The organism is Rossellomorea yichunensis, from assembly GCF_032337515.1.
GTDB lineage: Bacteria > Bacillota > Bacilli > Bacillales > Bacillaceae_B > Rossellomorea > Rossellomorea yichunensis.
The window spans coordinates 507,754-557,335 of the sequence record NZ_JAVYAD010000001.1 but is presented as its reverse complement, the minus strand read 5'-3'; the positions used below and the strand labels follow the sequence as shown (position 1 = coordinate 557,335).

47 protein-coding genes and 1 other annotated feature are annotated in these 49,582 nt (G+C 41.7%); of the genes, 1 reads left to right on the top strand and 46 read right to left on the bottom strand.

The genetic code is table 11. The features are described from left to right. Positions 1 to 291: 291 nt before the first annotated feature. The 16 genes from spoVM to RSX31_RS02725 all read right to left on the bottom strand — a co-directional run bounded on the left by spoVM (position 292) and on the right by RSX31_RS02725 (position 17,380). Positions 292 to 372, bottom strand: a complete 81-nt coding sequence (gene spoVM, locus RSX31_RS02800) for a stage V sporulation protein SpoVM (RefSeq protein WP_032088878.1) — start codon at positions 370 to 372, stop codon at positions 292 to 294. Between the two features lie 113 nt (positions 373 to 485). Continuing rightward, entirely contained in the window at positions 486 to 1,133 is a 648-nt protein-coding gene (locus tag RSX31_RS02795) for a thiamine diphosphokinase (RefSeq protein WP_315633182.1), read from the bottom strand. Positions 1,134 to 1,190: 57 nt separating this feature from the next. Next, a complete protein-coding gene (gene rpe, locus RSX31_RS02790) occupies positions 1,191 to 1,841 on the bottom strand; it encodes a ribulose-phosphate 3-epimerase (protein WP_315633181.1) in 651 nt (216 codons plus the stop codon). 2 nt (positions 1,842 to 1,843) lie between these two features. Next, the gene (rsgA, locus tag RSX31_RS02785; RefSeq protein WP_148968701.1) at positions 1,844 to 2,725 is read right to left on the bottom strand and encodes a ribosome small subunit-dependent GTPase A; all 882 of its coding nucleotides are present in this window, start codon (positions 2,723 to 2,725) and stop codon (positions 1,844 to 1,846) included. Between the two features lie 147 nt (positions 2,726 to 2,872). Then, positions 2,873 to 4,891 (bottom strand): Stk1 family PASTA domain-containing Ser/Thr kinase, encoded by a 2,019-nt coding sequence (gene pknB, locus RSX31_RS02780; RefSeq protein WP_148968700.1) that lies wholly within the window; start codon positions 4,889 to 4,891, stop codon positions 2,873 to 2,875. Positions 4,892 to 4,895: 4 nt separating this feature from the next. Beyond that, positions 4,896 to 5,645 (bottom strand): Stp1/IreP family PP2C-type Ser/Thr phosphatase, encoded by a 750-nt coding sequence (locus RSX31_RS02775; RefSeq protein ID WP_148968699.1) that lies wholly within the window; start codon positions 5,643 to 5,645, stop codon positions 4,896 to 4,898. A gap of 318 nt (positions 5,646 to 5,963) precedes the next feature. Next, on the bottom strand, positions 5,964 to 7,298 hold the full coding sequence (gene rsmB, locus RSX31_RS02770; protein ID WP_315633178.1) for a 16S rRNA (cytosine(967)-C(5))-methyltransferase RsmB: 1,335 nt from the start codon (positions 7,296 to 7,298) through the stop codon (positions 5,964 to 5,966). Further along, on the bottom strand, positions 7,291 to 8,241 hold the full coding sequence (gene fmt / locus RSX31_RS02765; RefSeq protein WP_315633177.1) for a methionyl-tRNA formyltransferase: 951 nt from the start codon (positions 8,239 to 8,241) through the stop codon (positions 7,291 to 7,293). Before fmt ends, rsmB begins: the two co-directional genes overlap by 8 nt. After that, complete coding sequence (def, locus tag RSX31_RS02760) at positions 8,241 to 8,723, bottom strand: peptide deformylase (protein ID WP_148993571.1); 483 nt, start codon at positions 8,721 to 8,723, stop codon at positions 8,241 to 8,243. The genes fmt and def overlap by 1 nt, the downstream gene beginning before the upstream one ends. Positions 8,724 to 8,755: 32 nt before the next feature. After that, on the bottom strand, positions 8,756 to 11,179 hold the full coding sequence (gene priA / locus RSX31_RS02755; RefSeq protein ID WP_315633176.1) for a primosomal protein N': 2,424 nt from the start codon (positions 11,177 to 11,179) through the stop codon (positions 8,756 to 8,758). Beyond that, a complete protein-coding gene (gene coaBC, locus RSX31_RS02750) occupies positions 11,166 to 12,395 on the bottom strand; it encodes a bifunctional phosphopantothenoylcysteine decarboxylase/phosphopantothenate--cysteine ligase CoaBC (RefSeq protein ID WP_315633175.1) in 1,230 nt (409 codons plus the stop codon). Before coaBC ends, priA begins: the two co-directional genes overlap by 14 nt. Positions 12,396 to 12,532: 137 nt before the next feature. Continuing rightward, a complete protein-coding gene (gene rpoZ / locus RSX31_RS02745) occupies positions 12,533 to 12,754 on the bottom strand; it encodes a DNA-directed RNA polymerase subunit omega (RefSeq protein WP_148968693.1) in 222 nt (73 codons plus the stop codon). After that, entirely contained in the window at positions 12,755 to 13,369 is a 615-nt protein-coding gene (gmk, locus tag RSX31_RS02740) for a guanylate kinase (RefSeq protein WP_148968692.1), read from the bottom strand. Further along, positions 13,370 to 13,642, bottom strand: a complete 273-nt coding sequence (gene remA, locus RSX31_RS02735) for an extracellular matrix/biofilm regulator RemA (protein WP_044337446.1) — start codon at positions 13,640 to 13,642, stop codon at positions 13,370 to 13,372. Positions 13,643 to 13,698: 56 nt separating this feature from the next. Beyond that, positions 13,699 to 14,574, bottom strand: coding sequence for a YicC/YloC family endoribonuclease (locus RSX31_RS02730; RefSeq protein ID WP_148968824.1), 876 nt, complete (start codon positions 14,572 to 14,574; stop codon positions 13,699 to 13,701). A gap of 124 nt (positions 14,575 to 14,698) precedes the next feature. Beyond that, a complete protein-coding gene (locus RSX31_RS02725) occupies positions 14,699 to 17,380 on the bottom strand; it encodes a cation-translocating P-type ATPase (RefSeq protein WP_315633172.1) in 2,682 nt (893 codons plus the stop codon). Between the two features lie 212 nt (positions 17,381 to 17,592). Here RSX31_RS02725 and RSX31_RS02720 point away from each other — a divergent pair, with 212 nt between their 5' ends. Then, entirely contained in the window at positions 17,593 to 19,296 is a 1,704-nt protein-coding gene (locus RSX31_RS02720) for an Rqc2 family fibronectin-binding protein (RefSeq protein ID WP_315633171.1), read from the top strand. 103 nt (positions 19,297 to 19,399) lie between these two features. Here the strand turns inward: RSX31_RS02720 and pyrE are convergent, their stop codons facing one another. From pyrE to RSX31_RS02570, 30 genes are all read right to left on the bottom strand, one after another. Then, positions 19,400 to 20,023 carry an orotate phosphoribosyltransferase gene (gene pyrE, locus RSX31_RS02715; protein WP_315633169.1) on the bottom strand — a complete coding sequence of 208 codons (624 nt, stop codon included), beginning with the start codon at positions 20,021 to 20,023 and terminating at the stop codon, positions 19,400 to 19,402. Next, on the bottom strand, positions 20,024 to 20,731 hold the full coding sequence (gene pyrF / locus RSX31_RS02710) for an orotidine-5'-phosphate decarboxylase (protein WP_315633168.1): 708 nt from the start codon (positions 20,729 to 20,731) through the stop codon (positions 20,024 to 20,026). It lies immediately after the preceding gene. After that, complete coding sequence (locus RSX31_RS02705; RefSeq protein ID WP_315633166.1) at positions 20,703 to 21,644, bottom strand: dihydroorotate dehydrogenase; 942 nt, start codon at positions 21,642 to 21,644, stop codon at positions 20,703 to 20,705. Before RSX31_RS02705 ends, pyrF begins: the two co-directional genes overlap by 29 nt. Further along, on the bottom strand, positions 21,641 to 22,414 hold the full coding sequence (locus tag RSX31_RS02700) for a dihydroorotate dehydrogenase electron transfer subunit (RefSeq protein WP_315633164.1): 774 nt from the start codon (positions 22,412 to 22,414) through the stop codon (positions 21,641 to 21,643). Before RSX31_RS02700 ends, RSX31_RS02705 begins: the two co-directional genes overlap by 4 nt. Next, complete coding sequence (gene carB, locus RSX31_RS02695) at positions 22,411 to 25,623, bottom strand: carbamoyl-phosphate synthase large subunit (protein ID WP_315633163.1); 3,213 nt, start codon at positions 25,621 to 25,623, stop codon at positions 22,411 to 22,413. Before carB ends, RSX31_RS02700 begins: the two co-directional genes overlap by 4 nt. After that, a complete protein-coding gene (locus RSX31_RS02690) occupies positions 25,616 to 26,707 on the bottom strand; it encodes a carbamoyl phosphate synthase small subunit (protein ID WP_148993560.1) in 1,092 nt (363 codons plus the stop codon). The genes carB and RSX31_RS02690 overlap by 8 nt, the downstream gene beginning before the upstream one ends. Then, complete coding sequence (locus RSX31_RS02685; RefSeq protein ID WP_315633158.1) at positions 26,704 to 27,990, bottom strand: dihydroorotase; 1,287 nt, start codon at positions 27,988 to 27,990, stop codon at positions 26,704 to 26,706. Before RSX31_RS02685 ends, RSX31_RS02690 begins: the two co-directional genes overlap by 4 nt. A gap of 16 nt (positions 27,991 to 28,006) precedes the next feature. Beyond that, complete coding sequence (locus tag RSX31_RS02680; protein WP_315633156.1) at positions 28,007 to 28,885, bottom strand: aspartate carbamoyltransferase catalytic subunit; 879 nt, start codon at positions 28,883 to 28,885, stop codon at positions 28,007 to 28,009. Between the two features lie 162 nt (positions 28,886 to 29,047). Then, the gene (locus tag RSX31_RS02675; RefSeq protein WP_148968682.1) at positions 29,048 to 30,376 is read right to left on the bottom strand and encodes a uracil-xanthine permease family protein; all 1,329 of its coding nucleotides are present in this window, start codon (positions 30,374 to 30,376) and stop codon (positions 29,048 to 29,050) included. Between the two features lie 148 nt (positions 30,377 to 30,524). Beyond that, on the bottom strand, positions 30,525 to 31,070 hold the full coding sequence (gene pyrR, locus RSX31_RS02670) for a bifunctional pyr operon transcriptional regulator/uracil phosphoribosyltransferase PyrR (RefSeq protein WP_113968281.1): 546 nt from the start codon (positions 31,068 to 31,070) through the stop codon (positions 30,525 to 30,527). Positions 31,071 to 31,257: 187 nt separating this feature from the next. Next, a complete protein-coding gene (locus tag RSX31_RS02665; RefSeq protein WP_148993557.1) occupies positions 31,258 to 32,169 on the bottom strand; it encodes an RluA family pseudouridine synthase in 912 nt (303 codons plus the stop codon). Next, positions 32,117 to 32,635 (bottom strand): signal peptidase II, encoded by a 519-nt coding sequence (gene lspA / locus RSX31_RS02660; protein WP_148968679.1) that lies wholly within the window; start codon positions 32,633 to 32,635, stop codon positions 32,117 to 32,119. Before lspA ends, RSX31_RS02665 begins: the two co-directional genes overlap by 53 nt. Positions 32,636 to 32,742: 107 nt before the next feature. Next, positions 32,743 to 33,024 (bottom strand): hypothetical protein, encoded by a 282-nt coding sequence (locus tag RSX31_RS02655; protein ID WP_148968678.1) that lies wholly within the window; start codon positions 33,022 to 33,024, stop codon positions 32,743 to 32,745. A 132-nt stretch (positions 33,025 to 33,156) separates the two neighbouring features. Then, positions 33,157 to 35,928 (bottom strand): isoleucine--tRNA ligase, encoded by a 2,772-nt coding sequence (gene ileS, locus RSX31_RS02650; protein WP_315633152.1) that lies wholly within the window; start codon positions 35,926 to 35,928, stop codon positions 33,157 to 33,159. Between the two features lie 107 nt (positions 35,929 to 36,035). Next, positions 36,036 to 36,273, bottom strand: a binding site (T-box leader). A 50-nt stretch (positions 36,274 to 36,323) separates the two neighbouring features. Beyond that, complete coding sequence (locus RSX31_RS02645; protein ID WP_098350955.1) at positions 36,324 to 36,839, bottom strand: DivIVA domain-containing protein; 516 nt, start codon at positions 36,837 to 36,839, stop codon at positions 36,324 to 36,326. Between the two features lie 89 nt (positions 36,840 to 36,928). Continuing rightward, on the bottom strand, positions 36,929 to 37,699 hold the full coding sequence (locus RSX31_RS02640) for a YlmH family RNA-binding protein (RefSeq protein ID WP_282138025.1): 771 nt from the start codon (positions 37,697 to 37,699) through the stop codon (positions 36,929 to 36,931). Positions 37,700 to 37,796: 97 nt separating this feature from the next. After that, complete coding sequence (locus tag RSX31_RS02635; RefSeq protein WP_148968675.1) at positions 37,797 to 38,060, bottom strand: YggT family protein; 264 nt, start codon at positions 38,058 to 38,060, stop codon at positions 37,797 to 37,799. A gap of 8 nt (positions 38,061 to 38,068) precedes the next feature. Beyond that, positions 38,069 to 38,512 (bottom strand): cell division protein SepF, encoded by a 444-nt coding sequence (locus RSX31_RS02630; protein WP_315633147.1) that lies wholly within the window; start codon positions 38,510 to 38,512, stop codon positions 38,069 to 38,071. 16 nt (positions 38,513 to 38,528) lie between these two features. After that, positions 38,529 to 39,203, bottom strand: a complete 675-nt coding sequence (locus RSX31_RS02625; RefSeq protein ID WP_148993554.1) for a YggS family pyridoxal phosphate-dependent enzyme — start codon at positions 39,201 to 39,203, stop codon at positions 38,529 to 38,531. Further along, positions 39,200 to 40,027 carry a peptidoglycan editing factor PgeF gene (gene pgeF, locus RSX31_RS02620; RefSeq protein ID WP_315633145.1) on the bottom strand — a complete coding sequence of 276 codons (828 nt, stop codon included), beginning with the start codon at positions 40,025 to 40,027 and terminating at the stop codon, positions 39,200 to 39,202. Before pgeF ends, RSX31_RS02625 begins: the two co-directional genes overlap by 4 nt. 50 nt (positions 40,028 to 40,077) lie before the next feature. Beyond that, positions 40,078 to 40,365, bottom strand: a complete 288-nt coding sequence (locus tag RSX31_RS02615) for a YlmC/YmxH family sporulation protein (protein ID WP_148968672.1) — start codon at positions 40,363 to 40,365, stop codon at positions 40,078 to 40,080. A gap of 648 nt (positions 40,366 to 41,013) precedes the next feature. Further along, positions 41,014 to 41,862 carry an RNA polymerase sporulation sigma factor SigG gene (sigG, locus tag RSX31_RS02610; RefSeq protein ID WP_222928932.1) on the bottom strand — a complete coding sequence of 283 codons (849 nt, stop codon included), beginning with the start codon at positions 41,860 to 41,862 and terminating at the stop codon, positions 41,014 to 41,016. Between the two features lie 129 nt (positions 41,863 to 41,991). Continuing rightward, positions 41,992 to 42,711, bottom strand: coding sequence for an RNA polymerase sporulation sigma factor SigE (sigE, locus tag RSX31_RS02605; protein ID WP_113968294.1), 720 nt, complete (start codon positions 42,709 to 42,711; stop codon positions 41,992 to 41,994). A 53-nt stretch (positions 42,712 to 42,764) separates the two neighbouring features. After that, complete coding sequence (spoIIGA, locus tag RSX31_RS02600; protein ID WP_315633141.1) at positions 42,765 to 43,691, bottom strand: sigma-E processing peptidase SpoIIGA; 927 nt, start codon at positions 43,689 to 43,691, stop codon at positions 42,765 to 42,767. Positions 43,692 to 43,981: 290 nt separating this feature from the next. Beyond that, on the bottom strand, positions 43,982 to 45,148 hold the full coding sequence (ftsZ, locus tag RSX31_RS02595) for a cell division protein FtsZ (RefSeq protein ID WP_148968669.1): 1,167 nt from the start codon (positions 45,146 to 45,148) through the stop codon (positions 43,982 to 43,984). A 41-nt stretch (positions 45,149 to 45,189) separates the two neighbouring features. Beyond that, positions 45,190 to 46,488, bottom strand: coding sequence for a cell division protein FtsA (ftsA, locus tag RSX31_RS02590; protein ID WP_148968668.1), 1,299 nt, complete (start codon positions 46,486 to 46,488; stop codon positions 45,190 to 45,192). Positions 46,489 to 46,604: 116 nt separating this feature from the next. Next, positions 46,605 to 46,967 carry a small basic family protein gene (locus RSX31_RS02585; protein WP_113968298.1) on the bottom strand — a complete coding sequence of 121 codons (363 nt, stop codon included), beginning with the start codon at positions 46,965 to 46,967 and terminating at the stop codon, positions 46,605 to 46,607. Between the two features lies 1 nt (position 46,968). Continuing rightward, positions 46,969 to 47,697: a DUF881 domain-containing protein gene (locus RSX31_RS02580; protein ID WP_148993551.1), complete on the bottom strand. Its 729-nt coding sequence runs from the start codon at positions 47,695 to 47,697 to the stop codon at positions 46,969 to 46,971. Between the two features lie 71 nt (positions 47,698 to 47,768). Further along, positions 47,769 to 48,470 carry a DUF881 domain-containing protein gene (locus RSX31_RS02575; RefSeq protein WP_262371787.1) on the bottom strand — a complete coding sequence of 234 codons (702 nt, stop codon included), beginning with the start codon at positions 48,468 to 48,470 and terminating at the stop codon, positions 47,769 to 47,771. After that, positions 48,454 to 49,239 (bottom strand): cell division protein FtsQ/DivIB, encoded by a 786-nt coding sequence (locus RSX31_RS02570; protein WP_148993549.1) that lies wholly within the window; start codon positions 49,237 to 49,239, stop codon positions 48,454 to 48,456. Before RSX31_RS02570 ends, RSX31_RS02575 begins: the two co-directional genes overlap by 17 nt. Positions 49,240 to 49,582 lie beyond the last annotated feature (343 nt).

Genomic DNA, 49,582 nt, shown 5'->3' with positions numbered 1-49,582 from the left:
CTTTTTGCCTTTTTGGTTAGTTTGACTTATGACCTCGAGCCTCAAGCCCCTGGAGCTGGACATCGCAGAAAAGCGGAAGGGGCTCGCCCTGGGGCGACAAGCATAAGGCGAACTAACCGGAAAGGCGCTTTTTGCCTTTTTGGTTAGTTTGACTTATGACCTCGAGCCTCAAGCCCCTGGAGCTGGACATCGCAGAAAAGCGGAGGCGGCTTGGTCAGCCCCGAGAAGCATAAGACGAATCAACCGAAAACAAAAAAGAAGATGGCATTCTAGCCACCTCCAACAAACCATTTATTCTTTTTTAAACGTTCCTAACATCGCCCTCACAAGTCCACCCAGGAATTTTGGTAATTTAATTGTATAAAAGCGCATTTTTAGTCCCTCCCCACAATCTAAAGAACGTAATGTTTCGCTTGACAACAGTTTAGTCTATTCAAGCAGTCTCAGTTAAGTACGTCTTCTTTTCTACCTGGTTTTTAGAAGCTTTAATCACTGCTTCTTATCACCATTAATATGCCATTTGAAAAGGAAAAAGTACCAGATGATTGTATAAGTTCATTACTAATACATAGTGTGGAACCTCTTGAAATATTCCGATTATTTAATGGATATTTAAAGCCGGTGAGGGTGATTCCTTCGACACTTTCGGTTACCGGGACGAAGGAAATATACTGTAATTCCGGGCTTTTTTCAACGGAATGAACTCCAGATTCGGCTAGGTATAACCGATTTTGAACATCAATGATTTCTACTTTGATGTCCGTATCTAAAAGCCTCGGAATCATTAATAATTGAAGGTTGCCCATAAAATGATCAAGCCGTCCACCGGTCGCTCCAAAAATGTTGATTTTGTCAGGATTCTGATCAATCGCCCAGTTCAGGGCAAGCTCCAGATCCGTCTCGTCCTTTTCAGGCTTAAAACGATTGACTTCCTTCACTTTTTGTTGGATCAGCTCCCACTCTTTCTCGTTCACAGAATCAAAATCTCCAAAAGCGACATGCGGTTCTATTTTTTGTTCGAGTAACGTGTAGACCCCACGGTCCACACCAATCCAGTTTGCCTCATCACCCGAATATGAGTTCAATTCAGGGATGTATCTTTCAGGTCCGCCGGCAACGATATTGATTTCCATATTCTCCACTCCCATTTATAAAAATAGACTGACCCCATAGGATCAGCCTGTCGTCTCTTATACAAGAGATCTCTTTAATTCTTCGATTGCTGCCCCTCTATCACTGCGGTTATAGATGGCAGAACCTGCTACAAACACATCTGCTCCTGCTTCAGCACAAATGGCTGCCGTTTCAGGGTTAATGCCTCCGTCCACCTCTATTTCAAGGGTAGGATTGATTTCATTTGCCCATTCACGAATCTGTTTGATTTTCGGGACGACCGACGGGATGAATGATTGACCACCGAAGCCAGGGTTCACAGTCATAAGCAGAACCATATCGACATCTTGCAAAATTGGCTTGATGGACTCAGCAGACGTCCCAGGATTTAGGACGACTCCCGCTTTTACACCTTTACTTTTGATCATCTGAATCGTTCTGTGCAAATGGGGATCTGCTTCTACATGGACGGTAATATAGTCAGCTCCAGCATCTGCAAAAGCTTCGATATATTGACTTGGATTTTCAATCATAAGGTGTACGTCAAGTGGTAATGATGTTAACGGGCGAATCGCTTTCACGATCATTGGCCCCAGCGTGATATTCGGTACGAAGTGACCATCCATCACATCCACATGGATATAGTCCGCTCCCCCTTTTTCAACATCTTTAATTTCATTCCCTAACTCTGCAAAATTTGCAGACAGAATGGAAGGTGCGATTTTCATATTTAGTACCTCGGCTTTCTATCTTTTATTTCTTTGTGGAACGTTAAATAGTGATCATAACGGTAATTAGGGATTTCGCCTGCTTCCACGGCAGCTTTAACGGCACATTTCGGCTCGTTGATATGAAGGCAGCCCCTGAATTTACAGTCGTCAGATACTTCAACCATTTCAGGGAAGCATTGTGGCAGCTCTTCTATTTCAAGCTCAGAAAACTCCAGTGAACTAAACCCGGGGGTATCCGCCACTAACCCATCTTCAATATCAATCAGTTCCACATGGCGAGTCGTATGTTTCCCCCGGCCTAAGTGGGATGAGATCATAGCCGTCTTTAACTCAAGTTCAGGTTTCAAGGCATTCAGCAAGGACGATTTCCCTACTCCGGACTGTCCTGCAAAGACAGAAATTTTATCACGTAAATACGGAGTCAGCTCCTCTACTCCATGCTCGGTTTTCGAAGACGTCATCAGGACTTCATAACCGAATGAGCGGTAATCCTTCACATATCGTTCAATCTTGTTTGTTTGCTCAGATGTAAGTAAGTCCATCTTGGTTACACAAATAAGCGGTTCTATTTCTTTACTCTCAACCAACACAAGAAAGCGGTCAAGTAAAGCCGGACTAAAATCCGGTTCGCTTGCCGAGAATACCAATATCGCCTGGTCGACATTTGCAATCGGGGGACGTACTAACTCATTCTTACGGTCATTGACCTTTAGAATGTATCCATCCGTTTTGTTCTCCGCTTGAAATTCAACATAATCACCCACCAGTGGTGTTATTTTATTTATGCGGAAATTACCTCTGCCCCGACATTGTGTAACGCTTCCTTCTGAAAGCACATAGTAAAATCCACTTAATGCTTTAACGATTTTTCCTTCAGGCATTCGAAACCTCCTATTCAAAAACATCTATAAAAAATAGATTAGTCCTCTATATTATGTATCATGGTTCTCTATCATTATAAAGGAAAACAAGAGGACTGTCCCGTCAGGTCCATTAAAAACCCGGGTACAGCCCTTTGTCAATTGTCATTATTCTTCTTTAGGATACTCGACAGTACCTGTTTTATACTCTTTTTCATCAACGAGAATTCGATATTCCCCTACAGTTCCTTCTTCCAATGTGAACTTCATAGTAACCGTCGTATCCTCATAAATACTGATTAGTTCGTCACTTTCTTCAATCTTTCTATTCTTGTCCTCAATAAAAATTTCCACTACTTGAGGTTCTCCATTGTCCTTGGTATAAGGGATGGTCACTTCCTCAGTAGTCTCCTTAGTCGGTACTTCCTTCGGCGGCTCAGGACCCTTAGACATAATAACGTAAACATCCTCACCCTTACTGATCGGAGTACTTGCAACGGGCTTATGAGAAATCACCCTACCTTCTTCAACCTCATCTGAAAATTCTTCACCCTGTACAATGATATTTATTCCATTCGAAGCTTCATATTTATCTAGTGCAGTCTGATCAAAATTTTCCAAGTTTTCCAAATCAAACTTCTCTGTTCCCTTACTCACTGTAAAGGTAATCGTCGTATCTTCTGCCACGACCTCTACTCCAGGAGATGGATCCTGGTCGGTGATCGTTCCAGCAGGTTCGGATTCATTGAACTCTTCTTCTTTCTCTACCGTGAAACCTTTTTCTTCAAGTTCAGAGGATACTTCTTCAAAATTCTTTCCTACATAGTCCTCTACTCCAACTTTTTCTTTACCTGTACTGACATAGATATCTATAGCCGATCCTTCATTCGCCATCCGCCCTGCCTTTGGGTTTGTCTTGATTACAAAACCTTCAGGAATCGATTCATGGGGTTGTTTTTTTGTTTCTCCGACAACAAACCCCTCTGAAACGATGGTGGAAATGGCTTCAGTTTGATCTTTTTCAACCACATCCGGCACCTGGATTTCCTTTGGCCCCAGCAGCTCAGGAACGAAAGTAACAGCAGCAACTCCTAAGAGAATGAGCAAAAAGAACAAACTTATAATAAAGATCGGCCACTTCTTTTTACCCTTTTTCTTCGGATCACCCTTCTTGTTTTTCTTCTTGCCTTTCTTCTTACCCTCTTGGACTGGAGGAGTCGGCTTCGTTTGAAGTTTGTCTGTGTCTGCTTGATGGTGAACAATCGTATCATCAAGATTCGAATACGCCTTCTGATCAGTAATGACAGGAATCGCTTTTGTTGCTTCATCATCAAGGGGAACGGCAAATTTAGGCTCATTCATCCGATCGGGATCAAGCGCTGAAAACAGGTCTTCATCCATTTCCTCTAGGCTCTCGTACCGTCTGAATGGATCCTTGGCCGTTGCTTTTAATACGATATTTTCAACGCTCTGGGGAATATCAGGATTCCACCTTTTTAAAGATGGTGTTTCCGATTGCAAATGCTTTAAGGCAATCGAGACCGCTGATTCTCCAGAGAAAGGCAGTCTGCCGGTTAACAATTCAAACATGACGATCCCCAGTGAATAAATATCAGATTTCTTCGTAGCCATTCCGCCCCTTGCCTGTTCAGGAGAAAGGTAGTGGACCGATCCCAGGACTGAATTGGTCTGGGTGATCGAAGTGGCACTAAGAGCCATCGCGATCCCGAAATCCGTTATCTTCACATTTCCTTCTTCATCAAGAAGGATATTATGGGGTTTAATATCCCGGTGTACAATATGATTCTGATGGGCATGAGACATCGCTAAGGTTAACTGCTTCATAATATCGATCGCTTTGTCTACATGAACTGGTGAATGTTGCTGTATGTATTGCTTTAAGGTCATACCATGGACATATTCCATGACAATATAGTATAGATCGTCTTCTTCTCCTACATCGTATATACTCACAATGTTCGGATGAGTCAAGCTGGTAGCAGATTGAGCTTCCCGTTGGAATCGTTTAATGAATTCCTCTTCATTGGCAAAATCGATCCGGAGCATTTTAATAGCCACTTCACGATCCAAAATCACATCGTGAGCTAAATAAACGTTGGCCATTCCTCCGCCGCCGATTAGTTTAATGATTCTGTAACGCCCACTGATGCGCTTTCCTTCCATCATGTTATCACCCGCTTTCCGTTTCAGCGGCAAACTCTACAATTACTACGGTAATATTATCTTCACCGCCATATTCATTAGCTAAATGAACAAGCGACTCTCCTTTATTCTCCAGGGAGTGGTCCTGAACCAATATCTCTTTCATTTCTTTTTGGGAGACTTTATTGGATAGACCGTCTGAACACAATAAAATAACGTCTTCTTCTTCAAACATTATCGTTTTAATATCCATAGTAATTGAAGCTTCTGTACCTATCGCTCTAAGTATCACGTTTTTTCTTGGATGATGCTCTGCATCTTCTCTAGAAATTTCACCGCTTCTGACTAATTCATTCACAAGTGTATGGTCTTCTGTTAACTGATGAAAACCATTTTCGTTCAGTATATATCCTCTGCTGTCACCAATATTGACAATGGTAGCAAACAAAGAGGTGCAAATGGCTCCGACGAGAGTCGTGCCCATCCCTTCACACTCCGAATTGGATTGAGAATAAGTATATACTTCTTTGTTTACTTCGTTAATAGTTGATTTTAACCAATTTTCGGCTTCATCAGCGGTGTGAAATTTCTCTGTTTTCTCCCATAAGTCCTTTAACATGGAGATGGTAAGCTCGCTGGCAACGTCTCCAGCTCTGTGGCCGCCCATTCCATCTGCTACAACAGCTAAATGATCGCCATGATGATTCACGAATACGCCGGCACTATCTTCATTTAGTTGACGCACTTTCCCTTTGTCCGTAAAATATACAGTTTTCACTTATGTCACCTCATCTCTTCTTCTGCACCTGTTTCAAGTAGCTCCTTAAACTCATTGTAGGGTGCAACCTTAGTTCAAAAAAATGAATCCACTTTGATTATCTTCGTTAAATGTGTCCAGCTTACCATTCGTTCTTAATTGGAGCTGAATAGGTTGATAATGAAAAGAGAAAATATCTTCAGCTTTTATCACTTTTGAAGAAATAAATATATGATTACAAAGTAATGGATAATCAAAGATTCATTAAGGGCTATTGTACTTTTACGACTTTTCTGGTGAATTTTCCTGCTTTACTTTCGACATTTGAGCATTTTCGACTTATTTTTTTCTAAAGCACGAAATAAAGAATCCATCCCCTCCAAAATCCTGAGGAAATACTTGTAACTGATTTTCTTTAATAAACGGTGTGATGGAATCCGGAAGTTCATCTAAAGCTTGAGGATCAAATTCTGGATGATCACTTAAGAAAGCCGACACAGTCCCTTCATTCTCATTTTGATCCACAGTACAAGTGCTATAAACTAATAATCCATCTTTTTTTAACAATGGTACAACGGCTGAAAGGATGTCCAGCTGAATCTTTTGCAGAGATAAAAGATCCGATTCTTTTTTAGCATATTTTATATCCGGTTTTCTTCTTAATACACCTAATCCAGAACATGGGGCATCCACCAGGATACGATCGAAGCTCTCTTTTTCAAACTTCTCTCCTGCATTTCGACTATCAAGGGTTGCAGTCTTTATATTATTTAATCCGAGCCGAGATGCATTTTCGTCAATCAATTTGACCTTGTGCTTGTGTAAGTCCAATGCATGAACTTCTCCGGTTCCTGATAGTTTTTCGGCTATGTGAGTCGTTTTCCCCCCTGGTGCTGCGCATGCATCTAACACTTTCATCCCCTGTTCAAGCTTTAAAGCATAGGAGACAAGCATGGAGCTTTCATCCTGGATGGTGAATTGTCCGTTACGATATTCCTCTGTTTTTGCAAGATTCCCTCGAAGTGACTGGATCGCTTCCGGAACAATCGGGCTTTCTCTCACTTCATTACCATTGCCAGTCAAGAGTTGGATAAGCTCTTCTCGAGTGATTTTGGTTGTATTCACCCGTGCCGTTTGATTTGGTGCAATTAAATTGGTTTCACACATTTCTTTCGTTTTCTCCAGGCCAAATTGCTCTTCCCATCTCTTCACAAGCCAATAAGGATGACTCGTTTCTATGGCCACTCGCTCGATTGGATCTGTAATAGTGTCAAGGGAAGGAAGCCCTTTCCTTTGAACAGAACGCAAGACACCATTCACCAAGCCTGAAATGCCTTTATGTCCTCTCTTCTTAGCTATTTCTACAGCTTCATAGAAAACAGCACGGTCAGGAATTCGATCTAAGTACACAAGCTGATAGAGGGATAAACGCAATAGATGACGAACCCACTCATCCAACTTCCCTTTAAGAAATGGAGCTAAATAGAAATCCAACGTCATTTTCCGTTGAATGGTTCCATATGTCAGCTCCGTTAATAACCCAATATCCTTACTTGGCAGCTGATTTTTTTCAATCACAGAATTGAGTAATAAATTACTATACGATTGATTTTTTTCTACTGCTTCAATGACATCAAGTGCTGCTTCACGGACGGTCTTATTTTTTTTACTCATTATTTTCTCCTAACATCATTCCTTCTTTCAGGTGAGACCCTGCTCCACGCAGATAATCCTTTGCACTCATTCTCTTTTTCCCAGAAGGCTGTAAATCAGTTATTTTTATTGCTATTGAAGTGCCTGTAGAAACAACGAATCCATCTTCTTCAATTTTCATGATTTCTCCAGGAGCAGCAGAAGTTCCGCTGACTTTTTCTCCCCACCAGACTTTAATCACGGAATTTTCTAATGTGGTGTACGCAACTGGCCAAGGGTGAAGTCCTCTAATATGGTTGTAGATTTCTTCCCCACCTTTCGTCCAGTCAATTTTTTCTTGTTCTCGTTTGATGTTTCGTGCAAACGTCGCTTTTGAATCATCCTGCTTGACCGGGGCTATGTCACCTGCCAATAATTTGGGCACCGTTTCAATGAGCAATGCTGCACCTGCAACGCTTAATTTATCATGAAGGGTTCCGACATGGTCACGTTCTTCAATATCCACTTCCACTTGACTAATAATGTCCCCTGCATCAAGCTTTTCGACCATATACATGATGGTGATGCCCGTTTTCTCTTTTCCTTGGAGAATGGAATAATGAATAGGTGCTCCCCCTCTAAGTTCAGGAAGTAAAGAGGCGTGAACATTGATGCATCCATACTGAGGGGCTTCCAGTAATGCGTTGGGAAGAATTTGCCCGAAAGCGGCCGTTACGATAAGGTCAGGTTCTAATGCAAGCACTTTGTTTAACTCATCTTCATCCTTAATTTTCTCTGGTTGATAGACTGGTATCCCGTTCTTTTCAGCTGCTACCTTTACAGGTGGAGGCGTTAGGATCCTTTTTCTCCCCACTGGGCGATCGGGCTGTGTCACGACCGCAATCACATCATAGTTTTCGTCTAATAAAGATTGAAGAACAGGAACGGAGAAGTCAGGTGTTCCCATAAAAATTACTTTCGTCATTAAGCTTCATACCCTTCTAATTCTTCTTCTGTCACATATTTTTCTACCTTTGTGGTAAATAGAACACCGTGAAGATGATCAATTTCGTGTTGAATCGCTCGGGCTAAAAAGTCCTGGGCTTGAAATTCAATCATTCTTCCTTTTCGATCAAACGTTCGGACCGTGATGGAATAAGGACGGGTCACTTCCCCATATAACCCCGGGAAGCTCAGGCACCCTTCAAGGTCGGTTTGAGATCCGTCAGCCTCGATGATTTCCGGATTGATAAGCTCGATCGTACCGGTATCATCCCCGATATCCACCACTGCTACCTGAAGGTCGACTCCTACTTGAGGAGCTGCAAGGCCAACACCATCCGCTTCAAGCATTGTGTCATACATATTTGCCAATAATTTTTTTAATTTCTTATCAAATGCCGTTACCTTTTCACATTCTTTTTCTAAGATTGGATCAGGGTGCATTACAATTGGAAGTATTGCCATAAGTCTCCTCCATTTTTCCGTAAAAAATATAGTTACATCATCATATAAGGGTTCACATCTATGGAGATTGTTAACCCTTGAGACGCATGTTGCTGTTGGTATTGATCTAATACTGTTTTCAACGTAGTACCAAGATTTGGTTCCCGTTTGTATTTTATCAAACATTGATACCGATATCTATTCTTTATCCTGGGGATCGGTGACGCCACGGGTCCAAGAATGATCGTTGTTTCGGATAGCTTTGAACGGATATATTTCGTCATCTTCTCTGCAATATCCACAACTTTCATTAAATCTTCATGACTTAGTGTGACGAGAGAGATGTAGTAAAAGGGAGGATAGGAGCCCATTTTCCTCATCATCATTTCCTGTTGATAGAAACGGTTGTAATCATGATTAGACGCTAACTCGATAGAATAGTGCTCCGGCGTATACGTTTGAATCACTACTTCTCCCGGCAGAGTGTGCCTGCCTGCACGTCCGCTTACTTGAGTGAGCAATTGAAAGGTCTTCTCTGCAGCCCTGAAGTCAGGCAGATGAAGCATCGTATCCGCACTGAGGACCCCGACGAGAGTGATATTCGGAAAATCCAGACCCTTGGCAATCATTTGTGTACCAAGAAGTATATCTGCTTTTCCCTCTCCAAAGGCTGTCAATAGCTTTTCGTGTGACCCTTTTCGGGTGGTTGTGTCCACATCCATGCGAATGATTCGAGCATCGGGGATAAGTTTCGTCAATTCTTCCTCTACTTTTTGAGTTCCTGTCCCGAAATAACGGATATGCTCACTCGTACACTCAGGGCAAGTAGTGGGAACTCCTTCTTCGTAGCCGCAGTAATGACATTTCATCCCGTTTGAAAAGCGGTGATAGGTTAAAGAGATATCACAGTTTGGACATTGAAGGACAAAGCCGCAATCTCTGCACATGATGAATGATGAATGTCCTCTTCTATTAAGGAATAGAACGGTTTGTTCCCCTTTCTCAATTCGATCCTGAAGCTTTTCGAAAAGTTCAGTTGAGAACATGGAACGGTTCCCCTTCCTCAGTTCCTCTCTCATATCAACAATATCAACGGAAGGGAGGGGTCCATCATTCATCCGTTTATCCAGCGTGAGGAGCCTATACACACCTTTTGATGCTCGAGCAAAGGATTCTAAAGAGGGTGTTGCGCTTCCCAAAATGACAGGGCATTGATGGTATTCCCCTCTATAAATGGCCACGTCCCTGGCATGATAACGAGGATTTTCTTCCTGCTTGTAACTTGTCTCATGCTCTTCATCAATAATGATGATCCCGATATTTTCAAAAGGAGCAAAAACAGCAGAGCGGGCACCAACCACCACTTTTACTTCCTTCCGCTGAATCTTTCTCCATTCATCATACTTTTCACCAACTGACAAACCGCTATGGAGAACAGCTACATCATTTCCGAACCGGCCCTTGAACCTGTGAACCATTTGGGGAGTGAGGGAGATTTCAGGGACTAATACAATCGCTTCCTTACCGTCTTGCAAGACCCGTTGAATGGATTGAAGATAAATTTCCGTTTTACCACTCCCTGTTACTCCGTAAAGAAGGAATGTGTGATGTTTTTCTTCATCAATGATGTTCAGTATAGGACTGATCGCCTGGTCCTGTTGAGCCGTTAACGAAAGAGGCGAGGTCTTCTCGAACGTCCTGTTTTCAAAGGGATCACGATACATTTCAACATTTTTCTCTACCAGAACCCCTTTATTGACTAACGATTTAACCGTAGACGAAGTAGTCCCCAACTCTTCAAGGAGGGTTGCGGCAAGGATCCCGTCCCCACCAGGAGCAGAGTCACTCATGTATTTTATGATTTGTTTCTGCTTACTTGCTTGAGGAGGCAGACTGTTCTTGACTTCTTCTAAATCATCTTCGGTTACATTAAGATACAGTTTTCGGACCGTTTTCTTATTCCCCTTCGCTTTCACTCTGTAAATCACTTCAACCGAACCTCGTTTTACCTCTTTATGAACGAGAGGGAGCAGTCCGTTTTCCTCGATTGCTTTCCAGGACACTTCCCTTCCATTCTGAAAGAAGTGCTGGAGCGAAAGATGAAGTTCACCCGGACTCTTCCCCCCCTCGAGTTGGAAGAATTTTTCATATTTCGCTTTCATGGCAGCAGGAAGCATCGCTTGAAATGCTGAGATTTTAAAGCAGAGGGTCTTCTCTGTAAGCCAGTTCCCCAATGTTAGTAGTTCTTTATTCAGGACCGGTACAAGGTCCATCGGCTCAACAATCGATTTCAGTTTAGAGACTTCGCCTTTTTCCTTTAATTCAATGACAAAGCCTTGAATTTTCCTTGGTCCAAAAGGAACGATGACTCTCATGCCGGGAATGATACTGCCTCTCCATTCAGCCGGAATACTATAGTCGTAGGTTCGATCCGTCTGCATGGCAGGAACATCTACGATGACACTAGCTACGTTCATGCGAGGAACCCTTCTTCATCTGCCGGATCGCTTCTTTATAGATTTCTTTCGCTACCTCTACCTTTGATAATAATGGCAGCTCTAGAATGCTACCTTCGCTTGTTACTATCGATACTTTGTTCGTGTCCGTTCCGAACCCTGAACCTGTTTCTTTTACATTATTTGCAACTATCATATTTGCCCGCTTTTTCTCAAGCTTTGCTTTCGCATACTCGTAAACGTTAGATGTTTCGGCCGCAAATCCGATTAGATATTGATGTTTCTTGCGCTCACCAAGACTCATTAATATATCCTTTGTACGTTCAAATTCAATCACTAGATTACCCTCTTTTTTCTTCAACTTATCCTCGAAGGTTTCTTTCGGACGATAATCAGCGACTGCAGCGCTCTTCACGACGATATCCGCTGTTGGAAACGCTTCATGCACAGCATTGTACATCTCTTCAGCACTTGTTACGGAGACAAATTCAATGCCACTTGGAACGGGTAATTGAGACGGTCCGGAAATCAAGACGACCTCCGCCCCAAGAGACACAGCCGTCTCTGCAAGGGCGTAGCCCATCTTCCCTGTTGAGCGATTGGAAAAGAAACGAACGGGATCGACCATTTCTCTTGTCGGTCCGGCAGTTATGACGACTTTTTTTCCCTGTAAAATCTTCCTATCGCTATCACGATTGGAAAAATAACGATCAACCAGTTCCACTACTTTCTCAGGTTCTTCTAATCTTCCTTTACCAACGTATCCACAAGCCAGATATCCTTCACTTGGTTCGACAAATCGGTAGCCAAACTCAAAAAGGGTCTCAATATTCCGCTTCACCGCCGGGTGATCATACATATGTACATTCATTGCTGGGGCAATCCATACTTTCGCTGTCGTTGCCAAAATGGTTGTTGAAATCATGTCATCTGCAATTCCGTTCGCAAGCTTCCCTATGATGTTGGCAGTGGCTGGTGCAACCAATACAAGATCTGCCCAGTCAGCTAAGTCGATATGAGCAATCTTCGACGAATCCTTTTCATCAAAGGTATCCCAGTATACATCATGGCGGGATAATGCTTGAAAAGTAAGTGGAGCCACAAATTTTCGTGCTGATTCTGTCATGATGACCTTCACTTCTGCACCATTTTGGACAAGCTTGCTCGTTAAAGCAGCCGCTTTATATACAGCGATTCCACCAGATACACATAACAGTATTTTTTTCCCCTTGATCATTCTGCTTTCCCCCATTACACTTTATCCTTCCTTTATTATGAAGGATATTGATAGAAAAAGAAAATAGGGTTGTCCCGAAAGATCATGTAATCTTTCGAGTCAACCCCCCTAGAGTTTTTCATTAAGCATGATGACGCTTATTCATCAGAATAAACTGCTTTGGCATCTCTTTCTTTCATAGATAATTGACCGGCCTGAATTTCTTCAAGTGCCTTTCCTACATACTTATGAGACTCATATTGGTTCAAACGGTAATCACCGGTATCTTGCAGGTTTCTTGCTCTCTTAGCAGCAATACTGACTAACGAATATTTAGAATCGATCTTCTTCATTAATGAATCAATGGATGGGTTTAACATTTATTCAACCTCCAGCATATTTAAGTATCGTTGTTGCACTCTTTCCCGTTTGCAGTGTTCTGCTTGAACAATGGATTTAATCTTGCCTACCGCATGTTCAATTTGATCATTTTCAACAATGTAATCATACAGATTCATCATTTCAATTTCTTTTCTTGCAGTATTCATTCTACCCTGGATCAAATCATCCGTTTCGGTTCCTCTGGTTACGAGGCGATTCTGAAGTTCAGAAAGACTGGGAGGTGCCAGGAAGATAAATAAACCTTCAGGGAATTTATCCCTGACCTGCTGTGCACCTTGTACTTCAATTTCAAGGAAAACATCTCTTCCTGCATCAAGTGTTTCTCGAACGTAATCAACAGGAGTGCCATAATAGTTTCCAACGAACTCTGCATACTCCAGCAGTTTCCCTTGCTCTATAAGTACTTCAAACTCTTCTCTTGATTTAAAGAAATAATCTACACCATCCACTTCTCCTTCACGGGGATTACGAGTGGTCATGGAGATGGAATATTCAAACTTTGTATCTTCTTGGGAAAAAATCGCTTTACGAACGGTTCCTTTTCCTACACCTGAAGGTCCGGAAAGAACGATCAGCAATCCTTTTTCTTTCATTTATTTACCCTGCCCTTCTTCTACTATATCCTCTTTATCAGTTAAACGATGAGCAACGGTTTCGGGTTGAACAGCTGAAAGAATAACGTGATCGCTATCCGTAATAATAACCGCCCTTGTTCTTCTTCCGTATGTAGCATCAACGAGTGTCCCCCGGTCTCTTGCATCTTGAATCAGGCGTTTGATCGGTGCTGATTCGGGACTTACAATTGAGATGATCCGGTTAGCTGAAACAATATTTCCAAATCCTATATTGATGAGCTTAATCGACATAACGCTCCTCCTAATCAATAGTTTAGTTTCGCCGGAATGACAGGAAACTAAACTTCTTATTCTACATTTTGCACTTGTTCCCTTAGCTTCTCCAGTGTTGATTTCAGTTCCACAACAATCGTGGCAATGAAGGAATCGTTTGCTTTCGAACCAATCGTGTTCACTTCCCGGTTCATTTCCTGAATCATGAAATCCAGCTTCCTGCCTACAGGTCCTTCACCGGTCAATGAGGAATCAAAGTACTGAATATGACTTTCTAATCTCGTCAGTTCCTCGGTAATATCCGATTTATCAGCAAAAATGGCAACCTCAGTAAGCAAACGACTTTCATCGAAGGAAGTTTCATTGTATTCAAGAATCCTTTTTCTTAACCGTTCTCTATACTGATCGACAACTTTAGGAGCATGATCGGTAAGTTCTCCAATTTGGGTCTTAAAATGATTGAGATGAGTGAGAAAATCTTTCTTGAGGAGCTCTCCTTCTTTTTCACGCATTATTTTAAGGTCATTCGCCGCTTGTTCTACAGCTTTTAACACCAACTGCTCAAGCTCTTCGTTTTCCTCTTCCATTTCTTCGATGATCACAAATTCTTCTCTGTTTAAGAGGTGGGATAATTGCAGTTCATCTTTTAGGGAGAAGGTTTCTTTCACTTTATTTACTAACTGATAATAATCTTGAATGAGCTTCCAGTCAATATGTAGATTTTTATGTACTAACCCATCGCCCGTAATGGTGATGAAAATATCAACTTTCCCTCTCTTAACGGACTGGGATACTTGTTTTTTAATTTTATCCTCAAGTTTCATTAATTGTCGGGGCATCCTTATGAAACATTCACTAAACCTGTGATTAACGGATTTCATTTCAACCGTTACTGTATGTTGTTCAGAGTCTACCTTGCTTCTTCCAAAGCCTGTCATACTGACAACCATTACGATCACATCCAATCTTTTGACGATATTCGTATGTAGATCAACTGATTTCATGCTTGCACTCTCACTATATAAAAAAGGTAATAGAGGTTATTCTCTATTACCTTTTGGATTATACCACATTTCACTGTTTTTTTCTTGCAAAAAATGACCCTGCCAGTAAAAACGTTGGAACCGAGCTTAAACCAATGATCAAGAACCAGTCCTTTAACACGATTGGTACTGTATGGAAGATCGGCTGTAAGGATGGGATGTAAATCACGAGAAGCATCAATACGAGTGAAGATAATACGGCCCACACAAGATACATATTTCCGAAGGGATTTCTTGAAAATACAGAAACTTCACTTCGACAGTCAAACACATGAATGAGCTGTGCCATCACCAATGTAGCAAAGGCAACGGTTTGGGCATATGCCAAGTGATCGGGGTGAGTCTTATACGACAACATGAAGGCTAGTAGAGTGACACCCCCGATTAAGAAGCCCCTTGAAACTACCTTCCAGCCTAATCCTCTGGCAAATACGCCTTCTTTTGGATGCCTTGGTTTCCTCTTCATTACATCATCTTCCGGCTTATCCAGACCAAGTGCCATGGCAGGAAGTCCATCTGTCACAAGGTTCACCCAAAGAATCTGTATCGGCACCAATGGAAGTGGGAGGGCCAGGATCATGGCAAATAGCATGACGAGAATTTCCCCTACATTCGATGCCAGCAGGTACCGAATAAACTTCCTGATATTTTCGTAGATGTTTCTGCCTTCCTGGATGGCTGATTTAATCGTTGCAAAGTTATCATCCAAAAGAACAAGTGAGGAAGATTCCTTGGATACATCTGTCCCGGTAATTCCCATGGCTACACCAATATCCGAAGATTTTATTGCCGGAGCATCATTTACACCATCCCCGGTCATCGCCACCACATGCCCCCTGTTTTGAAGGGCTTTGACGATTTTTAATTTATGCTCAGGAGAAACACGTGCAAAAACAGAAACCTCTTCCACGATTTCTTCCAGTTCATGAACTTCCATTTGATTCAATGCTTTTCCATCCAGAACGCGATCTTTGTTTTTTAAGATTCCTAGCTGCCTGGCAATCGCTTTAGCCGTTAGAATATGATCCCCTGTAATCATCACCGTCTTAATGCCGGCTGCCCGACACTCTTTGACTGCCTGCTTCACTTCAGGTCTTGGAGGATCAATCATACCTTGTAAACCAATGAAGGTCACCCCTTCTTCAATGTCACTTTCCTTGATCCCTTCGATGGATCTTTCATTGAGGGGTTTATAAGCAATCGCAATGTTTCGAAGAGCATTGGACGACATTTCACTGATTGCCTCTTCTACTTTTTGGAATATTTCAGCTGATTTATATTGAAGTCTTCCTTCCCACAAGATGGTTTCGCTCTTGCCGACTAAAACGTCGGGAGCACCTTTCGTTACAGAGAAATGTTTCCCGTTTTGGTCGACAACGATGATACTCATCATCTTTCTTGTAGAATCAAAGGGGAATTCTTTTACAATCGTAAACTTCTTCTGCAAAGATTCCCGGCTCAAACCAGCTTTCAACCCCGCCACAAGAAGAGCCCCTTCTGTAGGATCTCCATCAACTACAAAGTTTTCTTCTCGTGTTACGAGTTCCGCATGATTGCATAGCATACCAAAGGTTAATAATTGTTGAAGGGCATTTTCACTGTGAGGTGTTACCCTTTGGTCTCCGCTGTAAAATTGGCCATCCGGTTCATACCCGGTCCCTGTTACCGTCCACGTTCTGCCTCCACTCCAAAGATGTGTCACCGTCATTTTGTTTTGAGTCAGAGTTCCTGTTTTATCTGAGCAAATAACTGATGCACAACCTAATGTTTCAACAGCCGGCAGCTTTCGTACAATCGCTTTCTTCTTGATCATTCGCTGGACGCCGAGGGAAAGAGCAACGGTTACAATGGCAGGTAGACCTTCTGGAATGGCGGCAACTGCCAAAGAAACCCCCGCTAAGAACATTGTGTACATATCGTGCCCCTGGATAACACCGATTCCCACGACCAATGCTGTCAACACAAGGGCAACGGAAATCAGTATTTTCCCTAACTCTTCAAGTTTTCTTTGAAGTGGGGTTATCATCGTTTCAGCCTTTTGAATCATATCAGCGATTTGTCCCATGGCTGTCTTCATTCCGATCGAAGTCACAACACCAATACCATTACCCCTAGTTACCATCGTCCCCATAAAAGCCATATTCTCTAAGTCTCCGAGACTCATGTTTTCACCATTGACGGGGTTCGTCGATTTTGTTACAGGTAGAGATTCCCCTGTTAAAGCAGATTCTTCTATTTCCAGATTGTTCGTTTCAATGAGGCGTACATCTGCCCCGATCCGATCCCCGCTTCCAAAGCGGATGATATCACCGATAATGACCTCTTTAGAAACAACTTTCACCCACTTGCCATCTCTCAACACCGATACCTGAGGTGCTGAAAGTTCCTTTAAAGCCTGCAGGGACCTCTCTGCTTTACGCTCTTGAAAAAAACCTAAAAAACCGTTTATTAACACAATGGCTATGATGGCAATCGCATCGATGTATTCTCCCAGTAATCCTGAAATAAGTGTGGCTGCCAATAACACAAGAACCATAAAGTCCTTAAATTGACTGAAAAATAGTAACAAAGCTGACTGCTTCTCAGCTTCCTCCAATTGATTGTACCCAAATTGTTTCCGTCTCTTTGCTACATCATCAGTTGAAAGACCCTCTTGATAATTGGTATTTAATGACTGCTCTATGTCCTCTTGTCTCATCTCATGAAATTTCATGCAACCATGTCACTCTCCTCCTACGATACGAAAAGTTGTCCTTCTCATAGCATTCTTATTCAGACTCGTCCTAAAAAATGATATGATTTACGTATGTTTTGCATTTTACCTGTGAGAGGGGTAAAATCGGTTACATTTGATACAGAGATACCAAGATCAAGCCTGGCAGATTTAAAATACACCGAAATCGTATAAAGCAAAGGATGTTATAAATGTCATTTGATGGATTATTTACTAGAAGCATGACGAAAGAATTGAATGAGAACTTATTGCACGGACGCATCAATAAAATACATCAACCTTACAAAAATGAAATCATCATGATCATCCGGGCGAATGGAAAAAATCACAAACTTCTATTATCCGCCCATCCCAGTTATTCAAGGGTACAAATAACAAAAGAAAACTATGAAAATCCTTCTGTCCCACCCATGTTCTGTATGCTCCTACGAAAGCATCTGGAAGGGTATATTGTAGAGGGGATCAAACAGGTTGAACTGGATCGGATGATCATAATTGAAGTGAAGGGCAGAAATGAAATCGGCGATATTTCGTACAAACAATTAATCATCGAAGTCATGGGACGCCATAGTAACATCATTCTAGTTGATAAAGAACGAAATATGATTCTGGATAGTATCAAACATATTTCACCAAGTATGAATACACACCGTACTGTTTTGCCTGGTCATACGTATGTTTTACCACCACAACAAGATAAAAAAAATCCACTTAATGCTACCAGTGAAGATGTTCTTAGAGCACTGGACTTTAACTCCGGAAAACTGGATAAGCAGATTGTCCAAGCTTTTGCAGGCATTTCTCCTCTTTATGCAAAAGAGGTTGTTCACCGTGCAGGAATTGGTAACCAGTCTACGATTTCTGAATCATTCTTAAAATTGATTCAGTATGCTAAATCGAATGACACTACACCAACCCTCATTGGCGGCGAGAAAGAAACGTTTTACTGGATGGATATTGAACATCTGCAAGGAGAGAAACAAACCTTTCCTTCGTTAAGTGAATTATTGGACCGTTTCTTCTATCAGAAGGCTGCACGGGACCGGGTGAAGCAACAAGGAAACGACTTGGAACGTTTCATCCGAAACGAACGGGATAAAAATGTAAATAAAATTGAAAAATTAAAAAAGACGCTGGATGATGCCCAGCAGGCAGATCGGTATCAATTGCTTGGTGAACTCCTTACGTCTAATTTATATGCGGTTGAACGAGGAATGACTGTGGTTAGCGTGGTAAATTATTATGATGAAAACGGGGAAAGTGTCATGATCCCCCTCAACCCGCAAAAGTCTCCATCAGAAAATGCCCAAAACTATTTTTCACGCTATCAAAAAGCAAAGAATGCAGTAAAAATCGTTCATGAGCAAATTGAAAAAGCCGACGAAGAGATTGTCTACTTAGAACAATTACTTCAACAATTAGAATCGGCATCAACAAAAGACGTTGAAGAAATAAGAGAAGAACTGGAAGAAGAAGGCTACCTGAGGGTCCGTAAACAAACGAAAAAGAAAAAGGCCCATGTGAAACCTGTTCTGGAAAACTACACTTCCAGCGACGGCACACAAATCTTGGTCGGAAAAAACAATAAACAAAATGATTATTTAACCAATAAAGTCGCGGGTAAAGAGGATATATGGCTTCATACGAAAGATATTCCAGGTTCACACGTTGTAATCAAGAGTCCGGATCCTTCCGAGGAGACGATTAAGGAAGCAGCTAAAATTGCTGCCTACTTTAGTAAAGCAAGGGAATCAAGCTCGGTGCCTGTTGATTTCACTGAAGTCAAACAGGTAAAGAAACCAAAAGGAGCCAAGCCCGGCTTTGTCATTTACGAAGGACAGCAAACGGTGTATGTGACACCTGATTTGGATTTGGTCCGTTCGCTGAAGAATTGATATTTATTAAAGAAGCACTTCCAATCTGAAAAAGGGTGGGAGTGCTTTTGTTTTTCCCTCATAAAAAAACTAAAAGCAACTCACAAAAGAGTTGCTTTCCACCTTAACTGCCCCATTTCTCCGGATTTTCACTCCAAAGCTTCAATTGTTCCAGTTCTTCTTCCCGAATGATCGAGTTTTGAAGTGCTACATCCAATAAGCTTGAGTAATCGGATAGAGCATATGCCTTAATGTCGTGATCTTCAAGCATGCTTTTCCCTTTTTCTAACTCGTAAGTAAAAATGGCAGCCACCCCTAATACGTCGCAGCCCGCTTCTCTTAAGGCGTTCACAGCTGTGATACAGCTTCCGCCTGTCGAGATGAGGTCTTCAACTACGACCACTTTTTGACCAGGGGCAGCTTTCCCTTCAATTTGCTTTCCTTTTCCGTGAGCTTTCGCTTTCGAGCGAACATAACACATTGGCAGGTTTAGTTTTTCACTTACCCATGCAGCATGCGGAATTCCAGCTGTTGCAGTCCCTGCAATGACTTCCACATCGGGGAACTGCTTTTTAATAATCTCGACAAGACCCGTAGATATTTCATCCCGCACAGCAGGATAAGATAAGGTCAGTCGATTATCACAATAGATCGGGGACTTGATTCCTGATGACCATGTAAAAGGCTCCGACGGGTTTAAGAATACGGCTTCGATGTCTAATAATTTTTTGGCGATTTCTTGTTTCATTTAGAGGCCCTCCCATTCATGTACAATTCGTTCATATGCTTCGACCGGGTTACTTGCTCCAGTAATACTTCTTCCTACAACAATGAAAGAAGATCCCATTTCTTTTGCCATACGTGGTGTGGTGACTCTTTTTTGGTCTCCTTTTTGATCTTCTGGTAACCTGATCCCAGGAGTGACCCGAATAAAATCTTCACCACAATGTTCTTTTATAAGAGAAGATTCGTGAGGAGAACATACCACTCCATCAAGACCCGCCATTTTTGCCAGGTTGGCATAATGTAAAACAGATTCGTTGATCGTTTTAGGTATTAGTTGCTCTTCCTGCATTTGTTCTTCCGTTGTTGAGGTTAACTGGGTGACGGCAATCAGTTTTGTGCGTGAATGATTGGCTGGAGTGCCGGCGTGTAAACCTTCCAATGCCTTTTCCATCATTAAACTTCCGCCTGCAGCATGCACATTGATCATATCAAGGTCGAACCCGGCAAGTCCCTTCATGGCGCCGTATACTGTATTGGGAATGTCATGTAGCTTCAAGTCCAGGAAAATACGATGATTTTTATTTAAGATCTTTTCGATGATAACCGGTCCATTTTGAAGGTACAGCTCCATGCCGACTTTTACATTTAAACTCTCTGAAAATTGATCTAAAAAGATTGATGTCTTCTCCCACGTTGGGAAATCAAGAGCTATAAACGGCTTTTGATTCATGCTTCCCCCAGCTCCTTCCGGTCAGTTGGGATATATGCTCCACTCCCAGTTCATCAAGTAATGGCGGTAAATCTTTAATGATCCGTTGACACACGAATGGATCCACGAAGTTTGCTGTTCCGACGGCGATGGCACTTGCCCCTGCGTAAAAATATTCAATGACATCCTCAGCAGTTTGTATGCCCCCCATTCCGATAATCGGAAGATCCACCTGTTGACTTACTTCATAAATCATACGGATCGCAACCGGTTTAATGGCTGGGCCGGATAATCCCCCTGTTTTATTTGCCAGGATCGGTTTTCCAGTCTTTATATCCAGTCTCATCCCGAGGAGTGTATTGATCATCGTCAGACCATCTGCTCCCCCTGCTTCGACAGCCTTGGCCATTTCGACAATATTGGAGACATTAGGTGATAGCTTTACATAAAGAGGGACCTGGGTGACCTCTTTTACTCTCTCGGTCAATTCTTTTGCCACTTCGGGGATGGTACCAAAGGCTATTCCCCCCGTTTTTACATTTGGGCAGGAGATATTCAATTCAAGGGCCTTAACGTTTTCTGCGGTTGAGATGACTCTTGCCACCTCCACGTAATCCTCCATTTGGGAACCAGCCACATTTGCAATGATCGGTACATCGTACTTGGAAAGCCATGGAAGTTCGTTTTCCATCACCCCTGTGAGTCCGGGATTTTGTAATCCTATCGCGTTCAGCATTCCAGCATTCGTCTCTGCAACGCGTGGAGTCGGATTTCCAAAACGAGCTTCTTCTGTCGTCGCTTTAATCATGATAGCCCCGAGCTCGCTTAAATCATAGAATTGACTGTATTCACGACCAAAGCCAAAGCAGCCTGATGCCGGCATGACCGGGTTTTTTAATGATAATCCCGGTAATTCTATGTTTAATGATTTCATAAAAGCACCACCCCTACTGGAAATACAGGTCCGTCACTGCAAACCTTAACGTAGCTTGACCCTTGTGGATCATCCTGTTTGTGACAAACACAAGCGAAGCAAGCGCCAATTCCGCATCCCATTCGCTCTTCTAAAGAAATGAATCCGCGTCTGTCACCCAATTGGGATTGAAGTGCTTTCAGCATAGGTGTCGGACCACATGAGTAGAACACATCAAAATTCGGAGATTCATTATGAATGACATCTGTTACATACCCGGAAGTTCCGAGCGTTCCATCCACTGTAGCGACAAAGGTTTCCCCCAATTCTCTGAACTTGTTCACATAAAAGCTCACGGATTCAGTTTGAAAACCAAGGATGTGCTTCACAATCCAACCATTTTCAACCAGCTTTTTAGAAAGACCATAGAGGGGAGGAACTCCAATTCCCCCACCTACTAATAGAGCGGTCCTGCTGTCACTATCCACTGAGAACCCATTTCCAAGAGGTCCTAAAACATCTATTATTTCACCATTTTTCGCTTGTGAAAGAATTGTCGTCCCTTTTCCTTCAGCTCGGTAGATCAATGACATGGTGAGTTCTTCATGGTTATGGGAGGCGATGGAAATCGGCCTCCTCAGTAAAGGGTCTATTCCCGTACCCACTTTAATATGGACAAATTGTCCGGGAGCTTTGATCTCTCTCACCAATTCTCCTTGTAGAACTAATTCAAAGATGTTTTCAGCTATTCTTTCATGAGAAAGCACCACCATCTTTTCATTTACGATCATTGAAAAACCGCCTCTCTCGTTTTCGGTTGTGATGGAAGAGCCTCAGCAGAGAATGTCATGGATTCAATCACTCGCAGGATGGCTTCTGCTGTATCGAGTGATGTAAGACATGGGATGCCGTTTTCTACTGATTCCCTACGGATTCTAAATCCGTCCCGGGCAGGTTGTTTTCCTTTTGTCAAGGTATTGATGACCAGCTGTGTTTCTCCACTTTGGATGATATCCAACAGGGTTGGTCCGCTGGATCCGATTTTATCCACTTCACGTACGGCAATATTTGCTTTTGTCAGGTGCTCGGCCGTACCTTTTGTTGCAAGGATTTGATACCCGATATCGATAAATCGTTTCGCCAGGAGAACCGCTTCGTCTTTGTCTTTATCTGCTACGGTCATAAGTACAGATCCATATTCTTTCATTTGCATTCCTGCTGCAACCATTCCTTTGTAGAGGGCTTTTTCCAGTGTAAGGTCTTTCCCCATTACCTCACCTGTTGATTTCATTTCAGGCCCTAAAGTGATGTCGACCCGTCTTAGCTTGGCAAAGGAGAATACAGGAACCTTCACATAGACACCATGTTTTTCAGGTATTAGTCCTGATTTATATCCTTGATTCTTCAGGGAGATTCCAAGGATGGACTTGGTTGCAATATTCGCCATTGGTACATTGGTGATTTTACTGATGAATGGCACAGTACGGCTGGAGCGTGGATTCACTTCCAGAACAAATACTTCACCTTTGGAGATCACATATTGGATATTCAGTAACCCAACAATATTTAACCCTTTTGCGAGTCGTGTCGTGTAATCGACAATGGTTTGTTTTTGTTCCTCTGTCAACTGCTGTGGAGGATACACCGCGATTGAATCTCCGGAGTGAACCCCAGCCCGTTCGATATGCTCCATGATTCCAGGTACGACTACGTCCACTCCGTCAGAAATGGCATCCACTTCAATTTCTTTTCCGATCAGGTAACGGTCGATTAAAACCGGATGCTGCGGGTTGACCTTTACTGCATTCTTCATGTATTGAAGCAGCTCTTCTTCTCGGTAAACAATTTCCATAGCTCTTCCACCAAGGACGTAAGACGGTCTGACCAGCACCGGGTATCCGATGTGTTCAGCAATGGAAATGGCTCCTTCAACTGATACCGCTGTCTTTCCTTCAGGTTGAGGAATGCCAAGTTCGTTCAGAGTGTGTTCGAATTTATCCCTGTTTTCTGCACGATCTAAATCTTCAAGAGATGTACCGAGAATCGTGACTCCTCTTCTCACCAGCTCATCTGCCAGATTGATCGCGGTTTGCCCACCAAATTGCACGACAACTCCCTTAGGCTTTTCAAGATCAATGATGTGCATGACATCCTCTACCGTGAGAGGTTCAAAGTATAATTTATCCGAGATGCTGAAGTCGGTCGAAACCGTTTCTGGATTGTTATTTACAATGATCGCTTCATACCCCGCTTCTTTAATGGCCCAGACAGAGTGAACGGTTGCGTAATCAAATTCTACTCCCTGACCGATCCTGATCGGTCCTGACCCAAGAACGATGACACTTTCCCTTGATGTGACCCTGGATTCATTCTCATCCTCATAGGTTCCATAGAAGTAAGGAGTTTCTGATTCAAACTCAGCCGCACACGTATCTACCATTTTGTAGACAGGTGTTAAATCATTTTCTTTTCTCCAGCTATACAATTCAGCTTCTGTACTATTCCATAGCTTGGCAATGGTAATGTCTGAAAAGCCCATTCGCTTTGCTTTTTGACCCAGCTCAAGATTGAAGGGATGTAAGGTTAATTCCTTCTCGAATTCTACGATTCTATTCATTTTATACAGGAAGAAAAGATCGATTTTGCTCCAATCATGAATGGTTTCAATCGTCACTCCTCTTCTAAGTGCTTCCCCGATATAGAAGAGTCGTTCATCTCCTGCTTTGCGGATTCTCTTCTCGATCCACTCGTCTGTAAATTGCTCAGAATCACTTAACTCCATATGATACGTATTGCTCTCCAAGGAACGAATCGCTTTAAGAAGTGACTCTTCGAACGTTCGGCCAATCGCCATTACTTCACCGGTTGCTTTCATTTGTGTACCCAGATTACGCTTGGCAGCTTCAAATTTATCAAACGGCCATCTTGGGATTTTCGTCACTACATAGTCCAGTGCAGGTTCGAATGATGCATATGTTTTGCCTGTTACAGGATTCATCATTTCATCCAGGGTAAGTCCTACTGCAATTTTTGCTGCAAGCTTGGCAATTGGATACCCCGTTGCTTTTGATGCAAGTGCAGAGGAACGGCTCACCCTTGGATTCACTTCGATGATGTAATACTGGAAGCTGTCCGGGTCAAGGGCAAGCTGGACGTTACAGCCCCCTTCGATCCCTAATGCGCGGATGATCTTTAAGCTTGTATTACGAAGCATCTGATACTCCCGGTCACTTAGTGTTTGACTTGGAGCTACGACGATGGAATCTCCCGTATGGATTCCCACCGGGTCGATGTTCTCCATATTACACACCACGATGGCATTATCCGCTGCATCCCTCATAACCTCGTATTCAATCTCTTTAAATCCTGCGATACTTTTTTCCAGTAGACATTGAGTTACCGGGCTGTACTTCAGGCCTGATGTTACAATTTCAATTAGTTCTTCTTCATTGTGACAGATCCCTCCGCCGGTCCCACCCAGTGTATAGGCTGGTCTTACGATTACTGGGAAACCGACGCTTTCTACGAAATGAAACGCTTCATCCACCGTTCGGATGATTTCGCTCTCTGGAACCGGTTCTCCGAGTTCATTCATTAAATTTCTAAATAGGTCACGATCTTCTGCCTTCTCGATTGCCGAGAGCTTCGTTCCGAGAATTTCCACTCCACATTCTTCTAACACTCCTGATTTAGCGAGTTCAACAGCCAGGTTTAATCCTGTTTGACCACCTAATGTAGGAAGAACCGCATCCGGACGTTCTTTACGAATGATTCTACTGACAAACTCCAGTGTCAGTGGTTCGATATACACTTTATCTGCCATTTCAGCGTCGGTCATAATCGTAGCAGGGTTTGAATTGACGAGGATGACACGGTACCCTTCCTCTTTTAAGGCGATGCACGCTTGAGTCCCCGCGTAATCGAATTCTGCCGCCTGTCCTATGATGATTGGTCCGCTCCCGATAACTAAGATGCTTTTAATGTCTGTACGTTTAGGCATGTTGAAGCTCCTTTCTTTTCTCTTCCTTCATAAGTTGTAAAAAATCATCGAATAAGTAATTTGAATCCTCAGGTCCAGGAGATGCTTCCGGGTGGTACTGAACCGTGAAGGCAGGGAAATCTAAATGCTTTAAACCTTCTACTGTTCCATCATTGATGGCCATGTGAGTAACTTGAAGCCTAGTTCCTGCCAACGACTTTTCATCTACAGCATAACCGTGGTTCTGGGAAGTCAGTGCTACTTTTCCAGTTTTCAAGTCTTTGACTGGATGGTTGCCTCCTCTGTGACCAAATTTCATTTTGAAGGAATCGCCTCCACATGCGAGAGCAAATAATTGATGCCCTAAACAAATTCCGAAGAGAGGAATTTCCCCCAGGAGCTCTTTAACCGTTTCTATCGCTTCCGGTACATCTTTCGGATCCCCCGGTCCATTTGAGAGCATGATCCCGTCAGGCTGCAAGCGACGAATCTCTTCCGCTGATGTATGATAAGGAACCACAATCACGTCACAATCACGCTTGTTTAATTCTCTCAGGATTCCGTGCTTCATCCCAAAATCCATTAACACGACACGATATCCTCTTCCCGGACTGGCATATGCTGTTTTCGTTGAAACCTGCATGACTTGGTCGGTTCTAAGTGCAGTATCATGCAATTTCTCAAGCATTTCTTTCGGATCCAACTCTGCCGAACAAATGATGCCTTTCATTGCCCCATGCTGTCTGATGATCCTTGTTAACTTTCTTGTATCGATATCAGAAATTCCTGGAATTCCTTTTACTTTTAATAATTCATCCAATGTTGATTCATTTCTCCAGTTAGAAGGAAAATCTGCAACTTCTCTTACAATGAATGCTTTGATAGCTGGAGTGATGGACTCAAAATCGTCGCGATTGATTCCATAGTTCCCTACGAGGGGATAGGTTAAAGTGACAAGCTGTCCACAGTATGATGGGTCTGATAGAATTTCCTGATACCCTGTCATACTTGTGTTGAATACCACTTCTCCAATCGTTTCTTTGTTCGCTCCAAAGCCTTCTCCTACGAATACTGTTCCATCATCTAAAATGAGTTGTCTTTTCATTGTTTGTTTCCTCCTTCATTCCATACAAGAGATCCCTGATAAAAAGTGGCTTTCGGAAAGCCTTTACACTCCCACCCTTTAAATGGAGTGTTTTTTCCTTTTGATAAAAACCCAGCTGGATCAATCACTTTTTGTTCATGTATATCTATAAGCGTGAAATCAGCTTCTCCTCCTACTTCTAGTAGTCCAAACGGAAGGTTAAAGGCTTTGCTTGGTTTAATCGTCATCCAATCAATTAGCTGCTTTAACGTAAAGATTCCCTTCTCTACAAAGTGTGTGTAGAGTAACGGAAAGGCTGTTTCCAATCCAACTATTCCGAAAGGAGCGAGCTGCATCCCTTCTGATTTCTCTGCTTCAGTATGAGGTGCATGATCCGTCGCGATAAAGTCGATGGTTCCATCGAGCAACCCTTCTATTAACGCTCGCTGATCTTCTTTGCTTCTAAGAGGCGGGTTCATCTTGAAATTCGGATCAAGTCCCGGAATATCTTCTTCGCATAAGAGAAGATGGTGTGGTGTTACCTCAGCTGTCACATTGATCCCGGCCTTTTTAGCATCGCGGACCACTCTTACTGACTCTTTCGTTGAGATATGACATACGTGATAATGCACGCCTGCTGCTTCTGCCAGCAGCACATCCCGGGATATATGTACTGCCTCACAGATAGAAGGTATCCCATTCAGGTCATGCTCTTTGGAGAATGTTCCATCATGGACCGCTCCTCCATAAATCAGTGTATTCTCTTCACAGTGGGCCACTATGGATGCATTGATGCCGGCTGCCTTCTTCATGGCCTCAAACATCATGCCAGCCGATTGCACCCCTACCCCGTCATCTGTGAAGGCAAATGCCCCATTTTCCTTTAAGGAAGGTAAATCATTAAGGGTTTTCCCAATTTGTCTCTCTGTGATGGCTGCATAAGGTAACACCCGAACACTGGATGTTTCAGAGATTTTTTTGTTAAGGGCTTGCAGATTTTCTACTGAATCAGGTACGGGTCTTGTATTAGGCATTGCAGCGATGGTCGTGAATCCACCCTTGGCAGCAGCTTTTGTTCCCGTTTCGATTGTTTCTTTGTGTTCTCCCCCCGGTTCTCTTAAATGGACATGAAGATCAACAAATCCTGGGGAAATCAATAACCCATCTGCTTGAAATTCCTGGTGATCGGTACGTTTGAGATCTGTTCCCATCTCGATGATTTTCTGATTCTCCACCTTTACATCCACTATCTCAAGATCACCATTCTTAGATAGAATACGTGCATTTCGAATTAACCAATTCATTTCAAATTCCCCCTAATTAGTTGATTTCAAGTGCTCTCTTTAAAACAGCCATTCTGACGAATACTCCATTTTCCATCTGCTTAAAGATTCTTGATTGATCACATTCCACCAATGAATCTGCAATTTCAACTCCACGGTTGACCGGTGCCGGATGAAGAATGATACCGGTTGGTTTCATTCGTGCTTTTCGACTTTCCGTCAAACCAAAGCTTTCATGGTATTCTTCTTTCGTTAGGCATGAGGTACTATCGTGGCGCTCATGTTGGATTCTAAGTAACATGACCACATCAGAGTCTGCTATACAGTTATCTATCGGCATATATTGATGTCGATCCTGTGATGGGAACCATTCCCTTGGTCCAGAGAACATCACTTCTGATCCCAGCTTTGTTAACGCTTCTGCATTGGATCTTGCCACTCGGCTATGGGCAATGTCTCCAATGATGGATACCTTCAGTCCTTCAAACCCTCCAAATTCCTGGCGAATGGTCAGCAGGTCCAAAAGGCATTGAGTAGGATGATTACCACAGCCATCGCCTCCGTTGATGACGCTTAAGTTAAGTGGTTCAAGTTCATCGAAGTATCGTTCAATGGAGTGTCGGATGACTACGGTTTCAACACCGATGCTTTCTAATGTTTTCACCGTGTCATACAAGCTTTCTCCCTTTTGTACACTTGAAGTCTGTGCTTCAAATGGGATGACCTCGAGTCCAAGCTTCCTTTCCGCCATTTCAAAACTGCATTTCGTCCGGGTACTTGCCTCGAAGAAAAGATTGGCTACATATCTATTGGAGCCTTCCCTCCATGTTTCTCCTTCTTTAAAGCGTTCAGCCGCATCTAATATTTCAATGATTTCCTCTTTTGATAAATCATTCATTGTCAACAAGTTCTTCATCATGGGACAACCCTTTCTTCTCTTCTTTCAAAAAAACACCCTGTCAATTTTCTGACAGGGTGTTTTTGAACATGCCAACAGGGACAGTGCGAAAAATCCCACGTGCCTGACTTGTTCAAATTCACCCTTCCTAGACTCTCTGGACCATGTTAAAAGGTGCTTCTATGCAACATCTTGTTTAGCATTTTCTTCTTCGAATAAGTTGTTTTCCCCTTCGCTTTCTTCTCTGCCTGGTAAGACAAGGTTAAGGAAAACTCCGACAATTGCCGCAAGCGCCATTCCTGATAAGGATACCTGCTCGTTGACCTTCACGAATGCCCCACCTACCCCGATCACCAGGATCACTGAGGAAATTACCAGGTTTCGCTTGTTTCCCAGGTCTACTTTGTTATCAATCAGCATGCGCAGTCCGCTAGAGGCGATGATTCCGAACAGAAGGATGGAAACTCCGCCCATGACGGCTGATGGAATCGATCCAATCAAGGCTGTTATCTTCCCGATAAACCCGAACATGATGGCAAGAACCGCGGCTCCTCCTATGACGAATACGCTGAATACACGTGTTATGGCTAATACTCCAATGTTTTCACCATACGTTGTATTAGGTGGTCCACCGAGAAAGGATGCAATCACCGTTGCTACCCCATCCCCAAGAATGGAGCGGTGAAGACCTGGTTTTTCAATGAAGTTCCGTCCAACTACTTTACTTAGAACCATCTGGTCTCCAGTATGCTCTGCCAAGGTTACGAGGGCAACAGGCACCATGATGGACACGATTTCCCAAGAGAAGCTTGGTGTGTAGTCAATGAATGGGATAAAGAAATCCGGCATTTGTAAGAGCGGAGCATCCAACACCTGTTGGAAGTTCACTAATCCCGCAAAAACCGCTATGATATACCCTCCAACGATTCCGGCTAAAATCGGCACCATACCGAGAAAGCCTTTAAAGTATATCGAGCAAATCACCGTAATGGCCAGAGTGGCAAGAGCTACCATGAAGTGTGTGTTGCTGTAAACCAATTCATCTGCTCCAGGATTTTCGTACATGGCCATATTAACAGCCGTTCCTGCCAGTCCTAATCCAATAACCATAATCACAGGTCCTACAACTATCGGCGGAAGAATCCGTACAAGCCATTTCAGCCCCAGTTTCGAGATGAGCAATGCTACGATTCCGTACACTATTCCGGCGAGAAAGCTTCCCATCATGGCAGCCTCAGGACCTCCAAAACTTTTTGCAGCAAGAATAGGTGCGATGAATGCGAAGGATGATCCTAAATAAGCAGGGATTCTTCCTCTTGTGATCAAGAGGTAAGCAAGTGTTCCTAATCCACTTGAGATAAGGGCAACCCCAGGGCTTAGCCCTACCAGGAATGGAACCAATACCGTAGCCCCAAACATGGCGAATAGATGCTGTATACTCAATGTGATCCATTTTCCTAACTTCGGCACTTCTTCTACGTCTAACACAACTTGATGATTTTGATTCATTTATGTTTCCTCCTCCAATACCCAAATTTCCCCATAAAAAAACCCTCTTTGTCCTAAAGAGGGCACAAAGAGGGTACAAGAAGGCCTGTTTCTACCTTCATTCCCATCCTTTGTCAGCCTCACGGGACCACTCTTAAAAGGACTTACGTTATTCTTTTTCGTGAATTGCAACGATATCTTCCTGATCGACCTCGGTTAAGGCAACCATGATTTTTTCGGAGCTTGATGTAGGAATATTCTTTCCGACAAAGTCAGCCCTTATCGGTAATTCTCTATGTCCCCGGTCAACCAGCACTGCAAGTTGAATTTGACTTGGTCGTCCGAGATCCATTAATGCGTCCAAACCAGCCCGGACCGTTCTTCCTGTGAATAATACATCGTCTACCAGGATTACTTTCTTGTTCGTAATATCAACAGGCAGGTCAGAACCTTTGACCTCTGGTTCATGATCCTCTGTTTTCTTTGATAAGTCATCCCGGTATAGAGTGATGTCTATTTCCCCTACGGGAATTTGCTCACCTTCAATATCATGAATTCGCTCGGCTAATCGATTAGCGATGTAAATGCCTCTTGTTTTAATACCAACCAGAATACAATCTTCAATTCCTTTGTTACGCTCGATGATTTCATGGGCGATTCTTGTCAGCGCCCTTCGAATGGCGGGTTGATCCAGAACCGTAGCTTTTTTAGTCATTTACGCCACCTCGTTTCAATAAAATAAAAAATCCCTCTCACCGGATGGATGAGAGGGCACACTTATCGTTGTAATCTGATTGCACGCCAAAATGATTTGGTCGTACATGCTCCTTCTCAGCCTCACGGGACCGTATTAAAGGTTACTTATTCAATTAACTAAATCATATAGGTACAGTCGAAATTTGTCAACGATTATTTTCAAGATGCTTCACAAGTTTAGTGAACTCGTGAGGTAACTCCGTGTGGAATTCCATATACTCTTCTGTTCTAGGATGGACAAAACCTAACACACCCGCGTGAAGGGCCTGTCCTTCAATGCTCAATGTCTTTCGTGGTCCATACTTTGGATCCCCCGCAAGCGGGAAGCCGATATACTTCATGTGCACACGGATTTGATGCGTTCGACCCGTCTCCAATTCACATTCGACTAATGTGAAATCTTTATATCGATCCAACACTCTGAAGTGTGTCACCGCTTGTTTGCCGTTATCCACTACAGCCATACTTTGGCGATCTTTAGGGTCCCTTCCGATCGGAGCATCAATGGTGCCGTATTCATGGGGAATCAGGCCATGTACAATGGCCGTATATTTTCTTGTTACGGACTTTGCTACAAGCTGATTAACCAAATGCTCGTGAGCCATATCATTTTTCGCCACCATCAGTAAGCCTGAAGTGTCCTTATCTATACGATGGACGATCCCTGGTCTTAGAACTCCATTAATGCCGGATAAATCCTTACAGTGAAACATCAATCCATTCACCATTGTCCCTGAATAATGCCCAGGTGCAGGGTGAACCACCATTCCCTTTGGCTTGTTTACAACAATGACATCCCCATCTTCATAGGCAATGTCAAGATTGAGGTCTTCCGGCTCTACATCCAACTCTTCGGGTTCCGGGATCGAAACCTCGATTACTGCATCCGCTGGACATTTGAAATTAGGTTTGACTGCCTCACCATTAACTTTAATATGACCTTCTTTTATCCATTGTTGAACCTGTGAACGGGACCATTCCTTGTTCAACTGACTTACGACTTTATCAATTCGTTCTCCCTGGTCTTCCTGCTGTATGTTGTGCTGAATTACTTCCATTTTTGTTCTCCTTCTTTGCTTTTCGTTCGTCTAAATACATGTAAATTAGTAACAATGCTACTCCAATGGTTAATGCTGCATCGGCAATATTAAAGATCGGAAAATCATAGGAAAAGATGTATGTATTTAAGAAATCAACCACTTCTTTCCGAAAGACACGGTCAATAAAGTTTCCAATAGCTCCACCAAGCATAAAGGCTAAACTTAAACTAAATAAAGAATGCCCTTTTGCATGGACTTGCATATAATACACGATACCTACAATCACTACTACTGTAATAATGTAAAAAAACCACATTTGCCCTTGAAGTATTCCCCATGCTGCACCTTGATTTCGATGAGAAGTAAGATATAAAAAATTGTCTATAATCTTTATACTTTCTCCTTCTGTCATTCGTTTCACAACCAACCATTTTGTTAATTGATCTAGTCCAATCACAACCAAAGCCAATAAATAATAAAACACAAAGGCAACCTCCGAACATCGTAAAATGATTACCTTTGCATTTTAGCATAAAAGGGGAAATAAAGACACTTAAACTAAATGAGAACGATGAAACCCGCGCTTAGCACTCAGGAATAAGATGAGATCTTTCCAAATCGTCTCCACTCTAATGCATCATGAAGCGTTGAGCAGGTCGGGTTCATCTTTATGAAATCAAAGGGGATTTCTTCTCCACTCATTTCACAATACCCGTATTGATTATCTCTAACACGATTTAGGGCTTGTTTTACTTCGGTAATTTCATCATCAATATACTGCTGAATTAAAGGATGTTGAGATCTACTTGCCTCCAGCTCTTGCAACGATGTTGTCAGCTCTTGAACAATGGATGTGTATCGGTCATATGTCATCTTTGATCCCTCCATTTATAGTATGGGGGAAACACACCTGAAAATTGTGTTGCAAGATATAGCAATTTTGGAATTAGAAAAAGACAAATAAAAAAGGCTGACCCACATAAAATGCGGGTCAGCCTTTCGGTATTATGCCAGGTGAGAATAGCTTTCTTTCACTACTGATGCACAGCGTGTGCAAAGCGTCGGATGATCCTTATCCTCACCCACTGTGGTTGTGACAACCCAACAGCGGTCACATGTTTCACCCTCGGCTTTTTCGACGACAATATTGTTTTCACCAAGACTTAATGCATGTTCAGGTGCTTCGCTCAATGATCCACCGATTTCAAAGGCGGACACGATGAACAATTGTTTTAAGTCTTCCTTAATGGAACCGAGTAAAGCTTTCGTTTCATCATTCACGTATAGAGTCACTTTAGCCGTTAATGATTTCCCAATCATCTTCTGATTGCGAGCTTCTTCAAGACCCTTTAATACATCATCTCTTAACTCAAGGAAAGCATTCCATTTCTTCTTCAACTCATCAGAGTTTCTTAACTCTTGCACTTCAGGCATATCAGTAAGTTGAACACTTTCTCCCTCTACTCCAGGGATATAAGCCCACACTTCATCAGCTGTATGAGAAAGGATTGGAGACATCAGTTTCGTAAGAGCAACCAGGGATTCATATAACACAGTTTGAATGGCACGACGCTCTTCATGATTTTCTGACTCAATATATAAAACATCCTTCGCAAAGTCTAAATAGAATGAACTTAAATCAAGCGTACAGAAATTATTTACAGCGTGATAGATGCTTGCAAACTCATATTTGTCGTATGAATTTCTCACATTTTTCACAAGATCATTCAGCTTTACAAGCATGAATTGATCCACTTCTCTTAATTGATCGAAGGATACCGCATTGGTACTTGGATCAAAGTCAGAAAGATTTCCTAATAAGAAACGGTACGTATTACGGATTTTACGATACACTTCAGCCACTTGCTTCAAGATTGGATCTGATACACGTACATCCGCTTGATAATCAACCGATGCAACCCAAAGGCGAAGGATATCGGCTCCAAGCTGCTTCATCACTTTTTCAGGAACGACTACGTTCCCTAATGATTTACTCATTTTTCTTCCGTCCCCATCAAGAGCAAATCCATGACTTAACACGCCTTTATATGGAGCTTTACCCGTCACTGCTACACTTGTAGTCAAAGAAGAGTTAAACCATCCGCGATATTGGTCAGATCCCTCTAAATAAAGGTCTGCAGGACGCTCGAGGTCATTTCTTTCTTCAAGTACCGCTTGATGTGAGGAACCTGAATCAAACCAGACGTCCATGATATCCTGTTCTTTTGTGAACTTCCCATTCGGACTTCCTTCATGGGTAAATCCTTCAGGTAGAAGATCCTTCGCTTCTTTTTCAAACCAGATGTTTGATCCATGTTCACGGAAGAGCTTCGATACATGGTCGATTGTTTCATCTGTAATGATTTCCTGGCCATTTTCAGCATAAAATACCGGGATCGGCACTCCCCATGCACGTTGTCTTGAAATACACCAGTCTCCACGGTCTCTGACCATATTGTAAAGGCGTGTTTCCCCCCAAGCTGGGACCCATTTCGTTTCATTGACAGCTTCCAGCAATTCTTTACGGAATTTATCGATTGACGCAAACCATTGTGCCGTCGCTCTATAGATAACAGGCTTTTTCGTACGCCAATCATGTGGATAGGAGTGAGTGATAAAGTTAAGCTTTAATAATGCTCCTGTTTCCTGTAACTTTTCGGTAATCGGCTTATTGGCTTTATCATAGAACAAGCCTTCAAATCCAGGTGCTTCTGAGGTCATTACTCCTTTATCGTCTACCGGACATAACACATCCAAACCATATTTCTTTCCTACCAGGAAGTCATCTTCTCCGTGTCCTGGTGCAGTATGAACACACCCTGTACCAGATTCAGTTGTAACATGTTCGCCTAGGACAACAAGTGAATCCCGATCATATAATGGATGTTTTGCCACGATATGCTCAAGCTCCGCACCTTTAACCTTATTGAATACTGAGTAATCTTCCCATTCCAGATTCTTCGCAACTTCTTCCAATAAATCTTCTGCTACTACATAGCTGCTTTCTTTCACATTGACAACGACATAGCTTAAATCTTCATGCACGGCAATTCCCAGGTTGGCAGGAATCGTCCAAGGAGTTGTCGTCCAGATGACTAATTGAGTCCCTTCTTCAAGAACACCCTTACCTTCTGTAACGGCGAAACCAACGTAGATGGAAGGAGAACGCTTATCCTGATACTCGATCTCTGCTTCTGCTAAGGCTGATTCACTTGAAGGAGACCAGTACACTGGCTTTTTACCTTTATAGATATAGCCTTTCTTCGCCATATCACCAAACACTTTAATCTGTTGAGCTTCGTACTCAGGCTTTAAGGTGATATATGGATTATCCCAATCACCACGGACCCCTAATTGTTTGAACTGAGTGCGTTGGTTATCAACCTGCTCATAAGCATATTCTTCACACAATTTACGGAACTCAGCGATAGTCATTTCTTTACGCTTCACGCCTTTGTTCGTTAACGCCTGCTCAATCGGTAAACCATGAGTGTCCCAGCCTGGAACATATGGTGCATGGAATCCACTCATGGATTTATAGCGGACGATAAAGTCCTTAAGAATTTTATTTAATGCGTGACCCATATGAATATTTCCATTGGCATATGGAGGTCCATCGTGAAGAACAAATAATGGACGATCATTCGTTCTCTCCTGCACTTTTTGATAAATATCCATTTCTTCCCATTTATTCTGTGTATCCGGTTCTCGTTTTGGTAAATTTCCTCTCATCGGAAATTCCGTCTTCGGCATCAATAATGTATCTTTATACTCCATGAAATCTTCCTCCTAAACGTTTCTCTTAATTGCCATCTTTTCTAAAACCTGCAATTCTTAATCAGGCTATCCCTTTTGTAAACAAAAAAAAAGCTTCCTCATCCCTGTAAAGGGACGAGAAAGCTTTTCCCGCGGTACCACCCTCATAAAGATCGAAACCGATCTTCACTCGTTTTGATTCGTAACGTGAACAAGACGCTATTCATTACTCTCCAGAAGTGAATTTCATGAATGGAGCTCGAGGGTGATTTTCCGTACCTTTGTTCCTTGTCGGGCTTACACCGTCCCCCACTCGCTATAAAGGAAATATCATAAGAAACGTACTGTCCCTGTCTTAGCCTTCATTATGGCAATTTAGATTGTTGTTCAATTATATGAAAGTATTGCGCTTTTCGTCAAGACAATGTCTCTTCTTCTTTTAAAGTTTTTAAATCTGTTGCGTCCAGATCAAATTCCATTAATTGATCCCAATCATTTGTATCAAGTAAATCAAGCTGAGCTTCGATTAACATTTTGAAACGAGTCCGGAACACCTTTGACTGCTTCTTGAGCTCTTCAATCTCGATGGCAATCTTACGGGCTTTAGATAATGATTCATTAACGATGCGATCAGCATTCTTTTCGGCTTCCTTAATGATCAGCTTCGATTCTTTCATTGCATTACGCTTAACTTCTTCCCCTGCTTCTTGAGCGATGACGATTGACTTGTTTAACGTTTCCTCGATGTTTGTAAAATGGCCTAAACGTTCATTCAAGGAGTTTAAACGTTCTTCCGTTTCCTTCTTCTCTCGGATAAGAATTTCATAATCCTTAATAATTTGATCTAAAAATTCATTAACCTCGTCCTCATCATAACCACGAAAGCCACGACTAAATTCTTTATTATGTATGTCTAATGGCGTTAAAGGCATGGGAGCCACCTCCAGTACTTGGTGAATTACATATTTATTATAACTAAAATTTCGACAGTATGTGGGAGAATTCCTTTAATTTTCTTAAATTATTTCAGTATTCCAACAGAAATTCGCCATTTATCCCTTTTTGTTCTTCCTTCAATGGACAATAACTTACTTCTACCATATCCTCTTGCTGAAATTACATCCCCAGCTTCTACTTCAAAGGAGGCATTCTCGACCGTTTTCCAATTGACTTTTACATGATTGCTTTTAATCAATGTTTGAGCTTTTTGACGGGAATCATTATAGATTGCTGCGAGAACGACATCTAACCGCAGGGAGCTTACAGTAGTCACTTTTTCCATCCATTCTTCCTTGCTCTCGATTCGATCCTTCATTGGAATATCCTTCATGGAAATCTTCGCTTTGCCTATTTGTGTGAGTTCCATCCTGACGTATTCAGAAATCTCATCTGCGAGCATGAGTTGAATGGTATCGTCCTCAGATAGAATGTCACCGAATTTTTCCCGTCTCAACCCTAATGACATGAGAGTCCCTAATACCTGTCTATGCTCTATTGTAACAAACTTGGACGGGTACTGTATTTCAAATAACTTAATACCAAAATCTTCTTCCTCAGGTTGAAAATAAGAAGGATATAATAATGCTCTCTTCCTCTCCGTATTCTCAGGGTAAAAGGAGAAAAGAATTTCGTCGTTGTTTCCGATAATCGACTCGACAATATACTGTTGTCTTGGATCCAAAAAGTCCGTTCGTTTGGCTGAATATTGATTTTCCACCGCCAGTTTCCACTCCAGTACAGCATCAACAAACTCTTTCTCATCCTGCCTGAAATGTTGATAAATTGAAGACACATGCTCACCCCCTATGTGATTTACCCAAAATAAAAGAACTGAAACTGTTCAATCCGGTTTCAGTTCTTTAAAGGAAATTTGATATCCTGATTCTCAATTATATAAGCCATCTAAATAATTGGTATAACCCAGATTGCGCCAAGTTCAACACAATGAATGCCACGATTGGTGAAATATCAATCATCCCGATTGAAGGAACGAAACGTCTGAACGGCTCTAAATACGGTTCGCATATTCTTGATAAGAACTGACCAATTGCCGATTCCCTTGCATTTGGAAACCAGGACATTAATATATAAATGATTAAAGCCCAGGAGTAAATTTGAATAAGGTTCGATAAAATCTCATAAAGCAACACCATAATTTACATTACCACCTCGAATCTGATAGATCTTCTTCTTTCAAGAACTCTGAGATATTTCCGCTCACTTCCACATTATCAGGCGTACAAAGAAAAATATTATCTCCTACACGCTGAATGTCGCCTCCAATTGCGTACACAGTTCCACTTAAAAAGTCGACAATGCGTTTCGCTTGATCATGTTGAATCCGCTGTAAGTTTACCAGTACAGAGCGTCTATTCTTTAAATGATCAGCAATCTCTTGAGCTTCGGCATATACTCTTGGCTCAGCCAGAATCATCTTAGAAGATTTTTGAACACTTTGAAGACTTACAACATTTTGTTTCGAATTTGAAAGCTGCGACTTCATGGGCTTTTTCTCCTCATATTCTTCTTCAAACTTTTCTTCTTCATAATCATATTCATCTTCATCCAGCAAAAAGAACGTTTTAAACTTTGACTTGATACCCATTTGTATTCATCCCCTCTCAGTCATTTCCAACTAATGCAGTTCCAATACGAATAAACGTAGCTCCCTCTTCGATTGCAATCATGTAATCATTGCTCATCCCCATTGATAATTCTGAACAAGGGGCATATGGGAGGTTTAAAGAGATGACTTCTTCCTGGATTGTTTTCAAGTGTCTAAAACAAGTCCTTAAGAATGGTTCATCGTCCGTATGTGGAGCCATCGTCATTAATCCTACGACTTTAATATTTGTGAAGTCTTTTAGACTCACAATAAATTCTTTTACCTCTTGAGGTGATAACCCATGTTTAGAATCTTCTCCCGAAACATTCACTTGAACAAAACAGGACACAGGCTTGTCCGCTCTTTTATGAATTTCTTTGGCTAATGACAGACGATCCAGAGAATGTATGTATGATACTTTATCAATGATGTTTTTTACTTTTCTAGTTTGCAGAGAACCAATAAAATGCCACTGGGGTTTGTCCTGTAGAACATCCCACTTTGAGAGCATTCCTTCGTCACGGTTCTCACCTAAGTGCATGAGGCCGGCTTCAACAGCTTCTTCGGCTCTCTCAATTGAAACGTATTTAGTGACCGCTACAACATGTACGGCTTCAGGATTTCTTCCACTGCTTTCACATGCGTTTTCAATATTTTTCTGGATGATTTTAAGTTTTTCAGATACCTTCATTTTTTTTTCTCCTTCCAGCCAATGAAGCTCATGATTCTTCCTGTTTTACCACCATCTCTTCTGTAGGAGAAAAACTCATTGTGACAGGATGAACAATAACTAGAAGTGTGGATTTGTTCAGCATTTAAACCAGCTTGCACTAAAAGCTGTTCATTCAATTTCTTTAAATCGAGGTAATATTGTCCCTCTTCCTTTAAATTATAGGGTAAGATGTTTTCATCTTCTAGTGTTTTTTTCACTTTATTGATCACATAGTCATCAACTACATAGCAATTCTTACATATGGATGGCCCGATCACAACCTCCAGGGAAGACATGGAGGCACCTTTCTCCATAAAAGCATCGACCATTTTGGGCCCTATTTGTAAAACAGTACCTTTCCATCCGGCATGGGCCAATCCGATTGTACCCGAATCTTTATCCAGGAAATAGAGAGGTACACAATCCGCATAACACATCGTCAATAGAATATTCTCATTCCGAGCAATAAAGCCATCAGTATCTTGAATGCTGGTATGATAGTGCTCTGCACCTTTTCCCATGTCTACTTTTCCTACTGTATGAATGTTGTTTCCATGGGTTTGCTCAGCAGCCGCCCATGATTCAACTGGCATCATCAAACTGGAAGCAAGTAATTGACGATTTTGAATCACTGAAGATTCATCGTCTCCCACGTGCAATCCCATATTGAAAGAGTGAAATGGTCCGGTACTGACACCACCCCATCTTGTTGTGATCCCTGCAACTAGCCGAGGATTACTTTTCGTCCATGTATTTATAGAATAATAAGATTCTGTTTCTCTATTGAAAGGCTCCTTTGACACGTTGAATCTCCTTCGTTTTTATTAAGTGTACCATATTCCCTGAAGATTCGTCATGTATCGGGGGCTTGTTTCGGTTCCTGCAGTTGACCTTGAATATAATGACTTTCTTTATATCTGACCAGAATAACATCTTCCCCTATTTTTACAATGCTGCTCCAAGGAATCACAATATCTTCATCTTTTCCGAAGAAACCCAATATCTTCCCTCCACCACCGATGACAATGGCCTCAATTCTTCCAGTATCCAGGTTAATTTCTATATCCCCTATATTCCCTAATTTCCGTCCGTCAGATATACTCACAACATCTTTCACCTGAAATTCAGATATACGTACCATCTGTTTTCACCCTCTCTTCTTGTTGTTTTTCATTGTGTACCATATATTCAAAGACTGTTCATTCACCCAATTCAAGTAGTTAATAATAGTGTATGCAACAAAAAAAAAGGCAGACCTACCCGAAGGAGATCAGCTTTTCTTTTCTTTTGTCCAGCTACAGGGCTTAGAGGCTCGAGGTCATAAGTCAAACCATCCAAAAAGGCAAAGGGCGCCTTTCCGGATGATTCACCTTATGCTTGTCGCCTCTGGGCAAAGCCCTTCCGCTTTTCTTTTGTCCAGCTACAGGGCTTAGAGGCTCGAGGTCATAAGTCAAACCATCCAAAAAGGCAAAGAACGCCTTTCCGGATGATTCGCCTTATGCTTGTCGCCTCTGGGCAAAGCCCTTCCGCTTTTCGATTGTCCAGCTCCGGCGGCTTAGAGGCTCGAGGTCATAAGTCAAACCATCCAAAAAGGCAAAGGGCGCCTTTCCGGATGGTTTGACTTATGCTTGTCGCCTCTGGGCAAAGCCCTTCCGCTTTTCGATTGTCCAGCTCCGGCGGCTAGCCCCTCGAGGTCACAATAGGAAACCCCCATAAGGCAAAAAGCGCCTTTTGGGGGTTTCCTATTGTGCTTTTCGGGGCTGATCAAACCGCCTCCGCTTTTCTTTACTTATTGAATATTTTTGTTCATTTGTTTGATTGCTGCTTTTTCCAGTCTTGATACTTGTGCTTGTGAGATGCCGATCTCGTCAGCCACTTCCATTTGAGTTTTCCCTTGAAAGAAGCGTTTGCTGATAATGAGTTTTTCACGATCATTCAATCGTCTCATCCCTTCTTGAAGGGCAATTTCTTCAATCCAATGGAAATCACGGTTCTTTTCGTCGCTTAGTTGATCCATCACAAATATTGGGTCTCCCCCATCATTGTATATAGGTTCAAACAGAGATACGGGATCTTGGATGGCATCCAATGCAAATACGATTTCTTCGTGGGATACATCAAGAACTTTCGCAATTTCTTCTGCTGTCGGTTCCCTGGATGTTTCCCCCATCAATTTTTCCCTTACTTGCAGAGCTTTGTACGCAATATCTCGTAGTGAGCGAGATACCCTGATTGGGTTATTGTCTCTTAAATACCTTCGGATTTCCCCAATGATCATCGGAACCGCGTATGTAGAGAATCGAACGTTTTGACCTAAATCAAAATTATCGATGGATTTCATTAATCCGATACACCCTACTTGAAATAAATCATCAACATACTCACCACGGTTATTAAAGCGTTGAATTACACTTAAGACGAGGCGCAAATTCCCATTTACAAGTTTTTCTCTTGCGGTAATGTCGCCCGCTTGCATTTGCTTGAATAGTACTCTCATTTCATCATTTTTGAGAACTGGTAATTTGGAAGTATCTACACCACAAATCTCGACTTTATTACGTGTCATTCTTTCCCCTCCTTGTAGGAGCTGCTGTACAAAATTCAGTATTTCCTTGGAGAGGAAAAATATGCATTCCATTCTGGCAAGTAATGTTTCATATTCTTCAAACCCCTTAAGATATCTGGACAAATTCATATAAAAAAATTTAAAATGGTTTTAAACAAAAAAAACTGACCTTTTCTATAGAAAAGGTCAGTTTTTATCAGGTTATACCATTTTATTAAATTCCTTTTTTAGACGCTTAATAATCCTCTTTTCTAAACGGGAGATATAAGACTGGGAAATTCCAAGCATATCCGCTACATCCTTTTGGGTTTTTTCTTCTTCTCCCATTAGTCCAAAACGGAGCTCCATGATTTGCTTTTCACGATCAGAAAGCTGGTGAAGAGCGTTAAAGAGCAGTTTTTTGTCTACGGTCGCTTCAAGGTCTTTTGTTATAATATCTTCATCTGTTCCAAGGACGTCCGATAATAGTAATTCATTTCCGTCCCAATCAATATTGAGTGGTTCATCAAACGAAACTTCAGAACGAATTTTATTGTTTCTTCTTAAGTACATAAGAATTTCATTTTCTATACACCTGGAAGCATACGTAGCTAACTTGATTTTTTTCTCTGGATTGAATGTGTTTACTGCTTTTATCAAGCCAATCGTACCGATGCTGATCAGGTCTTCAATATTAATTCCTGTATTTTCAAACTTCCTGGCGATATATACGACTAACCTCAAGTTTCGTTCAATCAACAAAGAACGGGCAGCTTTATCACCTTTAGGCAATTTATTGAGTAATACTTCTTCCTCCTCTTTCGTCAATGGAGGGGGAAGTGCTTCACTACCACCTATGTAGTAAATTTCATCTGTTTTCAGTCCAAGTTTGATTAACAGTTTGTACCAATAGTATAAAAATTTAAATTTGAATTTTTTCATTGTTGCTCCCCCTTCTATTTCTTTAAATTGTGAGTATAGTAGTAATAATTGATTTAAGAAACGTTAAGTACCGGCTTTCGCGAAGCCATTTTTGGATGAACGATCGCTTGAAAATTCCCATCTGCTGAGAGGGAATCCTCTCTGAAGGCGATCAGTCCATTCGGGATCGCCCATTCTGATTCATGATCTTTTAGAATGAGAGAATCAGGTTTTATAGCGGCTAGAAGTTGACTTTTTCTACCCACCGATTGGGCGGGTACAATTCTCATCCGGTCAGACCAGCGAGTGTCGATATTTTTTTCTCCGGAGAAGATTTCATCAATATCGTGGCATAGTGCCCTCACTTCTTCTGGAATTACCCCCTCTATCTCAGCGATGGATAGTATCATGACCGGACTTTTGGATATGGGGTCTTGAAGTTGGTTACCACTGTCAACAAGACCATTTACGGTACATTGAAAATCTTCAATTTTTATGCTTACTGTCAGAAGCTGATCATACTGAATCTTCACTTGCTCAATGCTATCCACTCTGCCCTTAGAAAAATACCAGGCAAGAGGCAGGGCGAGCATAACAAATACCCAGCTTATCGGATCTCCAAAACCACGGATGCTTGCAAGCAACATGGAGGATTCTGTACCAGGGTCGAAACTTATAAAATAATGAGTCCCAATTAATATCCCACCTGTAAAAAAGGTAACAAAATAGAACATAAGAAGATTGGATAAGTAATAGCGCAATCTTCTATACCCAAAAGCTGAGTACACCATGATTATTGAAAATAATAATTTCATAAGAGGGTTTCCTATAAGAGTTGCATAAGGTGAAAAGGCAAGGAGAATAATGATCGATCCTATCAAACTGCCAAGTCCAATTCTCCATAGGGCATATTGTCTTTTTAAGATGATCCCTGTTAACCATAATAAGAAAAAGTCTACCAACAGATTTAACAACCAGATGACATCCAGATATAAGGTCAATCTCTACCCTCCTTTTGAAACTTCACCCAGTTACAGCTATTTAAATTTCGAGATAGGAATGACTTATCAGAAGTATATCGTACATACCCTTTAAAAGGTTGTCATTTTTTGTATGCTTCAGAGGAAAACTTTTCAGAGATTATAACGAAATATGTCACTAAATTTATTCCCGATTCGAGGTATAAAAATAGCTTTGTGAAGCGGATTGGTGATTGGATGATTAGAGAAAAAAACAGCCCCAAAGGCATAAATGCCTTTGGGGCTGTTTTACTTTTCTTACGGACAAGCTATTATCGGCGGCGGTTACGGTTGCGAAGGAAGGTTGGGATATCCAGTGTTTCTTCCGCTCCCTGATTTTGATTGGAAGAGGTTCTCACCGGCTCTTGGTGTTGAGGCTCTTCGCGTTTAGGTTGTTCGCGCTTGATAGATTGGCTTGGATTTGGACTTTGATTTGGTTTCATTCCACCAAATGTTGGTCGAGTTTGTTTTGGAGGTTGAATCACCTCTTCATTAAACCCTGTTGCAATAACGGTTACGACGATATCATCTTTTAAATCTTCATTAATTACGGAACCGAAAATCATGTTTACTTCTTGATCTGAAGCAGATGCTACAATGTCTGCAGCTTCTTGTACTTCATATAGACTTAAAGATGTACCACCTGTAATGTTCATCAGTACACCTTGAGCTCCATCAATGGATGTCTCAAGTAATGGACTTGAAACGGCTTTTTTTGCGGCTTCCGTCGCACGATTCTCACCAGAAGCAGCACCTATGCCCATGAGTGCTGAACCTTTGTTAGACATGATTGTCTTTACGTCGGCAAAGTCAAGGTTAATAAGACCAGGAGTTGCGATCAGATCTGAGATACCTTGAACACCTTGTCTTAATACGTTATCTGCTTCTCGGAATGCTTCAAGCATTGGTGTGCTCTTATCTACGATCTCAAGCAGACGGTCGTTTGGAATTACGATAAGGGTATCTACTCCTTCTTTCATTGCAGCGATACCACCGCTTGCTTGATTTGAACGCTTTCTTCCTTCAAAGGTGAAAGGCCGTGTAACTACACCAACCGTTAATGCTCCGATTTCTCGGGCAATTTGAGCGATTACCGGAGCTGCACCAGTTCCAGTTCCTCCGCCCATTCCAGCTGTAACGAAGACCATATCTGCTCCTCTTAAAGCTTCTTCGATCTGTTCTTTACTTTCTTCGGCAGCTTTTTTCCCCACTTCCGGATTGGCACCTGCTCCTAATCCTCTGGTTAATTTACCACCGATTTGCATTTTTATTTCAGCTTTTGATAGATTCAAAGCTTGCGCATCTGTATTTACAGCGATAAATTCAACACCCTGTACACCATGCTCGATCATGCGGTTTACAGCGTTGTTACCACCACCACCGACACCGATAACTTTTATTGTCGCTAAAGAATCTAAATTTGTATCAAACTCCAACATGACAAATCCTCCTAACTCGTCGAATCTATGGATTCCTTTATTTATTCAAAGAAGTATCCAAAGAACTTTTTCACTTTTGACATGGCCTTTTCATCTTCATGTTCTTCTTCTTTTACCTTCGCAGGCTTTGGCTTTTTATTGGCTGGTTTCGATTGTCGCTTCTCAGCAGCCTCAACAGGCACTGGTTCTGCACTAACTGATCTTCCTTGTAATCTAGCATTCTTTTGAGCGTATTTAATCAAACCTACTGCAGTCGTATACTGAGGTTCCCTAACTCCAATATAATCAGGAATTGCCACCCGTACACGATTTTGGAAAACGATTTGTGCTAATTCTAACACACCTGGAAGATTTGCTACACCACCAGTTAATACATATCCACCTGGCAGGTCCCTGATTCCCATTCGTTTCAGCTCATGGCTAATGAGGTCTAATATCTCTTCCAGCCTTGCTTCTATGATATCAGAAATTTCTAATTGATTAAATTGCTGGTGTTGATCACTACCAATAATTGGCACGCTGAACACTTCATCTTCTGATGCATGGTCATAATAAGCATGTCCATATTTTGTTTTGATTTTCTCTGCATCGTCCGTTGAGGTTCTTAAACCAATCGATAAATCTTTAGTAATATGTTCTCCCCCTACAGGCAGGACAGTTGTAGCTTTAAGGTGACCTTGCTCAAAAACCGCTATTGTTGTAGAGCCGCCGCCAATATCGATCAACGCAGCACCCAGGTTCTTCTCATCCTTTGACAAAGCAACTGAACCAGCTGCAAGAGGTTGAAGAACGATATCGACAATTTCAAGGCCTGCCTTTTCTACACAACGGAGAGTATTATGTAAAATCGTCTTAGATCCCGTAATGATGGTGCCTTCCATTTCCAATCGAACACCAATCATACCTCGGGGATCTGTAATCTCGTCCAATCCATCAACAATGAATTGTCTTGGGATTACATTGATGATTTCTCTTTCTGGAGGAATAGAAACAACCTGGGCTGCATCCATCACTCTTAGAACATCTTCATCGCCGATTTCCCGATTATCACTTGATACTGCCACTACACCATGACAAGATTGAAGCGACACATGGTTGCCGGTAATACCCACGATGACCTGGCTTATAGATAAACCAACCATCCTTTCCGCTTGTTCAACTGCTTTCTTAATTGTATGAACAGTTTCGTCTATATCTACGATGGAACCTTTTCTGATTCCTTCTGAGTTCACATTTCCTACACCGATAATGTTTAAGGAATCATTTGTCATTTCACCAATGATTACTTTTACTGTGGATGTACCGATGTCTAGGCTAACGTAAATTTCATTGCTGTTCACTCTATGGCACCTCCTTAAAGAATGTTTATTTGGAACAACAACCCTAGAAAAACACTATTCTAAGTATATCTTAATTAAGATATTCGTCGTAACAAAAACGATTCCCTTTTAATATTCTAATTTTTTTCTCTTTTTTCTTGATTATTTGACCAATTGCTAATAAGTATTCGTCTAATCACTGCAATGTTCTGGAATAATCTCACTCCAAAAGCAAATACAGCCGCCAGATATAAGTCTACACCAAGATGTACGCCTAGAAAAGCTAAACTTGCTGCTAGTAAAATATTAAAAAAGAATCCAGAAACAAAGACCTTATCATCATAAATATTTTGGAGGTGGGCACGTATGCCGCCAAATAATGTATCCAATGCTGCCAGGACGGCGATCGATAAATAATTCGAGTACTCATCTGGAATTCTAATATCTGTAAGAAGCCCCAATACGACCCCTACCAGCAACCCTAAAAGGGGAAGCCACATATTACCCGTTCCCTCCTCTTTCCTTCACCGGTTCCATTAAACGGACCCGGATGGTATCTTCATATGGTGGAACCACCACTTTTTCTAAAGGCTTTGAAATTGAGACTCGAAGATTATCGATAAAGAAGTCCTCAACAGACTGTGATACCTGCATTCGGTTATACAACCCTTTTGCAGAGTCCAGGTCTTTGGTTAATACTCTCACTTCAAATGGTATTTTTTCAATTGAATATCCATCCACCTTGGTTTCTCCATTAATATCACGAATGACCGAGGTATTGATTAAGCGATGACCATCAATGGAGATATCCATTGCATCATATCGATTCAGCTCATTTACCAGTCTTTCCAACAGTTCCGGTGATATATTTTGAACTTTTTCACCAAGGAGGATTTCTTCCATGGCAGGTTCAATCGTTAAAATAACACCAGGTCCTGTTTTCTCAGTCAGACCTGCTTCTGTTTTCAATTCCTCTAACGTTTGTTTCAACGCGCGTTCTGGACTCGACTGTTGTTCTGTCTTATATTGTTCCAACTTTGCTTCAACTGCACGCATTTCTGCATAAAGATTGGAATTGACTTCTTTTTCTTTTAATAACGCATTTCGTAGTTCCCAAATATCTCGTGTATCCCGGACAACAGGTTCTTTGACTGTTTGGAACTGTATAGCAATCATAAACCCAATAATAATCGTAATAATGGTAAAACTAATTTTTAATTTGTTGTCCATTCATTGCACCTTACTTTCACATCTAACCCTTACTTGGTAACAGCCCGAATAATCCAGTGGACAATCCAATCTTATGATTCACTAATGCTTGGTTCTAAAATTACCGCATTCTTTTTTTCCAATTTAAAAATGATATTATCATTTACAAGCTGGTCTTTAACACCACCCGTGATATTCATGGCTGATGAGAGTACTTCCGGATCTCCGATAGCGGTAATTTCAAACGGAGCGGGATATTCGATTCCATCAATTTGAATAACGGGACCGTTACACAGTATGTATGAATCATGCTTCAGCCTTTGTCCATTTATCGCTACGACAGAAGCACCCGCAATGTATAATTCATTGATCACCTTAAAGACATGGTGTTCATGAACGATATAATTATTGGCGTTTTCCTCATTGGAATCGTAGTCAGCGTCTGATAACGTCACGCTTATCCCAGGCCCTTTCACTTTCGTTTTGCCCAGGTACATTCGATACTTCTCCGCATCTTCTGCCAGGTTAAAATATATTTGTTTCTCTTTAGAGAATTCCTTCTCCATGTTGACGACCTTTTCCTGTTTCTCATAGAGTTCTTCTTGCAGATTGTTATTATTCTGCTGATACTCAAGGATTTGATCTCTTAATGCTTCTTCCTGTTTCCACTGACCATTCGTTCGATTCCCAAGTTCCGCTTGTTCTGTGTTAGCTAGACTATACGAAAAAGCAAGGATGAAACCTAAAACCAGACATACAAGAGAGAGGATTACATGCTTACCTCTCACCCTCATCCTCTTCATCGCTTTGTTCACCTTCCGTTTCATATGCTCTGAAATAAGAACCTACCTCTAAGTCAATGACACCTTTTACTGAAGGATCCAATTGACTGACAATAGAGGGGTAATGCACCATTTTCTCTGAAAAGGTCCGGATGGTGGCACTGACTTCAAATCCATCATTCATGAATAGGGTCAAGTGGTATTGATCTGTTTTCTTTGGAACCAGGTTAATCTCAGATATGAGGTGCTGAACTTCTTTCGGAAGCTCCCCTAATTCTTCTACCATTTTCACTAAGACCTTATCTTCCTCGAAACCTCTTAGTAAAGGAGCATCAACGGGTATTGATTCAGTACCTTTATCCAGAACGTTCCCATTCTCTAATATGACAAAGAATTTATTATCTTTCGATAGATATGCCTTTTTATCGTATTCTTTGATGCGTATTTCATAGGAATTCGGAAAGGACATTTTTACCGTTGCATCTTTTACTTCAGGAAGCTCCTTTAATTGTTCCACGGTTTTATCTTTGTTTACACTCCACAAATTCATGCCGTTGTCAATTCCACTTTTCTGAAGAACCGCCTCATTTGAAACAAGCTCATTCCCATGAACCACCACTTCTTTCACATGACTTAAAGGTGATTGAAAGTAAACCACCGATAGAATCATGAGTAAGAACAAAGAAAGTAAAAACAGCAGTCTGCGATTCGCTTTCTTTTTTCGGTGTTGTTTTAATTTAGGAATACGATCTTCAAGGGAAACAACATTTTCTTTTTTCATTTCGTTCTCCTCAATTTCACTTTGTATTCATTAAGTCATGAATAAGAAAATTCTCACCACGTCTTATAATGAAAGTACTCTTTACATTGGGATACCTTACATTCTATAGGAAGGCAGCAAATGTTAAAAGAGGAACAGAACGTTATTTTCTGCCATATGACATAATGTTGAACGAGAAACCATTTTGGTAGAGTAGAAGGATGGATATTCGGGAATCTGTTATCAGGTCCCTGATCAAAATAATCCAGCATTTCCTAAGATATATTGTCCATACAACTTTTCGTATATGTACATCCATCCTTTTTCAGAAAGAAGCCATCCTATTTATTACACCCTTGCACTC

What these genes read in the sequence shown, in the direction of transcription:
- spoVM (WP_032088878.1), bottom strand. Translation starts at nt 372, where the DNA reads ATGCGCTTTTATACAATTAAATTACCAAAATTCCTGGGTGGACTTGTG.
- RSX31_RS02795 (WP_315633182.1), bottom strand. Translation starts at nt 1,133, where the DNA reads ATGGAAATCAATATCGTTGCCGGCGGACCTGAAAGATACATCCCTGAA.
- rpe (WP_315633181.1), bottom strand. Translation starts at nt 1,841, where the DNA reads ATGAAAATCGCACCTTCCATTCTGTCTGCAAATTTTGCAGAGTTAGGG.
- rsgA (WP_148968701.1), bottom strand. Translation starts at nt 2,725, where the DNA reads ATGCCTGAAGGAAAAATCGTTAAAGCATTAAGTGGATTTTACTATGTG.
- pknB (WP_148968700.1), bottom strand. Translation starts at nt 4,891, where the DNA reads ATGATGGAAGGAAAGCGCATCAGTGGGCGTTACAGAATCATTAAACTA.
- rsmB (WP_315633178.1), bottom strand. Translation starts at nt 7,298, where the DNA reads ATGAGTAAAAAAAATAAGACCGTCCGTGAAGCAGCACTTGATGTCATT.
- fmt (WP_315633177.1), bottom strand. Translation starts at nt 8,241, where the DNA reads ATGACGAAAGTAATTTTTATGGGAACACCTGACTTCTCCGTTCCTGTT.
- def (WP_148993571.1), bottom strand. Translation starts at nt 8,723, where the DNA reads ATGGCAATACTTCCAATTGTAATGCACCCTGATCCAATCTTAGAAAAA.
- priA (WP_315633176.1), bottom strand. Translation starts at nt 11,179, where the DNA reads ATGAACGTAGCTAGTGTCATCGTAGATGTTCCTGCCATGCAGACGGAT.
- coaBC (WP_315633175.1), bottom strand. Translation starts at nt 12,395, where the DNA reads ATGATCAAGGGGAAAAAAATACTGTTATGTGTATCTGGTGGAATCGCT.
- rpoZ (WP_148968693.1), bottom strand. Translation starts at nt 12,754, where the DNA reads ATGTTAAACCCATCCATTGATTCATTAATGAAGAAGATCGATTCTAAA.
- gmk (WP_148968692.1), bottom strand. Translation starts at nt 13,369, where the DNA reads ATGAAAGAAAAAGGATTGCTGATCGTTCTTTCCGGACCTTCAGGTGTA.
- remA (WP_044337446.1), bottom strand. Translation starts at nt 13,642, where the DNA reads ATGTCGATTAAGCTCATCAATATAGGATTTGGAAATATTGTTTCAGCT.
- RSX31_RS02730 (WP_148968824.1), bottom strand. Translation starts at nt 14,574, where the DNA reads ATGGTTGTCAGTATGACAGGCTTTGGAAGAAGCAAGGTAGACTCTGAA.
- RSX31_RS02725 (WP_315633172.1), bottom strand. Translation starts at nt 17,380, where the DNA reads ATGAAATTTCATGAGATGAGACAAGAGGACATAGAGCAGTCATTAAAT.
- RSX31_RS02720 (WP_315633171.1), top strand. Translation starts at nt 17,593, where the DNA reads ATGTCATTTGATGGATTATTTACTAGAAGCATGACGAAAGAATTGAAT.
- pyrE (WP_315633169.1), bottom strand. Translation starts at nt 20,023, where the DNA reads ATGAAACAAGAAATCGCCAAAAAATTATTAGACATCGAAGCCGTATTC.
- pyrF (WP_315633168.1), bottom strand. Translation starts at nt 20,731, where the DNA reads ATGAATCAAAAGCCGTTTATAGCTCTTGATTTCCCAACGTGGGAGAAG.
- RSX31_RS02705 (WP_315633166.1), bottom strand. Translation starts at nt 21,644, where the DNA reads ATGAAATCATTAAACATAGAATTACCGGGATTATCATTAAAAAACCCG.
- RSX31_RS02700 (WP_315633164.1), bottom strand. Translation starts at nt 22,414, where the DNA reads ATGATCGTAAATGAAAAGATGGTGGTGCTTTCTCATGAAAGAATAGCT.
- carB (WP_315633163.1), bottom strand. Translation starts at nt 25,623, where the DNA reads ATGCCTAAACGTACAGACATTAAAAGCATCTTAGTTATCGGGAGCGGA.
- RSX31_RS02690 (WP_148993560.1), bottom strand. Translation starts at nt 26,707, where the DNA reads ATGAAAAGACAACTCATTTTAGATGATGGAACAGTATTCGTAGGAGAA.
- RSX31_RS02685 (WP_315633158.1), bottom strand. Translation starts at nt 27,990, where the DNA reads ATGAATTGGTTAATTCGAAATGCACGTATTCTATCTAAGAATGGTGAT.
- RSX31_RS02680 (WP_315633156.1), bottom strand. Translation starts at nt 28,885, where the DNA reads ATGAAGAACTTGTTGACAATGAATGATTTATCAAAAGAGGAAATCATT.
- RSX31_RS02675 (WP_148968682.1), bottom strand. Translation starts at nt 30,376, where the DNA reads ATGAATCAAAATCATCAAGTTGTGTTAGACGTAGAAGAAGTGCCGAAG.
- pyrR (WP_113968281.1), bottom strand. Translation starts at nt 31,070, where the DNA reads ATGACTAAAAAAGCTACGGTTCTGGATCAACCCGCCATTCGAAGGGCG.
- RSX31_RS02665 (WP_148993557.1), bottom strand. Translation starts at nt 32,169, where the DNA reads ATGGAAGTAATTCAGCACAACATACAGCAGGAAGACCAGGGAGAACGA.
- RSX31_RS02655 (WP_148968678.1), bottom strand. Translation starts at nt 33,024, where the DNA reads ATGACATATGACCGATACACATCCATTGTTCAAGAGCTGACAACATCG.
- ileS (WP_315633152.1), bottom strand. Translation starts at nt 35,928, where the DNA reads ATGGAGTATAAAGATACATTATTGATGCCGAAGACGGAATTTCCGATG.
- RSX31_RS02645 (WP_098350955.1), bottom strand. Translation starts at nt 36,839, where the DNA reads ATGCCTTTAACGCCATTAGACATACATAATAAAGAATTTAGTCGTGGC.
- RSX31_RS02635 (WP_148968675.1), bottom strand. Translation starts at nt 38,060, where the DNA reads ATGGTGTTGCTTTATGAGATTTTATCGAACCTTATTCAAATTTACTCC.
- RSX31_RS02630 (WP_315633147.1), bottom strand. Translation starts at nt 38,512, where the DNA reads ATGGGTATCAAGTCAAAGTTTAAAACGTTCTTTTTGCTGGATGAAGAT.
- RSX31_RS02625 (WP_148993554.1), bottom strand. Translation starts at nt 39,203, where the DNA reads ATGAAGGTATCTGAAAAACTTAAAATCATCCAGAAAAATATTGAAAAC.
- RSX31_RS02615 (WP_148968672.1), bottom strand. Translation starts at nt 40,365, where the DNA reads ATGGTACGTATATCTGAATTTCAGGTGAAAGATGTTGTGAGTATATCT.
- sigG (WP_222928932.1), bottom strand. Translation starts at nt 41,862, where the DNA reads ATGGAATGCATATTTTTCCTCTCCAAGGAAATACTGAATTTTGTACAG.
- sigE (WP_113968294.1), bottom strand. Translation starts at nt 42,711, where the DNA reads ATGAAAAAATTCAAATTTAAATTTTTATACTATTGGTACAAACTGTTA.
- ftsZ (WP_148968669.1), bottom strand. Translation starts at nt 45,148, where the DNA reads ATGTTGGAGTTTGATACAAATTTAGATTCTTTAGCGACAATAAAAGTT.
- RSX31_RS02585 (WP_113968298.1), bottom strand. Translation starts at nt 46,967, where the DNA reads ATGTGGCTTCCCCTTTTAGGGTTGCTGGTAGGGGTCGTATTGGGGCTT.
- RSX31_RS02580 (WP_148993551.1), bottom strand. Translation starts at nt 47,697, where the DNA reads ATGGACAACAAATTAAAAATTAGTTTTACCATTATTACGATTATTATT.
- RSX31_RS02575 (WP_262371787.1), bottom strand. Translation starts at nt 48,470, where the DNA reads ATGAGGGTGAGAGGTAAGCATGTAATCCTCTCTCTTGTATGTCTGGTT.
- RSX31_RS02570 (WP_148993549.1), bottom strand. Translation starts at nt 49,239, where the DNA reads ATGAAAAAAGAAAATGTTGTTTCCCTTGAAGATCGTATTCCTAAATTA.